The sequence below is a fragment of the Bacteroides luhongzhouii genome (assembly GCF_009193295.2).
Lineage (GTDB): Bacteria > Bacteroidota > Bacteroidia > Bacteroidales > Bacteroidaceae > Bacteroides > Bacteroides luhongzhouii.
Map to the genome: position 1 here is coordinate 2,422,195 of NZ_CP059973.1, position 57,671 is coordinate 2,479,865.

The window sequence follows — 57,671 nt, forward strand, 5'->3', positions numbered from 1 at the left end:
TTTTGATTGTGACACATTATCAATTCATTCAACTGTTTCATCTACTAATTTTCATGCAAAACCTATTGCAGATGTCTTTTATCAAAATGGTGTTCTTTGTTTTATCGATAGTGAACATGATCTTTATGTTTATGATATTTCCCGACAATCTAAAATTTATATTCGTAACCTTTCTTCATTAGTGCAAAAGTATGGAACAATTGCAGGAATAGCTCTTTTCTATGAAGATATTATCATTGGGTTTAGAACGAATGGGTTAGTCCGTCTCCGTACATCACAAAAATATAAAGAAGAAGTGATCGACCGGAATGTACGTATATACAATATTTATCGAGATCCTCATCAGAATGTGTTATGGGTTGCTTCAGACGGACAAGGGACGATTATGTATGCGAAAAAATATTCTATTGCCACCAATTTGATGCTCAATCAACTGTCACCTAATTTAAGTAGGCAGGTACGTTCTGTTATGACAGACAATTGTGGTGGGCTATGGTTCGGGACGAAAGGTGATGGACTGTTGTATGTACCGGATTATCGTAAGAGTGAAGAGGCTTCTGCGGTTACAGTCTATTCTCCTGAAGGCAAACAAAGTGTTGCGTCTTATATACGGTGGAATAAAGAATTCCCCGTTTATAAATTGGTTCAAAGCCGTTACATGGATGGTTTTTGGATAGGATCTGGTGATCCGGGACTTTTCTATTATTCTTTTGAAGATCAAGCTTTGCATTCTGTAGAGAACCTGCCGGCACAACCCACCGAGATACATGGTATTTATGAGGAAAATGATAGTGTACTTTATGTGGTGACAGCCGGTTCCGGTTTTCATAAACTGGTACTTGAGAAGCAGGCAGGTGCCGTTCGTTTCAAGTCGCAAAAAAAATATCATTTTTTTCATGGTCAGCGAGAAATTACGATGTTCTATCCAATGCTGCCCGAGGGTGATTCAATTTTGTGGCTTGGCAGCCGCGAGAAAGGACTCGTACGGTTTGATAAGCGGACAGAAGAATATAAGGTGATTTCTTTGAAAGAAATGCTTCATAAGTCGGTAGATGATGTACTTAGTCTGTATCGGACCAAAGAAGGGCTGTTGTATGTGGGGACAACATCAGGATTGGTATGTCTGAATTTTAATGGGAAACAGATGAAAGCTACCTATATCGGACGGGAGCAAGGTTTGCTTAATGATATGATTCATGGTGTACTTGAAGATGAAAACGGACTCTTATGGCTTGGTACGAATCGGGGACTGATTAAATATAATCCGATAAATGGCTCATCACATGCTTACTTTTACAGTGCAGGTGTTCAGATCGGTGAGTTTAGTGATGATGCTTATTATATGTGTCCATATACACAGGAACTTTTTTTCGGTGGGATTGACGGGTTGCTTTATCTGGATAAAGAGGTGCAGGCTGCTCCGGAATTTTATCCGGATATTTTGTTGCGTAAGTTGACTGTTGGACATACGCAAGTGGTTCGGGGAGATGGAGATTATTATACGGATGATGGTAAGGCGTTGCAGTTGAAGGGGACGGAGGTTTCGTTTGCACTTTCTTTTGTTGTTCCGGATTTTTTATCAGGAGAAGACATAGAATACTCTTACCAGTTGGAAGGATATGATAAAGACTGGACATCTTTTAGTAGTATTAATGAGGCCTCATATACGGGAGTGCCGGCTGGTGATTATATCTTTAAGGTACGTTATAAGAGAGATGTGTTTGATACAGAATATCGGCATTTTTCTATTCCGGTATATATCCTCTCTCCCTGGTATCGTTCAGTGCCGGCTTATTTTGTTTATTTTATTATTTTCCTGTTGCTGTTGGGGTACGTGATATATTTGCTACGTAAAAACTACCTTCAGGAACGGATGATGAAAACACTGATGGGGACAGAAAGTTGCCGGAAATCCGAAACCGTTTATACTGACCGTAGGATACTTGAAGATTTTACTCTTATTTATAATTATTGTGACCAATTGCGTGCAGAGAATCTTTCTTATGAGCAGTGTCTTGAGAAAGTGTCACTGATACGCGAAACGGTGATGACCGCACTTCTTAATCCTGACACTCTATGTTTGGAAGAACTTAAACAATTCTTTCCGGATCGGTTTATTGTTTCTGCACGTATGAGTATACAGGGAGTTTCTCAAGAGGTATTACGTACGTTAGAAGAACAAGGGATTGATCATTCTTCTATATCGTCAATGATTCCGGAACATTTAACATTTCCTGTTTACAAGAACGCATTGTACAGCATCCTTTATTGCTGTTACCTACGGATTACTGAAATGAAAGGTACCCATGGCGTAATAGTAGAAATGTCAGAACAGGATGGCAAGATGCAGCTACATTTTTCTTCTAAAGATGCTACTGTGAAAGCATTGTATGAATACCTTTCTGATAAAGCTTCTTCAGTAACGGAGAAAGATTCTGATCATGTGTTTGCTGTACATTTACTATTAGGTTTTGTACGGTCAGCTTTGGAACGTATTCATGCCGTTCTTCGTTGTGATACTGATGAGAGTGGCAGCCGGTTGACGATTATCTTTGAACCGGCGGTTTTGACAGTGGCAGGTGAACAAGGGAAGAAAACTGTGCTTTTGTTGGAAGACAGAGACGAAATGACTTGGTTAATTAGTAATTTCCTGGCTGATGAATACGTGGTTCATCAAGTAAAGAGTGTGCAGCTTGCTTTTGAAGAAATTCGCCGGTCGGCTCCGGCTCTATTACTAGTGGATATGACAATGTATGCGAATGCTGAAAGTACTTTTATGGAGTATGTTAGTCGGAATCGTACCCTGCTTTCAAAGACGGCTTTTATTCCGTTGTTAACCTGGAAAGTTGGTTCGGCCATTCAGCGGGAGCTGATCTTGTGGTCTGATTCTTATATTGTACTTCCTTATGATATATTATTCTTGCGGGAAGTTGTTCATAATGCTATTTATGGAAAGCGGGAAGCAAAGCAGATATATATGGAAGAACTGGGAGATTTGGCGGGACAAATTGTCTGTACAACTACCGAACAGGCTGATTTTATTCGCAAACTGTTAAAGGTGATTGAAGAAAATCTGGACAAGGAAGAATTGGGTTCAACGTTGATAGCCGATCGTATGGCAATGAGTTCCCGTCAGTTCTATCGTAAATTCAAGGAAATATCGAACACTGCTCCCGGTGAATTAATAAAGAGTTATCGTATGGAAAAGGCAGCTCGTCTGTTACTTGATGAAGAACTCTCTATTCAAGATGTTATTATGGAAGTCGGTATTTCCAGTCGGTCTTATTTTTATAAAGAATTTACCCGTCGATTCGGGATGACACCGAAAGATTATCGGGAACAGCGAAATGTATGTTGATTGTCAGGCTAAATTCTTTCGTATAGGTGACTAATCGGGAAACATTGTTATTAATTTGTTTGTCACTATCTTGTGCTCTAAATACCTTTTTATAATTTTATCCGATTGATTATTAGTGCTTTAGTTTGTGCTCTAATTTACCATTCTGTGCTTTGGATATGTATCTTTATTTTGCCTTTTTTTTGGCAAAGTAGAGCATTTGCCTTTTATTTGAATAACCTTTATTTGCAGTAATCTTTTTAAAAGGGATTAACCTTATTACTAATCAAAACTAAAGGAATTATGAATGAAAAACTAAAGTATCTTACCTTATTTATAATAGGTATGATGTTGAGTTTGAGTATTAATGCTCAATCTGTAAAATCAATCTCCGGTACGGTAACCGATGATCAAGGAGAGGCGGTTATCAGTGGTACGGTGAAAGTTAAAAACGGCAGTACTGGAACAATCACTGACATTAACGGTAAATACACCCTCTCTGTTCCTTCCAATGCCACCTTGGTATTTTCGTATATTGGTTATATCACACAAGAATTTAAAGTATCGGAATTAAAGAGCAATGTTCTGAACGTAGTTCTGCAATCGGATACGAAAGCACTGGACGAAGTAGTAGTTGTAGGTTATGGTACCATGCGCAAATCAGACTTGACAGGTTCCATTTCCACAGCCAAAGGTAAAGACATGCTGAAAGCGCAGTCTTTTAATGCGCTTGACGGATTGAAGGGTAAAGTGGCCGGTGTGAATATCTTCTCTAATACTGGGCAGCCGGGTGGAGAATCACGTGTCATCATTCGTGGTATTTCTACTATCAACGCATCGGCTTCACCGCTGTATGTAGTTGATGGAGTGGTAATGTCAAACTTTGAGTTGCTTAATCCGAATGACATCGAATCTATCGAAGTATTGAAAGACGCTTCCTCTGCTGCCATCTATGGTGCCCGTGGTGCGAATGGTGTTATCATGGTGACTACCAAGCGCGGTAATGCAGGAAAAGGAGTCCATGTTTCCTATGATGGTTCATTGTCTATCGGTAAGATGGCTAGAAAAATAGACGTAATGGATGCTAACGAATGGATGTCTACCTTCAAGCAGGGATTGGAAAATGCCAACGAATTTCAAGGTAAGAACTTCACAACTGATCTGTCGCAGATATTCACTGACGAACGTTTGTTCAATGCAGACGGTTCTCCGAAATATAATACCAACTGGCAGGATGAAGCATCCCGCACTGCAATTTCTCATAATCACCAAATCAGTATTCAACGTACTGGAGAAGGATCGTCTATCGGAGCATTTATCAATTATACCGATCAACAGGGTATTTTGCTGAACTCTTACTTCAAACGTATTAACGCAAAACTGGCGTATGATGACAAACCGACCGATTGGCTGTCTACTTCCGTCAATTTATTGGTAAATCATACTTGGGGTAATAGAACTTCTGATAACCCTTACGGACAAGGTGCATTGCGTACAATGATTGAGCAACTACCTTTCTTACCGGTTAAACTGGATGGTGAATATACACAGACGAACATTATTAATACAAGCTCTATTCTCAATAATCAGGCTGACCCTAATAGTGGAAAACAAGGATTCAGCCCGGAAGGTGTAGGTAATCCCGTTGAGTTGCTCGAACGGATGCAGGCTATGCAATATCGTACGCAGATTTTTGGTAATGCTGCTTTGACTTTCCATCTCATGAAAGGATTGGATCTGAAGACCCAGTTCGGTATCGATTACCACAATAATCGTGACGCTAACTATACGCCGTTCACTCCGCGTCCGATGATTAATCAAAGTTCCGAGGGAGCAGCTTCTGCAAATAACTCCAATTCTTTGTATTGGCAGGAAGAAACCTACTTGACTTATGTGAAAGATATAAACAAACATCACATTAATGCGATGGCAGGTATGTCTTGGCAAGAGTATAAATATACCAAGTTCGAAGCTTCCGACAGTAAATATATTGATGACTTCTACGGATATTATAATTTAGGTTCCGGAACGAATCGTCCTTCTGTTGGCAGTGATTACGACAAGTGGGCAATGAACTCTTATTTCTTGCGTCTGGCGTATTCTTATGACAACAAGTATATGGCCACCGTAACCGGTCGTTATGACGGTTCTTCCAAGTTTGGACAGAACAATAAATATGCATTTTTCCCGTCAGTAGGTTTGGGCTGGATGATTTCTAATGAAGACTTCTTGAAGGACAACTCGCTGATTAGCAAACTAAAATTACATACGTCTTACGGTGTGACGGGTAACTCGGAAATCGGTACTTATAAGTCATTGGCCACGGTAAGCCAGTCGAATACGATTATTGGTGATGCTTTGCACGTTGTGTCTTATCTGGATAATATGCCTAATCCTGACTTGAAATGGGAAAAGACTGGACAGTGGGACTTAGGATTCGAGTTGGGTTTATTCAATAACAGACTGAATTTCGATATTTCCTATTATTATAAATATACTTCAGATTTGTTGCTCGACCGTCCGGTTCCTGAATCAACAGGTTACTCTTCCATTATGGATAATATTGGAGCTGTTTCCAATCGTGGTGTAGATATTCTGGTTACAGCATATCCTATTCAGACACATGATTTCCAGTGGACTTCCACTCTTAATTTAGGTTTTAACAAAAATCGTGTAGAGAAACTGGATGAAAGTGCATCTGTTGATCCTGTCACCGGTAAGCGTCAGATTACAACCGACGGTTTTGTGGGTTACGATATGTTGATCCGTGAAGGTGAAGAGCTTTCTTCTTTCTATGGTTATAAGCGTGCCGGTATTTACGATGGTATTCCGTCTAACTGGGATCCGGAGACAATGAACATACCTTCCACTATCGGTGAAAAGGTAACTTATAAGAAACGCGAAATTATCGGTAACGGATTACCTGACTGGATGGGCTCATTCATCAATACCTTCAATTATAAAGGATTCGATTTGACTTTAGACTTCCAGTTTACATGGGGGGTAGACGTGATGCAAGAATATTATCACTCTACTGTAGCCCGTTTCCTGACTAACGGTATAGACCGTCTTTATAAGGAAGCATGGCATCCAACTCTCAATCCGTCGGGTAAAGAACAGGCAATTCGTCTGAACAACTTTGGTCAGGGAGCTAATAACCAGGCAGATGATGACTGGGTTTGCAATGGTTCTTATTTGCGTTGTAACATGATTCAGCTCGGATATACCTTCAATCCAACATTGATTAAGAAGATCGGTCTGTCTTCATTGCGTTTGTATGCGAATGTGAATAACGCGTTCCTGATTACTTCTAAGGACTATAACGGATACGATCCGGATAACTCATCTCGTTTAGGTGACAACAAATGGGGGGCTAACCGCCAATTCTTCACCTATCCGCGTCCGAGAACGTTTACGTTCGGTCTTAATGTAGCATTTTAATTCACCGTTATAAAAACCATAAGAATTATGAAACTATTAAAAGTATATATATCTGCATTTTGTATGTGTTCACTTTCTGTATTGTTGAATTCATGCGACGATTTTCTGAAAGAAGAACCATTGGATATGAAATCATCTGACCAATTCTGGAAGACGAAAGCTGATGCGGAGTCGGGTGTGAACGCATTATATTTTGGTGGTGTACCTTATTTACACAACACTGATGTAGGCGGTGGCTGGACTCCTAAAGCGACAATGTGGGGTGGTATTGTGTCCGGATTGTACGTTGATAAGCGTAAGGATAGAACATTTACTACGGCATCCGAAGGGTGTAACTTCAATATTGAATCTTTTGATGATATTGCAATGAAATACTGGCATGAGTTTTATAAAGGTATTTCACGTGCCAACTTTGTTATAGCCAATATTCCGACAATGACCGGTGTGCTGGATGAGGCTACTATTAATAATTATGTGGCTCAAGGTAAATTTTTCCGTGCATACGGGTATTTTTGGCTAGTCAAAGAATTTGGTGGCGTTCCTTATATTTCAGAACCTTACACTTCTACAGAAGGAATGTACAAAGAACGTCTTTCCGCCGAAGAGATCTATAAGAAGATTGAAGCCGACTTACTGGATATTGTCAATGGAGATGCATTGCCGAATAAAACGTTCTATGAAAATGGCTGTTATGTTACCAGAGCAATGGCGCAGACTTTGCTGGCACAAGTTTATCTACAATGGGCTGGTGCACCGTTAAACGGGGGGGCAGACTATTATGGAAAAGCTGCACAGATGGCATTGAAAGTGATTAATGATAGTCCTCACGAACTTATTCATCCGAATGGAACGACTGATGATTTGAACTCTGCGTATAATGTGATTAAGACAACGAAAGAATCAGCTGAAATCATTTATGCTAAAGAATACAATTATAGTGATTATAGTGTAGGTAACTCTTATGCTTGTCGTTCTATCGGGACAGATGCTTTTCAGTGGGGAGTGTTCCATCCGGGAGGAGACGTGCTGTATAATGCATACCTTCCCTGTGATATGTTGCTTAACAGTTATGCCTCTAATGATATTCGGGGACATGAGAAACAGTTCTTCTTTAAGCAATATACCGATGCTGCAGGAAAAACTTATACTTTGAACAATGCAGGTAACTGGGCATGGTTTGATGAAAATGCCTTGATTAGTGGTCACGACGGTGATTATAATATGCCGGTATTCCGTTTTGCGGAAGTCTTGCTGATTGCAGCCGAAGGTCTGGCACGTACAAACCATGAAGATAATGCTGTCGGTGGAGCTAAATATTATCTCAATCAAGTGCGTAAACGTGCTGGATTGGCAGATGAGACGGCTACAGGAAACGATTTAATACAATCGATTTTGACTGAACGTTTGCATGAGTTACCGTTGGAATTTAAGATTTGGGATGACATTCGTCGTACTCGTTTGTATCCGGAAGCATCTACCGAATCAGGAAAATTGAAATGGACTGCTCTTGCATCGGCTCAAATCCAAAACAAGCCCGATGGAAGCACAAGAGCCGGTGCGATTCCCGAATATGCTTTATTATGGCCTATCCCGTTGGATGAAATTCAGGCTAATCCAGCTTTGGAAGGACATCAGAATCCGGGATGGAATTAATTAGGTAATAAGAAATATTTGTTTCTAATAGAATTGGAGAGAGGGTAAAGGCAAATTATCCTCTCTCTATTGCTTAAACAGTTAGTCTTCCGGTTGTACTCTCGTAGTATGCACATAAATATTATATGTTGATTCTCAATTATTTAACTTGTACTCTCGTTGACACTCGTTTCCTTTGATTGACTATACTGCTATTTTTTCTTATTTTGGCGTATCAGAGGACTGATAATTGCTGAAAGATGCTTTAATTTGTAACGTAAATAAAAAAGACTTGATAATCTAGTATTAATAGCTTAATTCGTAGACCATGAATAAAAAGAAACTACTATCATTCGCAATAGCCCTGCTATTGGGAGCTTCCTCTACTTTTGCGCAAAAGCAACCGGTAGACTATGTGAATCCTTTAATGGGGACTGATTCGAAAATATCACTATCCAATGGAAATACATATCCTGCCATTGCGTTGCCTTGGGGAATGAACTTTTGGATGCCACAAACCGGGAAGATGGGTGACGGTTGGGCTTATACTTATGCATCCGACAAAATCAGAGGTTTCAAGCAAACTCATCAGCCCAGTCCGTGGATCAATGACTATGGCCAGTTCTCAATCATGCCGATGACTAAACAGTTGAAGATCGATCAGGACAGTCGTGCTTCATGGTTCTCTCACAAAGCCGAGAAAGCCACTCCTTATTATTACAGTGTTTATTTGTCCGAGTATGACATGACAACTGAAATAGCTCCGACAGAACGTTGTGCATATTTCCGTTTCACTTTCCCTGAAACTTCTGATGCCTATGTGGTGGTAGATGCTTTCGACCGCGGTTCGTATGTAAAAGTGATTCCTGAAGAAAATAAAATAGTCGGTTATACGACACGCAATAGTGGCGGTGTTCCTCAAAACTTTAAGAATTACTTTGTGATAGAGTTCGACAAGCCTTTTACTTTTAATAAAGTATGGGCAGACTATCATTTGGTTGAAACACATCTTGAACTGCAATCCAATCATGTCGGTGCAGCTATTGGATTTTCGACGAAGAAGGGAGAACAAGTACACGCAAAAGTGGCATCCTCATTCATCAGCCCCGAACAGGCAGAACTGAATTTGAAAGAAATTGGAAACAAGACCTTCGAACAGACAAAAGAAGCCGGACGTAAGGCATGGAACAATGTCTTGGGGCGTATCAAGGTTGAAGACAGCGATGAGAATCGTATGCGTACGTTCTATTCTTGCTTGTATCGTTCGGTGTTGTTTCCTCGTATGTTTTACGAGGTAAACAGTAAGGGGGAAATAGTACATTATAGTCCCTATAATGGTGAAATCCGTCCGGGATATATGTTTACCGATACTGGATTCTGGGATACTTTCCGTTGCCTGTTTCCATTTGTTAATTTGATATATCCTTCAATGGGTGAGAAGATGCAGGAAGGCCTGTTGAATACCTATCTTGAAAGTGGATTCTTTCCCGAATGGGCAAGTCCGGGCCATCGTGGTTGCATGGTTGGGAACAATTCTGCTTCTGTAGTAGCAGATGCCTTTATGAAGAATGTAACCAAAGCGGATGCAGAAAAAATGTACGAAGGTCTACTGAAAGGAGCCAATAGCGTACATCCGAAAGTTTCTACTACCGGACGTCGTGGATATGAATATTATAACAAGCTGGGTTATGTGCCGTACGATGTGAAAATTAATGAGAATGCGGCACGCACATTGGAATATGCATACGATGACTGGTGCATCTATCGTATGGGTGAAAAATTAGGTCGTCCGGCAGAAGAACTGGATGTTTATAAGAAAAGGAGCCAGAACTACCGTAATCTGTTCGATCCGGAAACTAAGTTGATGCGGGGAAAGAATTCCGATGGAACTTTCCAGACTCCTTTCAATCCTTTTAAATGGGGAGATGCCTTTACGGAAGGAAATAGTTGGCATTATACATGGTCGGTATTCCACGATGTACAAGGACTGGTTGATCTGATGGGCGGCAAGAAGATGTTTGTCAGCATGCTTGATTCTGTATTCAATCTTCCTCCTGTATTTGATGATAGTTATTATGGAGGAGTGATTCACGAGATTCGTGAAATGGAAATTGCTAACATGGGTAACTATGCGCATGGCAACCAGCCTATCCAGCACATGATTTACTTGTATAACTATGCTGGCGAGCCTTGGAAAGCCCAATATTGGTTGCGTGAGACGATGAACCGCCTCTATCTTCCTACTCCGGATGGTTATTGTGGAGATGAAGATAACGGTCAGACTTCGGCTTGGTATGTATTTACCGCATTGGGTTTCTATCCGGTATGTCCGGGCAGCAATGAATATGTGATGGGAGCTCCTTACTTTAAGAAAGCAACGATTACACTGGAGAACGGTAAGAAATTGGAAATCTCCGCCCCGAAGAATAACGATGATAATCGTTATATTCGTTCATTGAATTATAATGGCAAGAATTATACAAAGAATTATCTGAACCATTTCGATCTGTTGAAAGGCGGGCGTCTGGTGTTTGATATGGATAACAAACCGAATAAGGGAAGAGGTATCAACGAATCAGACTTCCCATATTCATTCTCTCGTGACGTAAAGTAAGCAGCTATGAATAATATGAGAAAGAAAGTATTGATGGTGACTATGGCGGCAGCAACTTTGTCCGCCATAGCTCAACAACCGGTGGACTATGTGAATCCGATAATCGGGACTAATGGGATGGGGCACACCTTTCCCGGTGCTTGCACTCCTTTCGGATGGGTACAGTTGAGTCCGGACACAGACACAATTCCGCATAATGTAAATGGAGCTTATCAGAAAAATGCCTACGAGTATTGTGCCGGTTACCAATATAGAGACAAGACTATTGTTGGCTTCAGTCACACTCATCTTAGTGGTACGGGACATTCTGACTTGGGAGACATTTTGTTGATGCCGGCTGTTGGCGATGTAAAGTTAAATCCCGGACGGGCGGATTACCCGGAAGAGGGATACCGTTCACGTTTTGACCATGCTACAGAAAAGGCTGTTCCCGGATATTATGAAGTGATACTGGACGATTATGGCATTAAGGCCCAACTGACAGCAACACAACGGACGGGCATACATAAATATACCTTCCCGAAAGGAAAAGATGGGCATTTGATTTTGGATCTGGTGCATGGTATTTATAATTATGACGGCAAAGTACTATGGGCTAATTTAAGGGTAGAAAACGATACTTTGTTGACCGGATACCGTATCACCAACGGATGGGCGCGCACGAATTATACCTATTTTGCTATCTCTTTGTCACAGCCGATTAAAGACTACGGATATAAGGATAAGGAAAAAGTATTGTACAATGGCTTTTGGCGTCGTTTCAAGTTGGAAAAGAACTTCCCCGAAATCACAGGTCGAAAAATTGTGGCTTACTTTAACTTCGATACCGCTAACAACTCGGAACTGGTCGTAAAAGTGGCATTGTCGGCAGTCAGTACGGAAGGGGCCATTCAGAATCTGCGTGCCGAGGCTTCCGGAAAGAGTTTCGAACAGCTGGCGGAAACTGCTCGGACAGACTGGAATAGCGAACTGGATCATTTCGAGATCGAAGGTACGCCCGATCAGAAAGCAATGTTCTATACTTCCCTTTACCACACCATGATTAATCCGTCTGTGTATATGGATGTAGACGGTTCCTATCGTGGGCTGGATCATAACATACACCGGGCGGAAGGATTCACCAACTATACTATATTTTCCCTTTGGGATACCTATCGTGCGGAACATCCTTTCCTGAATCTGGTGAAACCGGGACGCAATGCGGATATGGTGGAATCCATGATTAAACATGAGCAACAAAGCGTGCACGGAATGTTGCCGGTATGGAGTCTGATGGGAAATGAAAACTGGTGTATGAGCGGTTATCATGCTGTGTCTGTACTGGCGGATGCAATAACCAAAGGTGTCTTTTCGAATGTAGATGAGGCATTGGCGGCAATGGTCAGTACATCCACCGTTCCGTATTATGAAGGTATAGCCGATTATATGAAGCTGGGATATATTCCGCTTGACAAAAGTGGTACAGCAGCCTCTTCTACTTTGGAGTATGCATACGATGATTGGACTATTTATCAGACAGCTTTGAAGGCAGGTAACAAGGAAATAGCGGAGACTTACCGGAAACGTGCCCTCAATTATCGTACTATCTATGATACAAGTATTGGTTTTGCACGTCCTCGTTATAGTGACGGTTCTTTCAAGAAAGAGTTTGATGTATTGCAAACCTATGGTGAAGGTTTTATCGAAGGCAATTCATGGAATTTCTCTTTTCATGTGCCGCACGATGTATTTGGCATGATCGACCTGATGGGAGGAGAAAGGACATTCGTGCAGAGACTGGATGAACTGTTCTCCATGCATTTGCCGGAGAAGTACTATGAACATAATGAGGATATTACGGAAGAATGTTTGGTAGGCGGATATGTGCATGGTAATGAGCCGAGCCACCATGTACCTTATCTATATGCGTGGACTTCCCAGCCGTGGAAATCGCAGTACTGGCTGCGTGAGATTCTGAATAAGATGTATAAGAATGATATTAACGGATTGGGTGGAAATGATGATTGCGGACAGATGTCAGCATGGTACCTTTTCTCCGTGATGGGCTTCTATCCGGTTTGTCCTGGTACAGACCAGTATGTATTGGGAGCGCCCTACCTGCCTTATCTGAAGATGACGCTTCCTAATGGAAAGACATTGGAGATCAAAGCGCCGGGTGTCAGCGACAAGAAACGTTACGTGCAGTCGCTGAAATTGAACGGCAAAGTATACGACAAGATGTATATTACACATGAAGACATTTTGAAAGGAGGCGTGCTTGAATTCAAGATGGGTGCGTCACCTAACAAACGCCGCGGATTATCACCGGAGGATAAACCTTATTCATTAACTAATGGAATCAACAAATAATCAATAAAGAAATATGAAAAAGATACATTTAATCTATGCAGCCTGCCTGCTGATAGGTATGGGGGCTTGTGCTGCAAGTGTGCAAAAACAGGTGAAGGATAATTCTGATGTATGGAAAGAGTACAATACAGGTGCTGTATTGTTTGAGGACAAAGCACCGGAAACGCTGGGATCGGACATTTACCACCGGATCATTCCCGATGCTGAATCGTACATCAAGGAACAGGCACGTACTGTATTAGCTACTCTTTACAATTCTCCGGAAGATAGTATTCCTGCAGTGCACAAGATACATTATACATTGGAAGATATCAACGGTATTTCTGCGAAAGGTGGTGGTAATGGTGATGTGACGATTTTCTACAGTACACGTCACATTGAAAAATCTTTTGCAGCGAATGATACGGCGAAGTTGTTTTTTGAAACACGCGGGGTACTCTTGCATGAATTGACGCACGCATATCAGCTGGAGCCGCAGGGAATCGGCTCTTATGGAACCAATCGTGTGTTCTGGGCATTTATTGAGGGAATGGCAGATGCTGTGCGGGTTGCCAATGGAGGATTTGACGGACCGAATGCCCGTCCGAAAGGTGGAAATTATATGGATGGATACCGTACGGCGGGTTATTTCTTCGTGTGGTTACGTGACAACAAAGATCCTGAATTCCTGCGTAAGTTCAACCGGAGTACATTGGAGGTGGTGCCTTGGTCGTTTGATGGTGCTATCAAGCATGTTTTGGGAGACGAATATAATATTGATGAACTGTGGCATGAATATCAAGTTGCGGTAGGAGATATACAAGCACAATAAGAATAAATATGGTTAGTAGATTGGGTAAAAAGAGATTGTTTTTGGTTTGGTCGTGTCTGGTGAGTATTTTGCCGGGCATGGCTCAAACCGAGAAACTGATTGATTATGTGAATCCATTTGTGGGAACAGATGGTTATGGCAATGTGTATCCGGGTGCACAGATTCCTTTCGGGGGAATTCAGATGAGTCCGGACACAGATAGTAAATACTATGATGCGGCTTCCGGTTATAAATATAATCATTCCACCTTGTTGGGATTCAGTCTGACTCATTTAAGCGGGACCGGTATACCTGATTTGGGAGACTTTTTGTTTATTCCCGGAACAGGAGAGATGAAACTGGATCCGGGGACACGTGAGGAGCCGGAAAAGGGATATCGCTCACGTTATTCTCATGAAAAGGAATGGGCGTCACCTAATTATTATGCGGTTGAACTGGCAGATTATGGAGTAAAGGCTGAAATGACGTCGGGGGTACGTAGTGGTATGTTTCGCTTCACCTATCCTCAATCGGATAAAGCTTTTATTATGATCGATATGAACCATACTTTATGGCAATCTTGTGAATGGGCGAATCTGCGCATGGAAAATGATTCTACCATCACCGGATATAAACTGGTAAAAGGCTGGGGACCGGAACGGCATATCTATTTCACGGCTACTTTCTCTAAGAAGTTGACCGGTTTGCGCTTTATGCAGAATAAGAAGCCGGTGATTTACAATACCTCCCGGTTTCGTAGCAGTTATGAGGCTTGGGGAAAGAATTTGATGGCTTGCATCTCTTTTGATACAAAAGCCGGAGAGGAAGTGATTGTAAAAACAGCTATTTCATCGGTCAGCACAAACGGGGCGAAAAACAATATGGCAGAACTTGCCGGACTCACTTTCGATGATCTGAAAGCCAAAGGAGAAGCGCTATGGGAAAAAGAACTTGGAAAATATAAGATTACTTCCGACCGTAAAACGAAAAGAACATTCTACACGTCGGCTTATCATGCGGCTTTGCATCCGTTTATCTTTCAGGATGCAGACGGGCAATTTCGCGGATTAGATAAAAATATAGAGAAAGCCGAAGGATTTACCAACTATACGGTATTCTCTCTTTGGGATACCTACCGGGCTTTGCATCCTTGGTTCAATCTGGTTCAGCAGGAAGTGAATGCCGATATTGCCAATTCAATGCTGGCTCATTATGATAAAAGTGTGGAGAAAATGCTGCCTATCTGGTCGTTTTATGGAAATGAGACTTGGTGTATGATTGGTTATCATGCAGTTTCCGTGTTGGCTGACATGATTGTGAAGGGAGTGAAAGGGTTCGATTACGAACGTGCGTATGAAGCAATGAAGACCACGGCGATGAATCCGAATTATGACTGTTTGCCGGAGTATTGTATGATGGGATATGTACCTTTCGATAAAGAGGCGGAATCAGTATCTAAAACTTTGGAATATGCGTATGATGATTATTGCATGGCACAGGCTGCCAAGGCTTTGGGTAAAGAGGATGATTATCGTTATTTCTTGAATCGTGCACTCTCTTATCAGACTTTGATTGACCCGGAAACGAAGTATATGCGTGGCAAGGACAGTCAGGGAAACTGGCGTACACCGTTTACTCCGGTAGCTTATCAAGGTCCCGGATCTGTAAATGGATGGGGGGATATTACGGAAGGCTTTACTGTACAATATACCTGGTATGTACCACAAGATGTACAAGGATATATGAACGAAACTGGCGAAGACTGGTTCCGCAATCGGTTGGATGAACTGTTCACGGTAGAGTTGCCGGATGACATTCCGGGAGCACATGATATTCAAGGCCGTATCGGAGCTTATTGGCACGGAAATGAACCATGCCATCATGTAGCGTATCTTTATAATTATTTGAAAGAACCATGGAAATGTCAGAAGTGGGTACGGACGATTGCTGAACGTTTCTATGGCGATACTCCGGATGCATTAAGTGGCAATGACGATTGCGGACAGATGTCGGCTTGGTATATGTTCAATTGCATTGGCTTTTATCCGGTAGCTCCTTCAAGCAATATGTATAACATCGGTTCTCCTTGCGTTGAGGCAATAACTGTTCGGATGAGTAACGGAAAGGTTATTGAAATGGTAGCAGATAATTGGTCGCCGAAGAATGTGTATGTAAAGGAGTTGTATGTGAATGGCAAGAAGTATGACAAGTCTTATTTGAAATATGAGGATATACGTGATGGCGTGAAACTACGTTTTGTCATGAGCAGTAAACCGAACTATAAGCGTGCGGTATCGGATGAAGCGGTAGCCCCTTCTTTGTCGTTGCCTGGAAAGACAATGAAATATCAGGCAAATTTGATGAAAACGGGTATATCAAACCAGTGAAAATGACTTTTGAAGGAGTATTACTCAGTCCGTTTGATAGTACGAAGTGATGTTTTTATTACATTTGCCAATGTAAAACGATTATTAATTAAATATCTAAATCATGAGAAGATATTTCCTGTTAGTTGTGTGTTTGTGCTTGGCATCACTACTTCGTGCACAGAATAAGTTAGAGTTGGTTTCTCCCAATGGAGAGCTGAAAGTGTCCTTGAATCTCTCGGATAAAATCTATTATAGTATAGATTATAACGGAGATGTATTGTTGAAAGACAATACCCTTCAGTTGACATTGAGGAATCAGGTGTTGGGAGAAAACCCCAAACTGCACCGTCAGAAACGTACGAGTGTCGACGAGCAATTAACTCCTGTGGTGCCTTTGAAATATTCGAAAGTCAATAATCGTTATAATCAATTGCTACTGACCTTCAAAAACTATTCGGTAGAATTCCGTGCTTTTGACGATGGAGTTGCTTACCGGTTTATTACCTCACAAAAAGGTGATGTTGAAGTAATGGGCGAAGAGTTTGCTATCAACTTCCCGTCGGATTATCTTCTTCACTTGCAACAACCGGGAGGCTTCCATACAGCTTATGAGGAACCTTACACACATGTTCAAAGTAAAGCGTGGAAGCCTGAAGAACGGATAGCTGTTTTGCCGGTATTGATTGACACACACAAAGACTATAAAATATTAATCAGCGAGTCGGATCTGGCTGATTATCCATGTATGTTTCTCAAAGGAACGGGCACAAACGGAGCGATTTCTGTTTTTCCTAAAGCTCCGCTTGCGTTTGCCGAAAACAGTGATCGTAGTGTGAAGATTACTCAAGAAGCTGATTACATTGCTAAAACAAAAGGTACGAGAAATTATCCTTGGCGTTACTTTGTAATAAGTAAAAATGATAAGCAGTTGCTTGAGAACACAATGACTTATAAACTGGCTGAAAAGAATCAGCTCCAGGATGTTTCATGGATTAAACCGGGACAGGTGAGCTGGGAATGGTGGAATGACGCTTCTCCTTACGGACCGGATGTGAATTTTGTTTCCGGTTATAACTTGGATACTTATAAGTATTACATTGATTTTGCTTCTAAATTTGGTATTCCATATATTATTATGGATGAAGGCTGGGCTAAAAGTACGCGTGATCCTTATACGCCTAATCCGAAAGTAGACTTGCACGAGTTGATTCGTTATGGCAAAGAAAAAAATGTAGGGATTGTACTTTGGTTGACATGGTTGACTGTAGAAAACAATTTTGATCTCTTCAAGACTTTCAATGAATGGGGAGTAAAAGGACTTAAGATTGATTTTATGGACAGAAGCGATCAGTGGATGGTCAACTATTACGAACGGGTAGCCCGGGAAGCAGCCAAACATCATTTGTTTGTCGATTTTCATGGTTCTTTCAAACCTGCCGGACTGGAATATAAATATCCGAATGTACTGTCTTATGAGGGAGTGCGTGGCATGGAACAAATGGGCGGTTGTTATCCGGATAATAGTCTGTATTTACCATTTATGCGTAATGCTGTCGGCCCGATGGATTATACTCCCGGAGCGATGATTAGTATGCAGCCTAATGTGTATCGGTCGGAACGTCCCAATGCTGCAAGTATCGGAACACGTGCTTATCAGTTGGCACTCTTTGTGGTTTTTGAAAGTGGTCTGCAGATGTTGGCGGATAATCCTACTCTTTATTATCGTAATGAAGATTGTACCCGTTTCATCACACAAGTTCCCGTAACGTGGGACGAGACTGTGGCACTGGAAGCTAAAGCGGGTGAATATGTTATTGTAGCAAAACGGAAAGGCGATAAGTGGTTTATAGGAGGAATGACTAACAATGGTGAAAAGGAACGTGAGTTTACCATAAAGTTAGATTTTCTGAATAAGGACCGCTCTTATCAAATGACATCTTTTGAGGATGGTATCAACGCAGGACGTCAGGCGATGGATTATCGTTGCAAGTCAGCCCAAGTGAAAGCCGGGGAGCAGCTAACTATAAAGATGGTTAGAAATGGCGGCTTTGCAGCTGTCATTGAATGATGGCACATATTCTAACTTTCCATACGTAAAAATGGAATCCTCTTTCAATCTATCACCATCCTTCTGAAACGCATTGTTCATCGAGCTTTCAGGGTGGTGATAGATTGTTTTCCACCTATCACCTAATCATTCATCTATCACCGTTTGAAATGAACATGCCTGCATATAAATATAAGCTTGTATGTAAATAGAAGTTTCAACAGGGGATACTTTTGGTTTCAAGGCGTGAAACTGTTTGTTCCAAAGGTTGAAACTGTTTGTTTCTCGGTGTGAAACACTTTGTTCTACTATTTGTTTTAAGAAGGCAATGCCTCGAGATCAACGTTTTCTCTTAGAGAACCACTCTTTAAACTCTGCTACTCGGGCTTTACTGACAAGTATTTTTTCTTTGATTCCTGAATAATACAAATTGATGGATAGTCGGCTGTTGAACCATAAGTCAATATCTTTGATAGCTTCTCGCGAAATAAGATATTGGCGGTTAGCCCGAAAGAAAAGAGAAGGATTGAGACACTCCGTAAGTTCATCTAATGTTTGAGAAAAACAGTATTCGGTTTCATCAGTTAAGACTACCTTGACTTGACAGTCCTTAATATAGAACAATTGTATCATATCTACAGAAACAGGCAATAGTTTGTCTCCTTTTGTAGGAATAAGGAAATGACTTTTATAGTTCTCCTGCTTTTGGAGTGAATGTATAAGTTTCAGTAGCTCATTCTCCTGTTGTGGAAAAGGAAACTGGTGTTTATCAACAGTATCTTGTAAACCTTGTAGCTTATCGAAAGCATGTTCTATGTCTTCCTTACCGATGGGTTTTAATAAGTAGTCGATGCTGTTTACTTTAAATGCACGTAACGCATATTCATCATAGGCAGTCGTGAAGATAATCGGACAAGTAATATTGATATGATTGAATATCTCGAAGGCGGAACCATCTGCCAGGTGAATATCCATGAATACCAGTTCCGGTATCGGATGGGAACTGAACCATTCGATAGTGGAACTGATACTATCCAGTATGGTCACGATTTCTCCATTCGGTTTTATCTCATTAAGCAGTGAAGTCAGGTTTCGTACTGCTGCTTTTTCGTCTTCTATAATGACAATCTTCATGGTGATTATTGTTCTAGTTGTGATTTTTCAATCAAAGGAATGCAAACAGTAAACTCTCTGTCCTCCGTTATTTGTATATCCCGTTTAAACAAAAGCCTGTATCGCTTGGCAAGGTTGGCAAGTCCGATACCGGTTCCGGGAGTTGCAGTCCATTTGGGCTGGATGTCGTTGCTGATAGATAAGTTGCCGTTATCGTCCGTCGCAATATGAATGGTCAACGGTTTCCGGTCGCTGATTTCGTTGTGCTTTACTGCATTCTCAATCAACACTTGCACCGCCATTGGAGGAAGAAGAAATTTTTCGTAAGCATTGTTTATCCTCATGTTAAATTGCAGATTGTTCTCGAAACGCATCTTTAATAGAAATATATAAGCGGAAACAAATTCCATTTCTTCCCGGAGAGTGACACATTGTGATTCATTACTTTGCAAGGTATATCTTAGTACCCGAGAGAGTTCCTGGATGTAATCCTGGGCCTTATCCTGATTTTCGCGTACCAGTGAACGCAGCGTATTCAGCGAATTGAACAGCATGTGTGGGTTCAGCTGATTCTTCAGTACTTCATACTGGTTGCGGAGATTTTCTGCCTGAAGCTGTTCGTTTTCAATAAGTACCAGTTGCTGCTTGAATATAAGATGAATGATGCAACAACTGCTGGTGACGAGACATGCAACAATGAAATCCCGCAATGGATGCAAATAATGATGTACCATAGCATCGATGGCTGGAATATCAAAAGTTCTGTGAAGAAAAACAAATACCTGTCCTGACAAGTTACTCAATATCCATGTCACGATAAAGGAAAGCAAAACCTTTGTCCCTGTAATTTTAATGGAAGCCTGATTGAAATGAAATAAACGGGTATTGATGGCAAAAAGTAACAATAGTGACAGAAAGGTAAACAGTATTTCATTTGCCACATCTATAAACTTCATCCCCGGGAACAAGGAATGACTTTCGAAACGGTCGAAAAGAGATACTGATTCAGGAAAATGAATCAGTACAGCAACCGCTAAGGAGATGATGACTGTGGAAAGTATATATTTATCTTTTTTTATTGCTTTGGTTATCATACAACAAAGATAGTGGTAAATTACGAGTTACCGGTTATAAAAAGTGAATGCTGTTGGCACAGTTGGTCAATTATTGTTTCTGAATGTGTGCCGTGACATACATACCGGGGCGGAATTGTATATTTTCTTCCTTGATGGAAGCATATACCTCGAGCGAACGATTGGTTTCGTCTACTTTTTGTCCGATGGAAATCACGATGCCATGAAAGGTTTGTGTCCCCATTCCGTTTACACGAAACTGTACCGGGCTGCCGACTTGTATGTCTGCGAGATCTTTCTCGTAAGTAGTCAGGCAAAGCATCGGGCTGCTTTTATCGATAAGTTCGCAAAGAGCTTCTCCCGGATTGATATATTTGCCGATGTTCATCGCTACATTAGCGGCATAACCACTAATGGGGGCTTTGACTTCCAGTAGCGGTTGTATTCCGTTCTTAAGTAATGCCTCCGTTTGAACGCCTAAAAGAGAAAGTTGTGCAGCAGCGGCGTCTTGGCGACTCTTCATAGAGAGAAAGTCCGCTTTACTTTGCTGGAATTTCTTTTGGGAAGCTGCTTGTTCGGCAGAAAGATTTTTTTGCCGTTCGTATTCAGCTAAGAGATATTCGGTCTGTGCGTGACTGTCCAGATAAGTTTGTTGCAGGGTGATGAACTCCGGATTCTCTAACGTGGCAATTACACTGTTTGTAGCCACCCATTGTCCTGGAAGCAGAGAAGCTTTTTTTACAATGCCTCCCATGGTTAAAGCAATGGTTGCCTGACGTTGAGGAGGAAGAACGATTCGTCCGTTGAATGAAACCTGATTAGGCTTTGAGGTAGCTGAAGTGATAGCATCCACTTCGGGTTGTGCGGTGCTATCTGCTATCGTTTCGGCAACGGGAATTGCGGCGGATTCGTTATTTGTAGTTTGCTGGTTTCCTTTGCAAGCCGTTAGAACTAGTAAAAGGATGGGATAAACTATCTTTTTCATATCTTATGTTTTATAATAATTATTCTGGGTGATGTATGTCATTCAATGTCTCGATTTTCCACCTACTTGAATAGTTCATATTCTAGAGCCGCAATGTTGTATTGGTAGACTGTTTCAATATAGCCTCTGCGGATCTCTCTGGCGGTAGTTATCGACTGTATATATTCGGCAATGCCTGTTTCGCTTTGCTGTAATTGCAGGTTGGCTGCTTTTGTCAGTTCATCCGCTTCTTTCAAGGCAGAAGAGGTATAATATCGTAAACTCTCGTTATATCTGCGGAGGGATGCTTCCAGTTCGAGTGTCTTATTTCTTAACTCCCGGATGTTGGCATCTGCCTGTATTTGCGCTGAAGTGGCAGTTAGCCGTGCCTGCTTCACTTTGCTCTTTTGTGGCAGGAAGTAGATGGGAAAAGAAACCCCAATCATCCAAGCATTCAGATTCTTAAGTGGGAGAATGTCCTGACGTGTATACCCCACACTGATTTCAGGAAAGAAATGGCTCTGCTCTACATGGAGCATTGCTTTCGCTTCATCTGCCTGGCTTTGAAAGTAGGCAGTATGGGCTCCCGACAGGCTTCCATCCGAAATGCCGGTATAGAATAAGGATAAAGTGGAATCCACGGGGACAATGGGATCATTGGAGTAGCAGCTCCATTGGAAACGTGCCAATGCCATTTTCTCTTCTTCTTTTGATTGGAACCAGCGGTTATGCAGATCGGCAGCTATGGTGGTCATCATATTTTTTTCGAGCAAGGTAATCTCTCCTTGTTGGTATCGTAATTCTCCGATGCGCTGCAACTCTTCTGCCATTTTATCCTGATCCCGATACATTGAACAGAGATTAGTGGCATATTGATAGTAGGCCCACGCCCTTTTCACTTCTGCTGTGATTTCTTTCTCTACCATCTGCCGATAATATGTGTTCGTTTTTACCTGGCGGTTGACTAACGCATTCTTGTAGAATGGTGTTAGAAGGGAGCCTAGGCTTTGCTCGAAAGCCAGTTCCTTGTCTTTTTTGTTTTCTCCATTAAGTTGACCCCAGGAATAGCTGAACGAGGTAGGAGTTGCTTCTATCACTTCTCCGCGAGTGGCTTTGGCCTGTTGAATAGCATTATTGGCTATTTTCAGGCGAGGATGATTTTGTTTGGCTATTTCTATCGCCTGTTCGAGACTGACTATTTGTGTTTGTTGAGCGGAAACGAACGCGGGAAGAAACAAGAACAGGAGGTACAATCCCCCGAAAGGCCAGCGCAGTTTGACTCCCGGACGTCTCCAGGTAGCAAATGAATTTACAATTTTGTAAAACACCGGAATAATGAGTAAAGTCAGTACGGTAGAAATAATCAAGCCGCCGATGACCACTGTTGCCAACGGACGTTGTACTTCTGCGCCGGCTGAAGTGGCTATTGCCATCGGGACGAATCCCAAAGATGCGACCAGTCCTGTCAGGAATACAGGACGGAGCAAGTGTGGAGTCCCTTTTTTGATAATCTGGTTTGTAGTCATGGAATAGGTATTTTGTTTACGAAGTTCGTTGAAGTGATTTACCATAAGGATACCATTCAATACTGCCACCCCGAACAAAGCGATGAATCCTACTCCGGCCGATATGCTAAACGGAAGTCCGCGTAGCCAAAGTGCGGCGATACCACCGATGAGCGATAGGGGGACGGTTGAGAATACCATCAGGGTATAGGTGATATTCTTGAATGCGAAGAACAGAATCAGCAGAATGAGCATTAATGCCACGGGGATGACCACCATTAAGGTATTGATGGCATTTTGCAAGTTTTCGAACTGGCCGCCGTATTCGAAGTAATATCCCGGTTTCAGTTTGATGTTCTTGTTCAGTGTCTCTTGAATATTGGCGACAACCTGCTGAATGTCTGCGTCACGCACATTGACACCGATAACGATGCGCCGTTTGGTTGCGTCCCGGTTGATTTGCAGTGGTCCACTGACAAGGTCGATGCTTGCTACCTCTCCAACAGGGATTTGAATTCCTTCCGAAGTGCGTACAAACAACTTATCAAGATTCAAGTCGGCCACTTTCTCCTGGTCAAGCCGGACCACGAGATCGAATCTCCGCTCGTTTTCAAAGATTACACCCGTTGACTCCCCGGCATAAGCGGTTCGGATAATGGTGTTGAGCTCTTCTATATTGATGCCGTAACGGGCTATTTTCCCACGGTTGTATTTCACTACCAATTGGGGTAATCCCATCGTTTGCTCAACGATGACATCCGCTGCTCCCGGCACTTTTTCTACAAAGGTGGCTGCTTCTTTGGCTCTTTCATATAATTCGTGCGTGTCTTCTCCATATAATTTGATGGCAATATCAGCTTTTGCTCCCGTCATCAGCTCGTTGAAACGAAGCTGTATCGGTTGCGAGAAGTTGAATTCGGCACGTTCGGAGAGCGGAGCAAGTGCGTCTTTCATTTTATCCACCATTTCTGCACGGCTTCCGGCACTTGTCCATTCTTTGAATGGTTTCATGATAATCATCACATCGGCATCTTCCACCGCCATCGGGTCAGTGGGGACTTCTGCCGTTCCTATTTTGGCAACGACGTGTTTGATTTCAGGGAATTTATCCATTAATGCTTTCTCTGCCAAGCGGGATACTTCGATGCTTTCGGTCAGCGAACTTCCTGCGGGCAGTGTCATTTGCATGGCAAAATCTCCTTCGTCCAAAGTGGGAATGAACTCTGCTCCCAGGCGGGTAAAGAGAAAAAGTGAACCGATCAGTGCGGAGAAGGCTACGATGACGGTACGCCATTTGTAACGAAGACAGGTGCGCAGGGTGTGCTGGTATATCTTGTTCAATTTCTCGAAGAAGCGGTCGGCAAGGGTAGGTTTCACGACAATGGTATGCTTCAGGAAGAGGGATGCCATCATAGGGACATAAGTCAGTGAGAGTATTAAAGCTCCAATAATGCAGAACACAAGTGTTTTAGCCATGGGAGTGAAGTATTTCCCTTCAATTCCGTTCAATGTAAGGATGGGGAAGAAGACAATAAGGATAATCAACACAGCGAAGGTTGCCGAACGTGCTACGCCGGAAGCTCCTTTTTCTACTTCTTTGTCCATCTCTTTGCGGGTCAGTGTGTGGCCTCGGAATTGTTTTCCGTAAATGTGGGCGAGAATACCTTCCAATATAACGATAGAACCATCTACTACAATACCAAAGTCAATGGCACCGAGACTCATCAGATTGGCGGTGACATTGAATATACGCATCATGATAAAAGCGAAGAGCATTGCCAGCGGGATGACGGATGCGACAATCAGCCCGGCACGAAGGTTGCCGAGGAATAGGATGAGTACAAGGAAGACGATAACCGCTCCTTCAATCAGGTTGTTAACAACCGTAGAAATGTTCCGGTTTACCAGTTCCGAACGGTTCAAGTAAGGTTCTATACTGACTCCTTCGGGTAATAGCTGCTGTATTTTTTCTACCCGTTTTTCGAGTTCTTGAGTCACTACATTTGCGTTGGCACCTTTCAGCATCATGGCAATTCCGCCGACACACTCACCCTCACCATCCTTTGTCATGGCACCGAAACGCTTTGGAGAGCCGAAGCGGACAACTCCTACATCACTGATATGTACCGGAATTCCATTCCGGTTGGTCACTACAATCTGTTCAATATCCTTGATGCGGGTAATCATACCTTCCGACCGGATATAGTAGGCATTCTTTATTTTCTCAATGTAGCTTCCGCCGGTATTTTGATTGTTACTGCTAAGTGCTTCGAACACTTCGCCGATAGTGATATTCAAAGAAAACAGGGCGTCCGGGTCAACGGCTACTTCATATTGTTTCAGGTAACCGCCGAAACTATTGATTTCTACTATACCGGGTATACCGGACAATTGACGTTTCACCATCCAGTCTTGAATGGTGCGGAGTTCCATTGCGTCATATTTCTTCTCATATCCGGGAGCTACTTTCAATATATACTGGTAAATCTCTCCCAGACCGGTGGTGATGGGCATCATCTCCGGTGTTCCGAGTTCGGAGGGAATTTCGCTTGTTACGCTTTGTATTTGTTCATTTATCAACTGCCGTGCATCAAGTGTGGGGACACTTTCTTTAAAAACGACCGTTACGACCGATAGCCCGAAGCGACTGACGGAACGGATATCTTCGACATTCATAATATTGCTCATCGCTATTTCGATAGGCATAGTGATGAGTTGTTCCACCTCTTGTGGCGCGAGTGTAGGGGATACTGTCACTATTTGTACCTGATTATTGGTAATGTCGGGCACGGCATCAATAGGTAGTGTCAGCATCGCATAGATACCTCCGATAAACAGGAAGAGAGTAGTGAGTCCTACAAATAGCTTCTTCTTGATTGAAAAACGTACAATAGCTGTAAACATGACTTTCGTTGTATTATTATTTCACAGTACAAAATTACGGCCTATCTTCATCCGTTATCACTAAGAATAAATGAAGCGGAAAGATTGTGGGGTGAAGTGACGGATTAGCGAATTGAAAGATGTAAAATCATAGCTCTTGTTTCATTGCTGAACAAACATTTCTTTCAGTTTACTCGTTTAATATAAAAACAAACTAAATGTATATTCGGCATGAAAACATTCGTCTTGATGATGGTAAGCTTGTTGTTTGCAATTTCTTCGGAAGCGCAAAACAAGTCTTTTTATGATTTTACAGTGAAAACAATTGATGGTAAGGACTTTCCTCTTTCTTCGCTGAAAGGTAAGAAAGTGCTGGTAGTCAACGTGGCATCTAAGTGTGGGCTGACGCCCCAGTATGCTCAACTGGAGAAACTATATGAGAAATATAAAGAAAAAGACTTTGTTGTTATCGGTTTTCCGGCGAATAACTTTATGGGACAAGAGCCGGGTAGTAATGAGGAAATAGCTAAGTTCTGTTCTTTGAACTACGATGTTACTTTTCCGATGATGGCAAAGATTTCCGTTAAAGGAAAAGATATGGCTCCTCTTTACCAATGGTTGACGGAGAAAAAACAGAATGGGAAAGAAAACGCACCGGTTCAGTGGAACTTTCAGAAGTTTATGATTGATGAGAACGGAAATTGGGCGGGAGTTGTGTCTCCGAAAGAAAGTCCGTTCTCTGAAAAGATTATTACTTGGATAGAGAAGGAATAAGAGAGACTTTTTTCAGCTCTTCTTCGAAGTTGGGAGTGAAGATTCCTTTACCCAGATTTTCTTTTATTTCTTCGATGCTCCAAAATCGTCCTCCGTCCAGTTCGTCGCTGGGATGGATTTCTTCCTCATAAACGGTTTTGTGGACAAAAACAAGCTCTTTTTCACGGCTGGATTCAAAAACATAACTGGTGAGAAGCTCGGGAGTGAAGTCTGTGATGCCTAATTCTTCATTGACTTCTCTCTTTAGAGCGATTTCTACGCTTTCGCCCAAATCAATATGTCCGCCTACGGCCGTATCCCATTTCCCCGGTTGAATGTCTTTCCATTCAGGGCGTTTCTGTAAATAGATGTCTCCTTGTGTATTGAATACGTGAAGGTGAACTACCGGATGAAGCAGTTTGCTACCGCTGTGGCATTCTCCACGAGTGGCGGCTCCGGTGATATTTCCCTGTTCGTCTACGATGGGGAACATTTCCTGGTTATTATCGCTTGGCATAGTGCTTTTTTATATTTGGTGAAATCTTGCGGAGAGGCAAATGTCTTATGGTATTAATAAAGAAGAATCTCCATAACTTAGGAACCGGAAATCATGCGCCAGTGCATAATCATAAATTGTGCGCCAATTCCCCTTTACAAAAGCTGAAACCAAAAGCAGCAAGGTACTTTGCGGTTGATGGAAATTAGTAACCATTGCTTTCACAATTTTATAATTGTATCCCGGTGCTATGATAATCTGTGTACTGGTGTGAAGGGTTTCCAAACCATTTCTGTCGAGATATCCTAATATCTTTTGAAGCGCAACAACGGAAGGAATCTGGTCGTACTTTTCATAAGGCTGCCATTGTTTGACGCGTAGTTCTTCTTCCGTAGCATACGGATTTTCAGCCAATGTAACTCCAATGTGATACAGGCTTTCCAGAGTCCGTACAGAAGTAGTTCCTACTGCAATAGCACAACCGTCATGGTCAATCAGTTTTTTGATGGTACTCCGGTTGACCGATATATATTCCGTGTGCATCTCGTGATCTTCGATTTCTTCACTTTTTACAGGTTTGAATGTGCCTGCTCCTACATGTAAAGTTAATTCTTCAAGATCGATCCCCTTCTCTTGAAGTGCATCCAATACTCGTGGAGTAAAATGTAATCCCGCCGTGGGCGCAGCTACCGAACCTTTTATCTTAGAATAAACAGTCTGATAAGTCTCCTTGTCACTTTCTTCCGTATTCCGGTTTAAGTAAGGAGGAATAGGAAGTTCTCCGAATACTTCAAGGATATCGGCAAACGTCACTTCCGGATTATCCCATGTGAAATCTACCCAATGGCTGGTGCCTTTACATTCTCCTCGGGTAGCGGTTAGAGTAATAGGGAATCCTTTGACGGTCATTTCGCGTTTCAACTGTCCGTCTTTCCATTTCTTCAGATTACCGATCATGCAAAGCCAGGCAGCATGGTTTGTCTGTTGGAAATTCAAGACATAATCATTTGGCTGAATCGGTTCAAGACAAAACACTTCGATCAGTGCTCCAGTCTCTTTTCGAAAATGGAGGCGTGCCTGAATGACTTTCGTATTATTGAATATCATCAGACTGCCTTGTGGCAGATATTCCGGCAAAGAAGTGAAGATATCTTCACTAACTTCTCCACGACGATATATTAAAAGTTTGGACTGGTCGCGGATAGGCAACGGGAATTTTGCAATACGTTCATCCGGAAGAGGATAACTGTATTCACTGATATGGATATGTCTAGGATCTTCTTTCATTGTCTTTTAAAATAAAAAGAGGTTAGAACCCATTCGGTTTCTAACCTCTTTAACCAGTCGGGGTGACTGGATTCGAACCAGCGACCACACGCCCCCCAGACGCGTACTCTAACCGGGCTGAGCTACACCCCGAATTGCGGATGCAAAAGTACGGATTAATTTTTAAATAGCAAATAATCCGTTGATTTTTCTAGTATGAATTGTGCCGATTTATAGCTATTGTTCTGATTATTAGTCTTTCTTGGGACTATGCAATTTTTTTCTCAATGAGTTAGTAGTTCTTCTGGTTGCCTTTTATATGATATAAAAGTACATCTTTTAAATTTTGCTTGAATTAGAAAACAATTTGCTTATTTTTCATTTGAAAGCATTAATCCTTGTTTCTGTCCTAAAAACATTATAAAAAGCAGGTCAGTCTATAATAAAACTAAATAGGAAAATGACAAATGAACTAACAATCAGAGAGTTTGTTTACAAATTAATGCAAATAAAAGGTGTTTGATTTCTTTAGTATGATACTAAATTTCCATTATTGGTGTGTGGTAAACTAGGAAGTTATACATTTGTAAAAAGACTTAGTTTAGAAAGGTGTTAAATGTTAGACATTAAAAATAGAGAGACATTAGAGATATACGTCCTGGGTGACGATTTTAAATTTTATCAAAATCTGAAGTATCTTCCTTTGACTTCTTATCCTTCTAATAATCAATCAGCTTTGATTATATATTGTTTAGGTGGAAGGGCCAAAATTACAGTGCATGAAGATGTACACTGGATACAACCGGAGGAATTGATCATATTATTACCTGGACAATTTGTCTCATTTAGTGAGCCAAGTGAAGATTTCTTGACCGTTACGATGGTGATATCTGCTTCACTGTTTAGTGATGCGTTAAGTGGTGTACCCAGATTTTCTCCGCATTTCTTTTTCTATATGCGGAGTCATTACTGGTATCCGCAGTCGGAACGTGACGTTCCCCGGATGTATAATTATCTGGGTATGATAAAAGATAAAGTTACTTCTCAAGATATATATAGGCGGGAGCTGATTATTCACTTGTTGAGGTATCTGTATCTGGAACTGTTCAATGCTTATCAAAAGGAATCTACTTTGATGACTGCCCGTAGGGATACCCGTAAAGAAGAGTTAGCCAATAAATTCTTTGGGCTTATCATGAAGCATTTTAAGGAGAATAAGGATGTGGCTTTTTATGCGGATAAACTGTGTATTACTTCCAAATACCTGACTATGGTAATTAAGGAGACAAGCGGGAAGTCTGCCAAAGACTGGATTGTTGAATACATCATATTAGAAATCAAGGCTTTGTTGAAAAATACAAGTTTGAATATTCAAGAAATAGCGATTAAAACGAACTTTGCGAATCAATCGTCGCTTGGACGTTTTTTTAGAAAGCATACAGGAATGTCGCTTTCACAATATCGAATGAGTAACTTAGAATAATAGTGCGGACAATTGCCTCACAGTAGGCAATAATATCTATAGGGATTGGGAAGAGAAAGGGAATGAAGTAGACTTCATTCCCTTTTATTATGCGGTATATCTGATGTAAGATGGATTAAATTCCCATACATTCGCGATAGAAGTCGAGCATTTCGAAGATAGTGTCCTTATCGGCAGTCTGATTAATGCAAATGTCTCCAATATCTTTCAGTAAGGTGAAATTGATAGTACCTGAAGTATTCTTTTTATCATGCGTCATAAATGCATACAGTTGGTCATATTTCTTGCAGTCGAAAGTAAACACGCCATAATTATCCTTGATAAACTGGACCGTTTGCCGCATTTTCTCTTTCGGGAAACCTACTTTGAGATGAGAAAGATACAGTTCGCACACAATTCCCCAAGCTACTGCATATCCATGTAATACAGGGCGGTTTTCAGCCAGTGCCATACTTTCGAATGCATGTCCTACGGTGTGTCCCAGGTTTAATGCTTTGCGGATTCCATGTTCGAAGGGATCCTGTTCTACAATATCTTCTTTCACTTGTACCGATTGACCTACCAATTGTTTGAGAGCTGCATAATCAATATTAGAGGAATCGAAATTGAGCAATTCTGCCCAATGTGCCGTATTACTAATCAAACCATGCTTCAGCATTTCAGCATATCCGGAGAAAAAATTGTGTGTATCTAATGTGCGCAGGAATTCAGTTTCAATCAATACACTGTTTGCCGGAGCGAAAGCACCGATTTCGTTTTTCAGTCCGTTGAAGTTGATTCCTGTTTTACCCCCCACTGATGCATCCACCATAGCGAGCAGGGTAGTTGGTATATTGATATAGGAAATGCCCCGTTTGAATGTAGCTGCAGCAAAACCTCCGAGATCTGTCACCATCCCTCCTCCAAGATTGATAAGTAAAGAGTGACGGGTAGCCCCTTGAGTGCTTAATGCCATCCAGACGGAAGCGAGTGTTTCCAGAGTTTTATGCACATCTTCAGCTCCGATACAGATTTCTACAGCATCTTTCAGTAGACCCGATTCCTTTAGAGAGGGGAGACAAAGACGCTGGGTATGCTCGTCTGTAAGGACGAATAATTTGTCATGCGGACATCGTTCAATGGCACGACCGAGGCTCGTTTCCAAGCTTTCGCAGAGAATAACTTCTTGTTTACTCATGATTCTTTTGCTTTTTTACTCTGCAAATGTATATAAAATATTTTTTTTACTTACTTTTGTCTCATTAAAACGTTCAATCATGAAAGCATTATTACCTGTATATTGTCGTCCTTTAGGATATGTTGTCTTGTTGGTAGCTCTGTTCATCCCTTTTATTTTGGTGATGCAGGGAGTCGTAACTGATAATAATTTGCTGTTTTATAAAGAATGTACAAAGTTGTTGATGATGGCAGGATGCTTGTTAATAATCTTTGCATTAAGCAAGAATGAAAGCCGTGAAACGGAGCAAATTCGTAATTCGGCTGTTCGTAATGCCATCTTTTTAACATTTTTGTTCGTCTTTGGTGGCATGTTGTGGCGTGTTATGCAAGGCGATGTGATAAATGTCGATACTTCTTCTTTTCTGACCTTTTTGGTTTTTAATGTGCTTTGTCTGGAGTTTGGTCTGAAAAAAGCGCTTGTTGATCGATTCTTTAAAAGATAATTTTCTTTTCAATTAAACCTTTTGCGATTCGATTTGTCAAAAAGACATTGTTATTGCTACTAATATAATCGTAAATAAGGTAAATGAAAAGATTTTCAGCTGGGGTGGTGCTGATGTTGCTATGCACCTTCTCAATTTTTGCACAGAATAAGGTAATTACCGTTTCGGGACGTGTGGTGGAAGCCGACACAAAAGAGCCTGCAGCGCAGGCTACAGTTCAATTGCTATCGTTACCTGATAGCGCTTATGCCGCTGGTATAGCCAGTAGTAACCAGGGATGGTTTACTCTTCCCAAAGTAAAGGCCGGGAAATATGTGTTGAAAGTTTCCTATATCGGGTTTCGTACCAAACTCGTACCGGTACAATTATCTGCTAACGTTACTGATAAAAAGCTGGGAACTATTGCGTTGGATCCGGATGCTGTCATGCTGAAGGAAGCAGTGATTACTGCCGAGGCTCCGCAGGTAGTTGTAAAAGAGGATACACTGGAATATAACTCAGCAGCTTATCGTACCCCCGAAGGGGCGATGCTAGAAGAGTTGGTGAAGAAACTTCCGGGAGCAGAAATTGACGATGACGGTAACGTTAAAATCAATGGTAAAGAAGTAAAGAAGATTATGGTGGATGGTAAAGAGTTCTTTGGCGGTGATGTGAAGACCGGATTGAAGAACTTACCGGTCAACATGATCGACAAACTGAAAACATACGATAAAAAATCGGATTTGGCACGTGTTACCGGAATAGATGACGGAGAAGAAGAAACTGTTCTTGACCTGAAAGTGAAGAAAGGTATGAATCAAGGCTGGTTTGGTAACGCAAGTGTTGCTGGTGGTACAGAAGATCGTTACGGAAGCAACTTAATGTTGAATCGTTTTGTTGATAACAGCCAATTCTCTTTAATCGGTTCGGCCAATAATGTGAACGATCAGGGATTCTCTGGTGGCGGTGGTGGACCTCGTTTCCGGAATAGTAATGGTTTGACTGCTACCAAGATGTTAGGGGCTAACTTTGCTACCCAGACTGAAAAATTGGAACTGGGAGGTAGTGCCCGTTATAATTTCAGTGACCGGGATGCAACATCTACAAACTACTCAGAACGTTTCCTGCAAAATGGAAATTCTTATTCAAATTCGAACAGTAAAGGCCGCAATAAGAATACTAGCTTTAATGCAGACTTTCGGTTGGAGTGGAAACCGGACACATTGACAAATATCATTTTCCGTCCGAACGTTTCTTATGGAAAGTCTAACAGTTATTCTATTTCCGAATCGGGTACTTTTAATGGAGATCCATTTAATTTGGTGTCTAATCCTAATGAGTTTTTGAATAAGATTTTCTGGGGAAGTACGGATGACCCTTTAGAAGCTATTCGTGTCAACGCCAGCAATAGTGAATCAAAATCTGAAGGGCAGGATCTCTCTGCAAATGCTTCTTTGCAAGTGAATCGTAGATTGAATAATCAGGGACGAAACATCACTTTCCGTGGTACATTTAGTTATGGAGATAATGATAGCGAACAGTTTAGTGAATCATTGACGCGTTATTTTGATGATAATGCAAAAAAAGAAGATGATGAGCGTAAACAATATACTACTTCTCCAACCAAGAGTTATGATTATACTGCCGAACTGACTTATAGCGAACCGATTGCGAGAGCTACCTTCTTACAGTTCCGCTATAAATTTCAATATAAATATAGTGAAAGTGACAGAAGCACATACAGCTTGATTCCTGATGCAGATAAAGGACAGGATTGGTTTTGGAATTTTGGTGATGGTCTGCCTGTGGGATATGAAGAGAATAAAGATAGAGATTTGAGTAAGTATGCTCAATATAAATATTATAACCATGATATTAATGCAGGACTAAATATTATCCGCGAGAAATATAGATTGAACTTTGGAGTATCTTTGCAACCGCAGAACACCAGATTGGATTATAAGAAAGCCGAAGTAGATACTGTAGTAAAAAGAAATGTGTTCAATTTTGCTCCTAATGTTGACTTTCGTTACAGATTTTCTAAAGTCAGCCAGTTGCGCTTTACCTATCGGGGACGTGCAAGCCAGCCGAGTATGGAAAATTTGCTTGATGTAACTGATGACTCTAATCCGTTGAATATCCGTAAGGGTAATCCGGGACTGAAACCTTCTTTCTCTCATTCTATGCGTTTGTTTTATAATACTTATAATGCAGATAAACAGCGTGGTATGATGGCTCATGCAAACTTGAATATGACTCAAAATAGCATTACTAATGCCACTACTTATAATCAGAGTACTGGTGGAGTGACTGTTAAACCGGAGAATATCAACGGAAACTGGAATGCGATGGGAATGTTTGGATTCAATACAGCATTGAGAGATAAGCGGTTTACCATAAATTCTTTCTCCCGTGTTAACTATACCAATGCGGTTTCTTATCTTTTCAATGACGATACTAAAATAAATGATAAGAACACTAGTACGACACTGACTTTCGGAGAGAATTTGAATGGAACTTTCCGTAACGACTGGTTTGAATTTACTTTGAATGGTTCAATCAACTATAACTTTGAGCGAAACGAATTACGTCCGGAAAACAATCAGGAACCTTATACGTTCGGTTATGGTGCAAGTACTAATATATCTTTGCCTTGGAGCATGACGTTGTCTACCAATATCACTAATAACGCGCGTCGTGGTTATCGTGATGCCAGTATGAATAAGAATGAACTTATTTGGAATGCACAGATTGCTCAAAACTTCCTGAAAGGCAATGCCGCAACCATTAGTTTTGAAGTATATGATATTCTGCGACAGCAATCTAATATCAGCCGTTCGTTAACAGCTGATATGCGTTCTGTTTCTGAATATAACGGAATTAATAGCTATTGTATGCTTCGTTTCTCTTATCGTCTGAATGTTTTTGGAAATAAAGAAGCTCGTGGCAATATGCGTCATGGCGGTTTTGATGGTGGTGGTCCCCGTGGCCCGCGTGGTGGAAGCTTTGGAGGCGGCAGACCACACTAAAGCAGAGTAATAGGTTCAAATAAAACAGGAAGTCCCGGCACAACGATTCAATGTTGTCGCCGGGACTTCTTTGTTAATCCGAGAATTTACTCTATATTTGTTGTTCAGTATCCGTATGAAAGGAGATTCCTATGATTGATTGGAACTATATGCTTAGCCAGATAGCAACAGTGGCTTTTGATATTTTTTATTTTGGAGCCATTATCGGTACGATTGTCATTATCATTCTTGACAACCGGAATCCGGTTAAAACCATGGCATGGATACTCATATTACTTTTCCTTCCTATTGTCGGACTTGTCTTTTATTTTTTCTTTGGGCGGAGTCAGCGTCGCGAACGTATCATTGGGCAAAAAAGCTACGACCGCTTATTGAAGAAACCAATGGCTGAATATCTGGCGCAGGATTGTTCGGATGTTCCCTATGAATACTCCCGTCTTATTCAGCTTTTCCGGCAAACGAATCAAGCGTTTCCATTTGAGGGGAATCGTGTGGCAGTTTATACCGAAGGATATACCAAACTTCAATCATTGTTGCGTGAACTGCAAAAAGCGAAGCAGCATATTCATATGGAATATTACATCTTTGAAGATGATGCTATCGGGCGTATGGTCAGGGATGTGCTGATAGAAAAGGCTTCTCACGGAGTTGAAGTACGGGTTATCTATGATGATGTAGGTTGTTGGCATGTACCTAATCGTTTTTTTGAAGAAATGCGCAATGCCGGTATCGAAGTCAGAAGCTTTTTGAAAGTACGTTTTCCTTTATTTACCAGTAGGGTGAATTACCGTAACCATAGAAAGATTGTCGTTATTGACGGGCGCGTGGGCTTCGTTGGGGGAATGAACCTGGCAGAACGTTATATGCGTGGCTTTTCCTGGGGCATTTGGCGCGATACGCATATCATGTTGGAAGGCAAGGCCGTGCATGGTTTACAAACGGCTTTTCTGCTTGATTGGTATTTTGTAGATCGCACGTTGATAACCGCTTCCCGTTATTTTCCGAAAATTGACTCCTGTGGAAGTTCTTTAGCGCAAATTGTTACGAGTGAGCCTATTGGGCCATGGAAAGAAATCATGCAGGGATTGACTGTTGCCATTACTAGTGCAAAGAATTATTTCTATATGCAAACACCTTATTTTTTGCCTACAGAACAAATATTAGCAGCTATGCAAACAGCAGCATTGTCTGGAGTGGATGTACGCTTGATGTTGCCGGAGCGTGCTGATAACTGGATAACTCATCTTGGATCGCGTTCTTATTTGGCAGATGTGATGCAGGCCGGTGTTAAAGTCTATTTTTATAAGAAAGGTTTTCTACATTCTAAGCTGATGGTTTCAGATGATATGCTTTCCACTGTAGGGTCTACTAATGTTGACTTTCGTAGCTTTGAGCATAACTTTGAGGTGAATGCTTTTATGTATGACGTAGAAACTGCCCTTGAAATGAAAGAAATATTTCTTCAGGACCAGCGCGAAAGTACACAGATCTTTTTGAAGAATTGGGTCAGACGTTCGTGGCGACAAAAAGCTGCGGAGTCTATCGTGCGTTTACTGGCTCCGCTACTTTAATAAGGATGAAATTGTATTTGGATCTTATCTGAATAGTGAGAAGTTTACACTTCCATACACCCTTCTCTCAAGGAAATGTGGATTCTCTTCGAAACTATTGTCTTTTCCGTGTTCCAGCACCAATAATCCTCCTTCTTTGAGAAGATTGTTCTGAAAGATTAATTCGGGTATTGTTTCCAACTCTTTTAAAGCGTAGGGAGGATCGGCAAAAATGAAGTCGAACTGTTCGCGCCCATTCTTGATAAACTTGAATACATCTCCGCGTATCGGCAGACACTTGTCAGTTTGCACCTCTTTCATGATTTTGCAGATGAACGAGTGATGTGCAGGATCTTTCTCAATGCTGATAACACGGTCGCATCCACGGGATACCAGTTCGATACTGATGCTTCCTGTCCCGGCAAACAGATCAAGAGCTGTTACTCCTTCTTCAAAATCGATATAGTTATTGAGTACATTAAACAGATTCTCTTTGGCGAAATCTGTCGTAGGGCGTGCTTTAAATGTTCGAGGCACGTCAAATCTTCTTCGTTTGTAAATACCGCTGATTACTCGCATGTTAATAAGGCTTGCATGTCAATATTAGTTGCAGGATTCATAATGAATACCTGTAAGATAAACTTTTTCAGTTCACTCATTAAAACATCTTTCTCCGGAAGTATTCCGGTTAGGTGTAACTCATCCCGTTCCTGATTAAACTCCAGTTGTTTCCAGGCGTACAATAAATAGTAAATACGGTCTTCTGCATGAGTACATTCGAAGGAATTGGCCAGAAGCAGATGCCCTCGTTCAAAGCAATAGATGTCAATGCCGTCTTTGCGTACAGAAGCATACATCTTCTTACTATTTCCCAATCTGCTTTTTACAGAAAAATAATCGATGAATGGAGTAGATTGAGAATAGAAACGAGCTTCGGGATATTGTTCATTCAAAAAGGTCTGTGCGCTTTTGTCTATGCCGAAGATGACAGCTACATTATTCTTTCTTAGAATATTATAGAGCACCGTTTCGTTTTCTCTTTTCTGATGATTATGATAAAACAGAAGTTCTGCCTGTCCCTCCTCAAATAGGTCTAATGGCGCAATTGTAAAACGCTTGCTTGCCATCATTATATTTACCCGTTTGTAAGGATGATTTAGGAAGTCCGATTCGTGAAAGACCGCCTTTAGATTGGCTGTAAGGGATAGAGATGTGTCTATCTCTTTCTCTATTATTGAAAGCGAATCGTCATGAATCGGGTTATAGATAGAAAAAGAAAATCCATCCGTACTAAGACGGATGGATAAAGTATATTGTTTTGATTTAGTAAAATCAATCATTATTCCCAGTTACCAGCACCATTGTTTGGAGTATCGATAGAACCTACCATCAAGCCGCTATATTTGCCTAGTTTAGAATCCAGGTCTTTTAGGTTGATGATTTCTTGTTTGTCAAGTCCGCTCAAATAAGTTTCGTATGGAGCTTTCACTTCGAACAAATATACTGGAGCACCAGACTTGGCAGTGTCATTTTTCACATTCATCTCAAATTGAGCACCATTTCCGTGAGGAATATATTTCATAGAGTCGGCATTGAATCCTTTTGGATAGATAGTATCCAATACAGCTACCCACATAGTGTCACGTTTGAAGTTTTCAAGTCCCCATTTCTTAACTTCATCGTATCTGCCGGTTTTCTTTGCTTTTTCGATGATAGCCATGGCTTTCTTTTCAGTCAGTCCGTCTTCCAATTGCTTGTCAGTTAACATTCCCATCTTCATAACGAACGGCAATTTTTGATTTTTAACGAAATCAATCAGTGTGTCTAATTGGGGTGCATACATTCCGCGGTGCAGCGAACGGTATTCCTGCTGTGCCTTACGGATGTCGATCAAACGGGCAATGACTGCTTTTTCTCTTTCTTTTTTTGCGTTTTCAAAATTGATAGGACCCATAATGCTGGTGTAACAGATGTAAATCAGTGCAGCAGCACAAAGCACCAATACAATATTAAATACTGTTTTCATGATAAATTATGTTTTTAGTTGTTATATTCGCATCGCAAAAATAGAATAAATAAATTTAAATACGATAGTTCCTCGAACTTTTTTCTCGTACAAAAATGATAAATAACTATTTAGAAAGGCAAATTAAGGAAAATTTTCCTTATCAGCCAACTTTAGAGCAGGAAATTGCTGTAAAATCTCTTTCAGAGTTTCTGCTGTCCACACTGGCAGATGAAGTCTTTGTCTTAAGAGGGTATGCTGGTACTGGTAAAACATCGTTGGTAGGGGCATTGGTGAAAACGATGGATCAGCTGCAGCAGAAATCTGTATTGTTGGCTCCTACAGGACGTGCGGCAAAAGTATTTTCAGCGTATGCAGGACATCCGGCTTTTACTATTCATAAAAAAATATATAGACAACAATCTTTTTCTAATGAGCTTAGTAACTTTTCGATCAATGACAATTTAGCTACCAATACATTGTTTATTGTCGACGAGGCTTCCATGATTTCAAACGAAGGACTGTCGGGCAGTATGTTTGGAACAGGACGTTTATTGGATGATTTGGTGCAATTTGTGTATTCGGGACAAGGTTGCCGACTCTTGTTGATGGGAGATACAGCACAGCTTCCCCCGGTAGGTGAGGAGTTGAGTCCTGCGCTTTTTGCTGATGCATTGAAAGGTTATGGACTTGAAATACGTGAGATTGATCTTACCCAAGTGGTTCGGCAGGTGCAAGAATCCGGAATATTGTGGAATGCCACGCAGTTGAGGCAACTGATAGCGGAGGATGATTGTTATTCTTTACCTAAAATAAAAATAACAGGTTTTCCTGATATTAAACTGGTACCCGGAACTGAACTGATAGAAGAACTGACTAATTGTTACGATCATGATGGTATGGATGAAACGATTGTTGTCTGTCGATCTAATAAACGTGCAAATTTATATAATAATGGAATACGTGCACAAATTCTTTGGCGTGAAGACGAATTGAACACAGGAGATATGTTGATGATAGCCAAGAATAATTACTATTGGACAGAGAAATATAAGGAGATGGATTTTATCGCTAATGGAGAAATTGCAGTTGTCCGGCGTGTTCGTCGAACTCGTGAAATATACGGTTTTCGTTTTGCCGAAGTTACTCTTCGCTTTCCTGACCAGAATGATTTCGAATTGGATGCGAATCTATTATTAGACACTTTGCATTCGGACTCACCTGCATTGCCGAAAGAAGACAATGACCGATTGTTCTATACGGTACTTGAGGATTATATAGATATTCCAACCAAAAGGGACCGGATGAAAAAGATGAAAGCCGATCCACATTACAATGCTTTACAGGTGAAATATGCCTATGCAATAACCTGTCATAAAGCACAAGGCGGACAGTGGCAGAATGTATTTTTAGATCAGGGGTATATGACGGATGAGTATTTGACTCCGGATTATTTCCGGTGGTTGTATACAGCTTTTACTCGGGCGACAAAGACACTATATTTGGTGAATTACCCGAAAGAGCAGGTGGAATAGTTTTGTTTTTTGAATGACTTTTAATCTTTATATGATTTAGAGTTTTAAGGTTACATTGATTATATAATCAGTTGATCTCAATATTGTTGGATTCAAAAAAGTCTTTGAGTACAGGTTGTGGTTTGTTTATAGATGAAAAGAGTATTTTAAGATAAGAGCTAGCATTAGATAAAAATAGATAGCAATAATCCCTTTATTTAACTCTATTCACAGATTTGGAAAGAGTAAATAAAGGGATTATTCTATAAACTATTCTTTATATATTAATTATTTGTAAACAATAGTAGTTACATCATTCTTAGTTAAGTTTGGTATCACTTGACCAGTCTTTAAATAAAGAGTCTTAATTTTGCTGCTACGATTGGCGTTTAAGGTTGTTAATGCCGGACATTCCGAAGCATCAATTGACGTAACATAATCATAACTTGCATACCAGGAAACAATACTTAAATCCAAAAACTCAAGTTTACTACTGATGACTTTAAGACTTTCTGCCTCCGAATAAACATAGCTACCTCCTGCATTGAAACTAGTAATTGGATTATCTCCCAAATTATACTCTTCACAAATAGTAGGGCTATTAAATGTGAGTGATGAAACCTTATGTAAACCTGAAATATCAAGCTTTTTCATGTTTGAACAATAACCTAAACGTAATGAAGTCAGGTTAGGGAAATACTCTATTCCGGTTAAATCTTTAATCTGGTTAGAGTATGAGGTGTTAGAGAATGAAGTTGCGTTTAATCCTTCTTCAAGAATAATACATTTGGTATCATCAATAGGGAGAGCCCAACCGTTAGATATACAAAGTGCTCGAAGAACGGCATCTGGAATTTCCACAGGGCTGGCGTCCGGATCTTTTTGAATAATAGCAATATCTTTTACTAATGTACCACTGGTTTGGGCAATATGAATTGTACCTCCACGCGAAGCTGGTGATGCGGATAGTTTATAAGTAACAGTAACCGTAGTCAAACCATCATCACCTTTTTGTGGTTCGGAAATTGATTGATCAGTGATCCAATCCTTCCCTTTTGTTATGGAAATAGCGTAATTGACGTTGTATTTCACTTTAAAAGAGATAGTGCGTGCTGTTAGATCATATGTTAAAGTGTTACTTTCGGTGATAATTGCATCTGTTTGTTTTTGATTAATATCTACATTGACATTCTCAGTAACGAGCGGGCTTGAGATTGTAATTTTTGTACTACGATCTTTATATGTCTTGTTCTCGGCAGCAGTGAATGATAAAGTTACTTTACCACCGAATTCATTACGTCTATCAAATGTCAGCCATTCTTCACCACCGTCACTATATGTTATCGTTGGGTCGGTCACATTGGTATTAAGTTGAATTCTCACAGTACTTTTTTCTTTAGCAATAGAAAGAGCTTCGTCAGAAAGTAAATCCATTATATATGCAGGTTGAGACTCTACTTGTAGTGGCACAACTGAAGAACCTGTGAAAAACTTGAAGGTTGCAGTACGCTTTTCATCTAATTTGTTAGGATCGATGGTAAAAGTAACTATATCACCATCTTTACCTGAAGTTATTGACGGATGTGCCCAATCACATATTCCTGACAGCCGCCAGTTATCGGAGCTTGTTACAGTTACTGTAGCATCCCCTCCATTTTTATCCACTTGGAGTATATTGGTCGATAGTGAGATTGTTGAATTACCATTATTGATTGATTCATCATCATCAGAACAACCCCATACTAGGAGGGATACCGATAACACTATCATTAAATTCTTAAATAATTTCATATCTATTCTTTTTAAGGTAAAATATACATTAATCAGTTAATAGCTTCACGTTGTGTACTATTCTTTTTATAATAGTAACTTGGATAAATTAATGTTTCATCGTACAAACCTTTACAAACGGATTGGCATCTATATACTTGTGAACCATATAATGATGGGTCAAGTGCGAAGAACATGTAGTATCCATAACCAGCTTCTTTTCTAGAACGCGCTGTAGATTCACTTGAGTTGCCACTGCCTCGTCTTAGTTCTATTGACATACCAGCACACTGTTTCAATGTCATACCGGTACCTGGCCCAGCAGCACCGCCATAGTCAGCTACAGCATAATCGCAATACTGACCAGGTTCGATACCATCGATAACTTGGAGACTACTTGAATACATGTTGCCAAGGTTATAGAGCGAGACAATTTTTTCCGGCATGACAGCTTTACATTCATACATTAATCGTGAACCCGCATAAGCTGATGGTCTTGCAAGCCATGGGTTTGAAAGGTCTGGTGAGTTCGAATATTCATCATCGAAAGCGACGCCGTCCAGATTATAGGCACGGCAGTAGGCTGCCAGTTCCCGGGCGAATTCCCGAGCTCCCATATCCGAAAGTTGAGCGACACCAGCTTCGTCGTGATTACCCAGAATGCTAATAATAATTTTCATACCAGCTTTACGCAATGGTTGTAGATACTTATCATTATTGTCGAGTAAGAATTGAACATTTTCATTGTTCGCTAAATACACTCGTTGTTTCTCTGGATCCCAATTGATATTAGCAGCAAAAAGTACAACATGGTCGAAAAAATATTTACCACTTTCAGTCAGAAACTCAAGGGCATTGAGCGGGTTAGTATCATTAACTTCGAAATAAAGAACTGTTTGTACCGCATCTTCTCCTTTGTTAGTATTAGGTTTGTTGCGATAATCCTGGACGAGAAGCACCATATGCTTGGAAGTTTCAGTAAATGTAACTCCTTCAGTAGAAGATGTTACTGTCAAAGGTACTATGTAAGTTTTATCCTCTTCCATTCCATCAAACGCAGTCAGTGTAACTTTCACGCTTGGGGTAATTTTATCATCAGGGGCAAGTACAAAAGTACCATTATTGGCGATTTTTACATTAGCAGCAGGAAACACTTCGAAATCCGTTTCATGGGTAGTATTATATATAGCTGCATATGATTCCTCAACAGCTATTTGAACATCTACTCCTTTTTGAGGTAGTTTAGAAAGACGGAATACCACATTAGTGCTGTATTCATTATTTCGGAGCTCGATTACCGAACTGTTTTTATTCGTATTTTCGTCCAATAATAATCCGCTCAGTTGAGTCGATGCCAAATAAGAAGATTCATCTATCTTGTTTCCTATTTCAATATCTTCCTCACAAGATGTGAAGGTTGCCATAGTGAACATCACTACTGGCAGGAAAGCATATTTGATACTGTTTATCATATTCATATTCAATTCTTAGTTAAATGATTTATTATTGAGGCAATGAAACAGATTCCCATTTAGGCTCTTTTTCGATTGTCAAATCATAGCCACTCACGCTGTAATCTTTAGCTACTGTACCCGAACCTTCGTCAAATTTCCAATATGCAATGAGCCCTTCCGATTCAGGTTCTACTGTGTAGAAGTGGTTTGTTGCCTGAATTTCTTCTGCTGTTAATGCACGATTCCAGATTCGTACTTCGGAAACGACGCCATCAAAATAGCGGTCATCTTTATAGGAATAACCTACCCAGAAACAACGTGAACCGTCTTCCTCATTGGTATGTTTGGCACCAAGACTAACAGAACTCTTTCCTGTTGAACCGGAAAGCTTTTCTACGCCATTGATATATACTTTGACATTACCTTTATTGAATGCGACAGCTACATGATACCACTTGCCACTTTCAAGTTGAAGGTCTGCGCTTGTACAATTATTAACAGAAGTAGCTACTTGAAGTTGGTTATTCGGAATATTTGCGTCACCGATACGAAGCAAGTAATTGCTTTCAATACCCATCAACGTGTTCAGAGTATTAGGGAATGAATTGGCCTTGAACAGTATCTCCATCGTATTCTCCGTTAGATTATTGAATTTGGAGTCATTTTTGAAATCCGGGTAAGCACGATTACGACTGATATTACATACCACATTAATAAGTGATGCTCCGCGGAATACATAATAATATGTTTTAGCACTTTGCAAAACGCCGATCCCTTCCACAGATTTAATAGTGACTGGAAGCACATAAGTGGTTTTGATATCAAGTTCTCCTGTATTAATGAATTCAATCGGCAATTCTGGACTAACTATACTACCTGATTTGATGGTAGTCGAAGTTTCTGGCATTGAATAATGCTCTTCGGAAAGAAGTACTGCAGTTTCATCGTAATATGCCAGTTTATAAGTTGATAAAAGTTCGGGAGCCGGTGACATAGTCACTTTGATATCATGTTCTTCAGGCTTTGCTATGGCTACTGAAAGACCAGTTTCTACATTTGTATCACCAGCCTTGAATAGTATTTCCTTTGTAAAGTTCGATGCCGAAATGAAGAGCTTATTGTCATAATGCTGTTCATTTTCATCGTTGTTCTGGCAACCGGTGAGAATTATTGAGAAACCGGCAAGAGCTGTAAATATTAAATGGTTTAATTTCATAAGGCAGTTTTTTATTTAACGGTTGGACTCAATATACTTATAGCTTCTTTTAAGGTTGGGTATACATTGCTGGCATTAAAATAGTCTTTTTCCGCTGCATCAATCGAAATTCCAGCTTTAGTGTAGTCAGGCGTCTTTGCCACTGCCCATTGAGCAGCTCCAATGATGGCAGATGAGCCATCTCCGAGTTCACCATTGTAACTCCCCGAATTGGTAAGATAAGGTGTTGTTACTCCCATGATGAAGCGGTCGGTTGGTACGTTTTTTGCTGATGCCATGAGTATGAGATAAGACATCTCGTATTGGTTTTTTGCTCCATGAGCATTGACAATGATGTATTTACAATCAGAAAGCAGATTTTTACCAATAACATTCTGCGGGGAACCTTTGAAAAGCAAGTCCTTATTAGTATTCGCAACTTTCCAGTTAGCTACCGCGTCAAAGAAAGCTCCTTGACGCGCTGTTTCAGCGGCAATTTCATTCTCTTCAACAAGCGAATTGAGGTCGAAGCCTGTATAATTCACTACAATTCCATCTACATCCAAAGCGTTACTTGCGGCGATTTGTTTAGCGACCTCACTTTTACAGTATTCAATAAAACGTGTTGCATCGTCGACAGTCTCTTCTCCTTCTTCTCCATTTTCTGTTTCATCAGATTCGGGATTAGGTACAGCGTTGGCTGCTTCTTCTTCAAGAATCTTTTTCCATGCACTTTCTATAGCGTCGAAATCAACTAATCCCAATACTTTTGTACCCAATCGACGTACTTCCTTCATCTCAGATATATTTGCCTGATTTACTTCCATTGTATTGTTTAGACAAATATAGTCGAGACTGTCAGGCATATCAGTAAGATGTTGACTGCGTGAGGTTGTTACAGTACTTACATTATTAACTGAAACAATTACTACCTGATGGTCTGTTGCTTTAAAGTTGTTGAGAGATTCCAGGTATTGAGCATAAAGTTCCGGATTTTGTTCCTCGATAGAAGGAGTATGTATATTGATGCTTTCTGGGTCTGTCCAGTCAGAACACGAGAACTGCATCATAGAACATGCCAGCATTACAGGCATGAGATATTTTATTTTTCTTCTCATATATGCTATAATTAAGGTAATTTTATTTGTATAATTTAATATACTAAGTACTCTAAGTACTTGGTAAATATTTTTATTTTTCGTTACTCATTGGTTGATTTATTTACAGTCCCACCATACATGAGTTGCCATCGTATCTCCTCTTTTAGTCTTGGACTCTTGTGTCAATGTCGCAACTGCTGCTTCTACGCTTTCTCTATTTTCACGATATTCATCAGTTGGATATGGCATGCGTCGTGCACCTTCCGTGTCATTAACAACTCCTCCACTTGCATTTGCTGCCATTGGCATCAATTTAGGATAACCTGTACGACGATATTCTGTCCATGATTCCATACCATTTGGGAAGTTTGCAATCCATTTTTGAGTAATAATCTGTTCTAAGCTTTTTTCAAAATCACCTCCAGCCCATGCCACAGTGACATTTGTATTAATAGCTCCGGAGTAGTCATAAGTTTGGCCACTTTGTCCTTTCAACGGATCTTTATATGCTTCTACTTTTCCCGTACCCGCAAGATAATTTTCGACTCCATTGGTAATTCCGTTTTCTTCAAACGACAAACGGATTCCTTCCTCATAGAAGTCTTTAGCTGTTCCTCCCATGTTCCAGTTACGAAGAGCTCCTTCAGCACGCAAGAAAGCGACTTCTGATGCACGGAACACAACTATATTATCACTCGTAGTGACTTTCATACAAGAAGAGCCTTGTGACCAGGAGTTATATTGTCCTTGCAGAATACCCCGACGTAAACCTACATAACTTTCTTCTCCAGTATATGCATTTCCCGACACGGTGCCAAAAGTACTTTTATCATAATATGCTTCACGACGAGGATCGTTGTATGCATTCATGTAGCAGGTTAAATCTGCTGAAATTCGTGCATCTGACCATAGTACCATAAAACGTTGCCATGGATTATGATCGGCAACTTTACGATAAGCGCCATCAGTTGCAGCAGTCATAACACCTGCAGCTACAGCTTCTTCTGCCAATTGCTGCGATGTTTTTCCATTCACGTTAAATCCTGCTACATAGCAAGTACGCATCGCCATTCTTAGCTTCAAGGAGTTGGCAAACTTATACCATGCTGATGTATTGCCATTATAAATTCTATCAGCACTTGAGCTGAAGCTTTGGTTGCCAAACTTTCCTAATACTGTAATAATATTATCCAAATCTTCTAGCATTTTGACATAGACAGCTTGCTGAGAATCATAAGGGGATTTGATTGCATTAGCTGCACCTACTTTTGAATAAGGGATGGGACCATATGTATCTGTTACACGTAACATTACGACGATACGATACAACTCGGCCAACGATAAGAAAAGTTCATCATCGCTTTGATTTTTCAAATTGAAGTAATCAGGATAAAACTTTGAATAAAAATCATTGAATGGAATTTTTTTCCAATCGTCTGAAGGATTGTAAGTCGCGTAACGACCAGACCAACCTGTACCCAAATTGGAGTCTGCCACATATCCCGAAAATGCTCCTGCCATCAAACAGTCCACATATTGAGAAAAGTTCTCTTGCTCTGGCATCATCAAATCTTGTAAATTAAGAGCTAATGATCTTACCAAATACCAATCTACTCCCATGTCATTTTGGTCTGGTTCATGAGGATTTTTATTGTAATCTTCAAAGTTTCCTGTACATGCAGTTGCACCGAAAAGAAACATACCAGTGACTATAAACTGTATTATTTTATTTTTCTTCATCTTTTCCGTTTTTAGAATTTAAGTTTCAAATTGAATCCTACACTACGAAGGCTAGGCATCATAAAGTAATCAATTCCCTGATAATAGTTACCTGTAGTGGCTACAGATTCAGGATCGAAAGGAGCCTTGCAATAAATCATCCACAAGTTACGACCTACCAGCGAAAGAGTGATATCCATAATATTTTTCAATTTCTTTCTTGGGATAGTGTAGCTGACAGAAGCTTCTTGCAGACGCAAATTGGTAGCACTATAAGTGTAATATTGAGGAATACCGCTGTCGGCACCAACCACTGTATACCACTTTTGCGCGTCAATCATATCGTTGCCGTTTATCACGACTCCACCATTATCACGAGCTGCTGCTGTAGCTTCGGATACACCATAGGAGTCAAGAACGGCTTGAGTTGCAGAGTAAACAACTCCTCCTAAACGGGCAGTAAGAAGGAAGCCAAGTCCCCAGTTTCCATATTGAAAGTCATTGCGCCATGCCATATTAGCCTTTGGAAAAACAGACCCTAAATAAATATCATCAGCTTTGTCATTCACTGTTACATTTCCATCGGCATTTACATAAATCTTATTATTTGAATCTCGAAGCAAGTCAGATTGTGAGTAGAGATCACCTAAAGATCCACCTACTTTTAGAATGAACCGTGCCTTTGATAAACCACCTACATCCATACGGTCTTTTGTTATTTCTTCACCGGTTACAGGGTTTATGTAACCATCAATCAGGCTTAAAATCTTGTTCTTATTGGCACTGAATGTGTAGTTAGAACTCCATGAAAACTTGTTCCATGTATTCTTGTAACCAAGTGAAAGTTCTACACCACGGTTACGTACGTTACCTGTCTGCGCATAGAATGTGCTATAGCCTCCTGTTGGAGAAAGCTTTGCATCCATGGTTTGATTGTAAGTCTTGGTATTATAGAATGAAACGTCAAAATTGAAATGTTTAAGGAAACGTGCAGTAAGACCTACTTCCCAAGAATCTGTACGTTCTGGTTTCAAATCATACAATGGATATGCAGACTGGGAAGAGTATGCTCCTGTTGAAGTATTCCATGAAAAAGTTGGATAAGCAAGAAAGCGTCCAAATGGTAGACCTACGGATGCCCAAGATGCACGTAATTTTAAGTATGAAATACTTTCCGGCAATTTAAAAAGTTCAGACAAAACAACAGAACCTCCTACTGATGGGTAGAAAAAAGAAGACTGTTTTGAGTTCGGTCCCGCTAATTGACTTGGCCAATCATTACGTCCGGTAAGAGTCAGGTAGTAAGTACTTCTATAGCCAACTTCTGCAGATGCAAATATAGATTGTGTTTGTTCACGATAACCAGTCTCTTCACGTTTCCCAGTTTCTTTATCCAATTGAGCAACTGTGAAAAAGTTAGGAAGTCCATTCGCTGCAATTGGTCCACTAACGGCAAGAGCTTCAGAACGATTGTCTGAATAAGATGCTCCGATATTAGCTGTTAGACTCCAATCTTCTCCAAATGTTTTATTTATATTCAACAATAAGTCTGCATATGTTTGCTTGTCACGAGTGTTTGTTACACCATAAAAACCATTTTCGCCTTCAGCAATAGTTGCGATGGTAGAGGCATAGTATTTTTGTGTATATGTGTTGTATGAATTATCTAGACGTACACGTCCAGCTACGTTCAACCAACTTAGAATATCGTAACTTAAAGCTGCACTCAACATATAACGATCTTTGTCATTTTCACGCAAGTTACGATAATTAATCCAGTAAGGATTTTGCAAACGGAACGATCCTCCTCCTTGAGGCCAATATTGCGTATACATATTACGCTCTAAATCATAACGTTCGTACATTTTGTAATCTTCCCAGTCATTTCCACGCGGAAACAGGTAAGCAGAAGACAGTGGGTTTGCATAAATGCCTTGATTCACCATATTACGGTCTTTCTGCATAATATATTGAGCGCCAACATCCAGTTTCATCTTATCTTCTAGGAAAAGAGTGGTGTTACGGAATGTAAAGTTATAGCGGTCGTATTTGTTATTTGGAATAATACCACGCGAATTAACGGCTGCGGCAGAAAGATATGTCTGATTGTGTTCTGTACCAGTAGAAAGTGTTACAGATTCTGTTCCAATAAGTCCAGTCTGAAAATAATCACTTGCAGGATCGTATCCGCGGTAATTAGCTTCGTTCAATCTTTTACCCCAACTAGCATCTGTTCCAGAAGTTCCATAGCGATTCTGAAACTGTGGCATGACGAATGGAGATAACATTTCTGTATTACTAGATACGGTCAAGGCTACACGACCCACTTTTCCTTTTTTGGTTGTAATCACAATAGCACCATTAGATGCATTGCTACCATACAATGCGGCAGCAGCGGCACCAGACAACACTGACATTGATTCAATGTCATCTGGATTTATATCAGCTATAGCTTCTGTAGAGCCTTGCGATTGCATCTCTTCAGAACCACCAGAAGCGCTCAGGTTATACATTGGAATACCGTCGATAACATAAAGAGCATTAGACGATTGTTCGATACCCCTGGAACCACGCATAACAACTTTACTTGCACCACCAATACCAGAAGAAGAAGAGTTGATATTTAAACCCGCAACCTTTCCGTTCAGCGAATTAATAAAGTTCGCGTCTTTTACGGCTAAAGCTGATTCTGCATCGACCTGTGTGACATTATAACTCAAAGCTTTCTCCGAACGCTTAATACCCAAAGCTGTAACAACCACCTCGTCAATCACTTGGGTGTCATCCATCATCGTAATATTAATGGCTGTCTGTCCTTTCAAAGGAATTTCTTGTGTCTTATATCCGATATAAGAATAAACAATAACTGGGTTATTGCTTTTTGTCATAATTTTGTAGTTACCATCCAAATCGGTAATAGCTCCGTCTGTTGTTCCTTTCACTAAAATGCTAACACCAATCAGTGGCTCTCCTTTAGCATCTACAACTTGTCCGGTTATAGTACGTTCTTTCCCGCTTTGTTGTTGTAGTGAATTAGAATTTTCTTTTTCAGATAAATAAATTATATTCTCTTCTATTTTATAAGAGATATCTTTATTTTTCAAAAGTGTGTTTAAAACTTGCTCTAAAGAAGCATCTTTTACTTTTAAAGGTTCAACTGTGACAGTCGATAGCTTGTCATTGTAGAAAAATTGATACTTTGATTGTGATTGAATCTGTTTAATTACAGTTCCTAAAGTTGTACGGGGAGTTGATAAGGTCAACTGTGCCGCAGCCCATTGTACAGGAACTGCTATCAACAAAAGAATCAATAAAGCTCGAAATAACTTCGACTTTCGAAGCGAATGTTTGCTTTCCATACATTTAATTTAATGGTTATACATTTTATTAAACTCAAAAAGAAGAGTGTCGACTTTCCCTCCCTTTGTTAATAAAACAATGCTAATATAATAAACACTTAGTCCATTTTCTCTTTTTTTCGAAAAAAGTAAGAAATATCTGATATCTCCTTGAATAACCTATATTTAAAATATGCCCAGTACTTAGAGTACTTGGATAAAAATAATGTGATGGAAATCTTTAAGTGATAATATATATGAAAAGAATAATAAAAAACAGTTTGTTTACAGCAATATTGATGGTGTGTGGGATGATGTATTCCTCATGCGAAGACTGGACAGATCCAGAAAGCATTAACATCCATTACTCTACATTTGAAGAGCAAAACCCGCAACTGTATGCTGACTATATCAGAGATTACTAATGACTTTTTTATCAAAACAATGGTGGCGGTTCGCTTATTGATGGTGAAACCAAAAGTAACTTCTGATGGAAACACATGGAATTATCTGGGAAAAGTAGCTACTGCTGATGAGAATGCCGATTACTATCAATTCATTGAACCTATAACTGCACGGTATGTGAAATTTGAACTTTTGTCTTCTTGTGGATGTGAGCTTTATGAAATATACGTCTTTAAGTAGTGTTGAGTCTAAAAAGAATATAGGTTAAAGTTTGTATTCGAGAGGCTGTCTCAAAATTGTTTTTGGGTCAGCCTCTTTTTAATTGCTTTTTCAAAGAACGGGCAGGCGCTAACTTGCTTCTCTAAGTCTAACGTTTGCTCATGTTCCTAAATATTTGAATGAAATGTTACATAGTGGAACAAAATGTCTATCATAGTATCATTTCTCTTAGTAATCTTTTAATTATCAAAATGAATGATACTATGATGGATGTTTTTCTCACTATGTATTCAAACCTAGCTGTATCATTTTACTTATTTCCGTACGGTGTTGAAACTAATTTTTGATATGCTTGCCTTGTTTTGTCGAATAAAAGCAGCGAAAGATAATAAAAGCATAGCCTGAAAACAGACTTCTTTGCTTTCAGGCTATTGCTTTCAGCCGGAATATTGATGAATAGTTACTTTCTGAAAAATACTGAAAGATTCAAACCAAGATTAGGGCTAAATTATCTCGCAAGGATTATTGTTCTTTAGAGAAAGAATAGGGCATATCTTCTTCTTTAGTTCCTCTATTCTGATTAGGTTGATTGCTCATTTCAACACTGATCGTACCTCCCTTGAGCAAATTTTCGTGTCGGAGATAATTTTTAGTGTAATCAGCACCATTAACATTCATCGAATTGACATAAAAATTCTTCTTACTGTTATTCGGAGCATCAATAACCAAACTATTGCCATTCTCAAAATGGAGTGTAGCTTTCTTGAATAACGGAGCACCTATAATATATTCATCCGTTCCCGGACAAACAGGATAGAAACCTAATGCCGAGAATACATACCAGGCAGAAGTTTGTCCGTTGTCTTCGTCGCCACAATAGCCGTCCGGAGTAGGAGAGTACATACGATCCATTACTTGACGCAACCAGTATTGGGCTTTCCAAGGTTGTCCTGCATAGTCATATAAATAAATCATGTGCTGAATCGGTTGATTGCCATGTGCATAGTTACCCATATTCATCACAGTCATTTCACGGATTTCATGAATCACTTGGCCGTAGTAGCTATCATCAAAAATAGGAGGTACGGCAAAAACAGAATCCATCATGGTGATAAACATCTCTTTTCCACCCATCAAGTCAATCAATCCTTGAGGATCGTGGAATACAGACCAAGTATAGTGCCAGCTATTTCCTTCCGTAAAGGCATCCCCCCATTTCAGCGGAGAGAAAGGAGATTGGAATGTACCATCTTCGTTGCGTCCACGCATTAACTTAGATTCCTTATCAAAAAGATTCTTGTAGTTCATGGCACGTTTTGCGAAAAGATTAATCTCTTTTTTCGGACGTTTAAGTTCCTTTGCCAGTTGGTAGATACACCAGTCATTGTATGCATATTCCAGCGTGCGTGCGGTGTTCTCATTGATTTTTACATCATAAGGCACGTAACCCAGTTTATTGTAATATTCATATCCCAGACGTCCTGTTGATGATACTTGTGGATGTACATTCTCCGTTCCGTGAATCAGCCCTTCATACAATGTTTTTATATCGTCCACTTTCACTCCTTTCATGTAAGCATCCACTAAGACGGAAGCAGAATTGTTACCAACCATACAGCCTCTGTGCCCCGGACTTGCCCATTCCGGGAAAAAACCGCTCTCTTTATATGTATTGATCAGACCTTCCTGCATCTCCTTGTTGACTGACGGGTACATCAGGTTCAATAACGGGAATAGGCAACGGAAAGTATCCCAAAAGCCTGTGTCGGTATACATATATCCCGGTAATACTTGCCCATTATAAGGACTGTAATGAATAGCTTGGCCGGCAGCATCCAGTTCGTAGAATTTGCGTGGAAAGAGCAATGAACGATATAAACAAGAATAGAATGTGCGATATTGGTCGAGATTGCCTCCTTCTACTTCTATTTTGCCTAACACTTGGTTCCACGCTTCTTTTCCTTTCTTGGCTAGCTGTTCGATATTATCTTTGCCCAACTCTTTCATATTCAAAGCTGCCTGTTCAAAACTGATGAAAGAAGAAGCAATCCTTGCATGTACTTGTTCGCCTTTATGTGTTTGGAAACCGATAATGGCTCCGGCATGAACCGTTGTCTGTTCGGCTACATTTTCCTGCAGATTGCCATTGGCTACCGTAGCTTTATAAGTGAAAGGCTTGTCGAATTCAATAATAAAGTAATTTTTGAAGTTTTCGGGAACTCCACCACTGTTGCGAGTCGTGTAACCGATAATCTTGTTTTCTTCCGGAATAATCTTAATATACGATCCCTTATCGAAGGCATCCACTACAACATACGAATGATCGTTTTCCGGAAAAGTGAAACGGAAAAGAACGGCACGCTCGGTTGGAGCCATTTCTGTCACTACATCATGCTCTGCAAGATATACCTTATAATAATAAGGAGTGGCAGTTTCTCCTTTGTGGGCAAACCAACTGGCACGCTTCTCTTCATTGAATTCCGGTTTGCCTACTACAGGCATAATAGAGAATTGTCCGTAATCATTAATCCACGGACTGGGTTGATGTGTTTGCTTAAATCCACGAATCTTATTAGCCGTATAAATGTATTGCCATCCGTCTCCCATCTTTCCTGTTTGCGGAGTCCAGAAATTCATCCCCCACGGACGGGCAATGACCGGATAAGTATTACCTGTTGATAACTCGAAACTAGATTGAGAACCCATAAGTGGATTGACATACTGCGTCCAGTCTTTGGCTTTTGCAAAGACGATACAACTTAATGCGCATATTAATAGGAGATACTTTTTCATGGTCTTATTTATTATTTGATATGAGAGTCAGGGGAGACGATTCCCCATTTTGTAGGCTGATTGGTCATCTTGATTTCCATCGTTCCTCCATTCGCAATATCCTGATGGTTAAAGAATGGAATGTTTAGAGCCTTACCGTTCAGCAATACACTTTCAATGTATTTATTCTTTTTCCCATTATTCTTTACTACAATACTGAAAGTCTTTCCTTCCGGCAGATTGATAACCGCTTTGTCGAAAGCAGGACGTCCGATGGAATATACCGGCTTGCCGGGACATACCTGATAGAATCCCATAGAGTTGAGTATATACCAGGCAGACATCTGACCGCAGTCTTCATTACCCGAAAGACCATCTATACTGTTGGCATACTGGCTCCGGTAAACACTATCTACCAACTCTTGAGTTCTCCAAGGGTGGTTAACGTAGTTATATAGATGGATCACATGATGACTTGGTTCGTTTCCATGTGCATATTGCCCGATAAGTCCGCTGATATCTGATGAGGTTGTCTCACCTTCAAGTGATGAATCGGCCGAGAATAAGGAATCGAGTTTCTGTACAAAAGCATCTTCTCCACCCATCAGATTGACTAATCCTTCTACATCATGCGGCACAAACCAAGTCCATTGCCAAGCTGTTCCTTCACAATAATCATCGCTGCGGTGAGTAGATGCGCGCGGATTGAATGGAGTACGCCATTCACCTTTTGAGTCTAGTCCACGCATGAAGCGGATTGATTTGTCGAAATAAAATTCGTACGCCTTGGCAAAGCGTTCATACTTTGCTTTGGATTCAAAATCACTCATCGCTTCTGCAAAGATAGAGATACACCAGTCATCATACGCATATTCCAACGCTTTGGCCACTGATTCGTTTTCGCGGTCACAAGGGATATATCCGATGGCATTCTTATAATATTTTGCTTTCGGCATGAGATGAGGCAATACCAGATCCGGACATTTGATGCCGGTAGTGTCATATTCGGCGGCACGTAGGCAGGCTTTATAAGCCTCTTTGGCATCAAAGTTGCGATACCCTTTCATGTAGGCATCCACGATGACCGGAACAGCATGATAACCAATCATAGTGCCAGTGTAATTGGAAGCCAAGTCCCACATGGGGTATATCCCACCTTCCTGATGTTTCTTAATTAACGAATTGATAAAGTGATTATTCAGATCAGGATCAATGATAGTCATTAGCGGATGTAGCGCACGGAAAGTATCCCATAAAGAAAAGACAGTATATATCGGATTAAGGGTGTCTCCTTGATGCACTTCAAGATCCATTCCTAAATAACGTCCGTCTGCATCAGTGAACAGATTTGGACTGATTCCCGTATGATAGAGGGCCGTGTAGAAGATGGCTTTATCTTCTTTATCGGAAGTTGTAATATCAATTTTGGAAAGATATTCATTCCATGCCGTACGTGCGTCTTTACGTACTTTTTCGAAGTCCCATCCGGGAATTTCTGATTCAACGTTCTTCCGTGCACCGGCAATATCTACAGCGGACACACCTACTTTAACAAGAACCTGCTCGTCTTTACTGGTGTTGAAATGCAATAATGCTTTGCAGACAGGAAGTCGTTTGCCATTGTCCATGGTAATAGAATCCGTAACGAGCGTATAAGAGAATGGTTTGGAAAATTTAGCGTAGAAGTTGATATATTGGTCGAAAGCCCAATAAGTTGTTTTCTTATGTCCACAGATTTCCGTATCGCTTATTACTTCTATTTCCATCTCGGAGTTAGTCTGTCGTTGCAGGCTGTAATCCAGGTCGATGATAAATCCGGATTCGGCGTTTTCGGGAAAGGTATAGCGATGGATTGCTCCTCGTTTGGTGGATGATATTTCTGCTTTCACCTGATAAGTATCCAGAAAGACAGAATAATATCCCGGTTCTGCAATTTCATTCTTATGTGAGAAAGAGGAAGCGTATGCTAGGCGCTGGCTTTGGGGATCGGTTGTACGATATTGTTGCTTACCCACAGTTGGCATGAGCAAGACATCTCCATAGTCGCAACAACCTGTACCGCTGACGTGTGTGTGTGAAAAGCCATTGATGGTAGAGTCGGCATAATAATAACCGGAACAGGCATCCCAACCATCGATCCGGGTGTCCGGACTAGGCTGAATCATGCCGTGGGGAACTACTGCTCCGGGGAAGGTATGACCATGTCCACCGGTACCGATGAAAGGGTTGACGTAAGCACTATAATCTTTTACATTAGTGGGGGCTGTGCAGGAGTTAAGTGTGAATAAACCTCCTAAACATCCTACTATTAGGAATGTTTTAAATTTCATGGTATTAATAGCTTTTAAGTTTTATCCGGTTCATCTTTTACTTCTTATTTGGGAGAAATGAAGATATTGTTTCCGACAATTTTATAATCAATAGGTATAGAGTTTTGCAATGATTTTAACACTGACTCGATATTCGATTTCCTTTTCAGTACACCGGAGTAAGTTTTACCCGTCTGAATGTCAGGAGACAGAATGATTTTCACGTCATAGAAACGCTCCAGCGCTTTGGTGATGGTGAAGATATCTGCTTTTTGGAATGGAATCAGATTATCGTGCCAAACAGCATCCAACTTGGCATCCACTTGTTTTACGGTCAATCGTCCATTATTTTTGTTCAGTTCCGCACGTTGTCCCGGAGTGAGGATAATCTGCCCTTCTTCCTTATTACCTTTTACTTCAATCTCACCTTCAATAAGTGTCGCCTCCGCTATCCGGCAACGCTTATCGGATTTTAAATTGAACGTAGTTCCCAGTACGCGTACGCGTATTGCGTCACTTTGAACGGTGAATGGCTTATGGCGGTTTTTGGTGACCTCAAAATAAGCTTCTCCTTCCAGGTAGACATTGCGTTCCTTTTCGGAGAATTCACGTGGATATTTCAAGGTTGCTGCATTGTTCAGCCAAACTTTGCTACCATCCGGCAAGACTACCTCCTTAACAATGCCTTCGCTGGCTACTGCGACCATCATTTGTTGATTGTTTCCGCTTTGATAGAACCAATATCCGACTCCACCACCCATGACCAACATTACAGCAATCACTGCGGCATATTTCATCCAGCGGTGCATGCTTAATATTTTGCTCTGTTTACCTTTCTCTTCGTCCAGCTTTTTATAAAGTTGTTTTTCCGCACGAAGTATCCGTTGTTCATCAGTGTACTGGTCGAATTTACCCAAATGATAAATTTCTTCCATACGAAAGAGCTGGCGGGCGTTTTCTTCCGATTCCTTCATCCAGGCATTGACCTCGATAAGCTCTTCTTCAGAACACTGTCCTGTCAGATATCTGTTTATTATTTCTTCACTCAGATTACTCATTTTCTTTTCCTTCATATTAGTAATACAATTCAAAACGCAAAAACACTTATTATAATCGCCATAAAAATAAGAAAAGAATTGCCCAAAGAGGATCGAGTCGGGCACGCAAGTATTTTAAGGCCTTATACATATGGGCTTCCACCGTGCGGAGTGAAACTCCGAGAATATCGGCTATTTCCTTGTTTTTCATATCATGCAGATAGCTAAGCTTGAAAACCTCTTTGCATTTATCAGGGAGTTCATTAATCGCATCATGGATTTCCTTGCGGAGTTCCTTATCTTCGATCCTCCGAATCACTTCGTTGTTGTCTGGTTGGTAAAACTCTGCACGTCTTTGGTTGATTTCTTCCATGGCAACACAATAACTGTCTTCCACACTGCGGTGTTTCAAGACGTTGAGGGCACGGGTGTAAACGGCACGATAGAGAAAGGCCTGGATTTGCTCGCCTATCTCTATGTGGTCTTTCCGCTTCCATAAT

The 57,671-nt window shown here is 40.6% G+C and carries 35 protein-coding genes and 1 tRNA gene (2 of these 36 only partly in view); 15 read left to right on the top strand and 21 right to left on the bottom strand.

Going from position 1 to position 57,671, the window contains the following annotated elements; translation table 11 throughout:
* From GD631_RS08780 to GD631_RS08815, 8 genes are all read left to right on the top strand, one after another.
* Window positions 1–3,358, top strand: the 3' portion of a protein-coding gene (locus tag GD631_RS08780; RefSeq protein ID WP_143259090.1) for a helix-turn-helix domain-containing protein. Its footprint begins 602 nt before the window's first position; the window shows 3,358 of its 3,960 coding nt (coding positions 603–3,960); its start codon lies off the left edge, out of view; it ends in the stop codon at window positions 3,356–3,358.
* A gap of 282 nt (window positions 3,359–3,640) precedes the next feature.
* A complete protein-coding gene (locus GD631_RS08785; protein WP_143259091.1) occupies window positions 3,641–6,778 on the top strand; it encodes a SusC/RagA family TonB-linked outer membrane protein in 3,138 nt (1,045 codons plus the stop codon).
* 27 nt (window positions 6,779–6,805) lie between these two features.
* Window positions 6,806–8,431, top strand: a complete 1,626-nt coding sequence (locus GD631_RS08790) for a RagB/SusD family nutrient uptake outer membrane protein (RefSeq protein WP_143259092.1) — start codon at window positions 6,806–6,808, stop codon at window positions 8,429–8,431.
* A 307-nt stretch (window positions 8,432–8,738) separates the two neighbouring features.
* Window positions 8,739–11,024, top strand: coding sequence for a GH92 family glycosyl hydrolase (locus GD631_RS08795; protein ID WP_143259093.1), 2,286 nt, complete (start codon window positions 8,739–8,741; stop codon window positions 11,022–11,024).
* 6 nt (window positions 11,025–11,030) lie between these two features.
* Window positions 11,031–13,373, top strand: a complete 2,343-nt coding sequence (locus GD631_RS08800) for a GH92 family glycosyl hydrolase (RefSeq protein WP_143259094.1) — start codon at window positions 11,031–11,033, stop codon at window positions 13,371–13,373.
* Between the two features lie 13 nt (window positions 13,374–13,386).
* Window positions 13,387–14,184: a basic secretory family protein gene (locus tag GD631_RS08805; protein ID WP_143259095.1), complete on the top strand. Its 798-nt coding sequence runs from the start codon at window positions 13,387–13,389 to the stop codon at window positions 14,182–14,184.
* Window positions 14,185–14,192: 8 nt separating this feature from the next.
* Window positions 14,193–16,550, top strand: coding sequence for a GH92 family glycosyl hydrolase (locus GD631_RS08810; protein ID WP_143259096.1), 2,358 nt, complete (start codon window positions 14,193–14,195; stop codon window positions 16,548–16,550).
* A gap of 103 nt (window positions 16,551–16,653) precedes the next feature.
* Window positions 16,654–18,600, top strand: coding sequence for a glycoside hydrolase family 97 protein (locus tag GD631_RS08815; RefSeq protein ID WP_143259097.1), 1,947 nt, complete (start codon window positions 16,654–16,656; stop codon window positions 18,598–18,600).
* Between the two features lie 318 nt (window positions 18,601–18,918).
* Here the strand turns inward: GD631_RS08815 and GD631_RS08820 are convergent, their stop codons facing one another.
* The 4 genes from GD631_RS08820 to GD631_RS08835 form a co-directional block, all read right to left on the bottom strand.
* Window positions 18,919–19,713, bottom strand: coding sequence for a LytR/AlgR family response regulator transcription factor (locus tag GD631_RS08820; protein WP_143259098.1), 795 nt, complete (start codon window positions 19,711–19,713; stop codon window positions 18,919–18,921).
* Window positions 19,714–19,718: 5 nt separating this feature from the next.
* Complete coding sequence (locus GD631_RS08825) at window positions 19,719–20,786, bottom strand: sensor histidine kinase (protein ID WP_143259099.1); 1,068 nt, start codon at window positions 20,784–20,786, stop codon at window positions 19,719–19,721.
* A gap of 70 nt (window positions 20,787–20,856) precedes the next feature.
* Entirely contained in the window at window positions 20,857–21,750 is an 894-nt protein-coding gene (locus GD631_RS08830; RefSeq protein WP_143259100.1) for an efflux RND transporter periplasmic adaptor subunit, read from the bottom strand.
* A gap of 62 nt (window positions 21,751–21,812) precedes the next feature.
* Window positions 21,813–26,138, bottom strand: coding sequence for a CusA/CzcA family heavy metal efflux RND transporter (locus tag GD631_RS08835; RefSeq protein ID WP_143259101.1), 4,326 nt, complete (start codon window positions 26,136–26,138; stop codon window positions 21,813–21,815).
* 210 nt (window positions 26,139–26,348) lie between these two features.
* On the opposite strand from GD631_RS08835, the gene GD631_RS08840 reads away from it, so the two are divergent.
* Entirely contained in the window at window positions 26,349–26,891 is a 543-nt protein-coding gene (locus GD631_RS08840; RefSeq protein ID WP_049701850.1) for a glutathione peroxidase, read from the top strand.
* Here GD631_RS08840 and GD631_RS08845 read toward each other — a convergent pair.
* From GD631_RS08845 to GD631_RS08855, 3 genes are all read right to left on the bottom strand, one after another.
* Entirely contained in the window at window positions 26,869–27,387 is a 519-nt protein-coding gene (locus GD631_RS08845) for an NUDIX hydrolase (protein ID WP_143259102.1), read from the bottom strand. The genes GD631_RS08840 and GD631_RS08845 overlap by 23 nt on opposite strands.
* 45 nt (window positions 27,388–27,432) lie before the next feature.
* A complete protein-coding gene (locus tag GD631_RS08850; RefSeq protein ID WP_143259103.1) occupies window positions 27,433–28,653 on the bottom strand; it encodes an S-adenosylmethionine:tRNA ribosyltransferase-isomerase in 1,221 nt (406 codons plus the stop codon).
* Window positions 28,654–28,710: 57 nt separating this feature from the next.
* Window positions 28,711–28,785: transfer RNA gene (locus GD631_RS08855), tRNA-Pro, on the bottom strand.
* Window positions 28,786–29,248: 463 nt separating this feature from the next.
* Here GD631_RS08855 and GD631_RS08860 point away from each other — a divergent pair.
* On the top strand, window positions 29,249–30,115 hold the full coding sequence (locus tag GD631_RS08860; protein ID WP_185911608.1) for a helix-turn-helix domain-containing protein: 867 nt from the start codon (window positions 29,249–29,251) through the stop codon (window positions 30,113–30,115).
* Window positions 30,116–30,230: 115 nt separating this feature from the next.
* On the opposite strand, the gene aroB is transcribed toward GD631_RS08860, so the two are convergent.
* Window positions 30,231–31,292, bottom strand: coding sequence for a 3-dehydroquinate synthase (gene aroB / locus GD631_RS08865; protein ID WP_143259104.1), 1,062 nt, complete (start codon window positions 31,290–31,292; stop codon window positions 30,231–30,233).
* 79 nt (window positions 31,293–31,371) lie between these two features.
* On the opposite strand from aroB, the gene GD631_RS08870 reads away from it, so the two are divergent.
* From GD631_RS08870 to cls, 3 genes are all read left to right on the top strand, one after another.
* Window positions 31,372–31,776, top strand: a complete 405-nt coding sequence (locus tag GD631_RS08870) for a hypothetical protein (RefSeq protein ID WP_143259105.1) — start codon at window positions 31,372–31,374, stop codon at window positions 31,774–31,776.
* Window positions 31,777–31,859: 83 nt separating this feature from the next.
* Window positions 31,860–34,784 (top strand): TonB-dependent receptor, encoded by a 2,925-nt coding sequence (locus GD631_RS08875; RefSeq protein WP_143259106.1) that lies wholly within the window; start codon window positions 31,860–31,862, stop codon window positions 34,782–34,784.
* A gap of 131 nt (window positions 34,785–34,915) precedes the next feature.
* A complete protein-coding gene (gene cls / locus GD631_RS08880; protein WP_143259107.1) occupies window positions 34,916–36,355 on the top strand; it encodes a cardiolipin synthase in 1,440 nt (479 codons plus the stop codon).
* A gap of 24 nt (window positions 36,356–36,379) precedes the next feature.
* Here the strand turns inward: cls and GD631_RS08885 are convergent, their stop codons facing one another.
* The 3 genes from GD631_RS08885 to GD631_RS08895 are packed head-to-tail and all read right to left on the bottom strand — an operon-like array spanning window position 36,380 to window position 38,360.
* Window positions 36,380–36,913 carry an RsmD family RNA methyltransferase gene (locus tag GD631_RS08885; protein ID WP_143259108.1) on the bottom strand — a complete coding sequence of 178 codons (534 nt, stop codon included), beginning with the start codon at window positions 36,911–36,913 and terminating at the stop codon, window positions 36,380–36,382.
* Entirely contained in the window at window positions 36,904–37,674 is a 771-nt protein-coding gene (locus tag GD631_RS08890) for a DUF3822 family protein (RefSeq protein WP_143259109.1), read from the bottom strand. The genes GD631_RS08885 and GD631_RS08890 overlap by 10 nt, the downstream gene beginning before the upstream one ends.
* A complete protein-coding gene (locus GD631_RS08895; RefSeq protein WP_004324780.1) occupies window positions 37,674–38,360 on the bottom strand; it encodes a hypothetical protein in 687 nt (228 codons plus the stop codon). Before GD631_RS08895 ends, GD631_RS08890 begins: the two co-directional genes overlap by 1 nt.
* Before the next feature lie 95 nt (window positions 38,361–38,455).
* Between GD631_RS08895 and GD631_RS08900 the strand changes: the two genes are divergently transcribed.
* On the top strand, window positions 38,456–39,874 hold the full coding sequence (locus tag GD631_RS08900; RefSeq protein ID WP_143259110.1) for an ATP-dependent DNA helicase: 1,419 nt from the start codon (window positions 38,456–38,458) through the stop codon (window positions 39,872–39,874).
* A gap of 267 nt (window positions 39,875–40,141) precedes the next feature.
* On the opposite strand, the gene GD631_RS08905 is transcribed toward GD631_RS08900, so the two are convergent.
* The 6 genes from GD631_RS08905 to GD631_RS08930 all read right to left on the bottom strand — a co-directional run bounded on the left by GD631_RS08905 (window position 40,142) and on the right by GD631_RS08930 (window position 50,450).
* A complete protein-coding gene (locus GD631_RS08905; protein ID WP_143259111.1) occupies window positions 40,142–41,644 on the bottom strand; it encodes a BACON domain-containing protein in 1,503 nt (500 codons plus the stop codon).
* 32 nt (window positions 41,645–41,676) lie between these two features.
* Complete coding sequence (locus tag GD631_RS08910; RefSeq protein WP_143259112.1) at window positions 41,677–43,101, bottom strand: BT_3987 domain-containing protein; 1,425 nt, start codon at window positions 43,099–43,101, stop codon at window positions 41,677–41,679.
* A gap of 25 nt (window positions 43,102–43,126) precedes the next feature.
* On the bottom strand, window positions 43,127–44,293 hold the full coding sequence (locus tag GD631_RS08915; protein ID WP_143259113.1) for a DUF1735 and LamG domain-containing protein: 1,167 nt from the start codon (window positions 44,291–44,293) through the stop codon (window positions 43,127–43,129).
* 11 nt (window positions 44,294–44,304) lie between these two features.
* Window positions 44,305–45,390 carry a glycoside hydrolase family 18 gene (locus GD631_RS08920; RefSeq protein ID WP_143259114.1) on the bottom strand — a complete coding sequence of 362 codons (1,086 nt, stop codon included), beginning with the start codon at window positions 45,388–45,390 and terminating at the stop codon, window positions 44,305–44,307.
* Window positions 45,391–45,489: 99 nt separating this feature from the next.
* Window positions 45,490–47,112 carry a SusD/RagB family nutrient-binding outer membrane lipoprotein gene (locus tag GD631_RS08925; protein WP_143259115.1) on the bottom strand — a complete coding sequence of 541 codons (1,623 nt, stop codon included), beginning with the start codon at window positions 47,110–47,112 and terminating at the stop codon, window positions 45,490–45,492.
* Window positions 47,113–47,123: 11 nt separating this feature from the next.
* Window positions 47,124–50,450 carry a TonB-dependent receptor gene (locus GD631_RS08930; protein ID WP_143259116.1) on the bottom strand — a complete coding sequence of 1,109 codons (3,327 nt, stop codon included), beginning with the start codon at window positions 50,448–50,450 and terminating at the stop codon, window positions 47,124–47,126.
* 378 nt (window positions 50,451–50,828) lie between these two features.
* Between GD631_RS08930 and GD631_RS08935 the strand changes: the two genes are divergently transcribed.
* A complete protein-coding gene (locus tag GD631_RS08935) occupies window positions 50,829–51,074 on the top strand; it encodes a discoidin/SUN/FTP domain-containing protein (RefSeq protein ID WP_223225878.1) in 246 nt (81 codons plus the stop codon).
* Between the two features lie 501 nt (window positions 51,075–51,575).
* Here the strand turns inward: GD631_RS08935 and GD631_RS08940 are convergent.
* The 4 genes in view from GD631_RS08940 to GD631_RS08955 are tightly spaced (at most 44 nt apart) and all read right to left on the bottom strand, a layout consistent with a single transcriptional unit that may run on beyond the window.
* Window positions 51,576–53,846: a GH92 family glycosyl hydrolase gene (locus GD631_RS08940; RefSeq protein ID WP_143259117.1), complete on the bottom strand. Its 2,271-nt coding sequence runs from the start codon at window positions 53,844–53,846 to the stop codon at window positions 51,576–51,578.
* 11 nt (window positions 53,847–53,857) lie between these two features.
* Window positions 53,858–56,155, bottom strand: a complete 2,298-nt coding sequence (locus GD631_RS08945; RefSeq protein ID WP_143259118.1) for a GH92 family glycosyl hydrolase — start codon at window positions 56,153–56,155, stop codon at window positions 53,858–53,860.
* Between the two features lie 44 nt (window positions 56,156–56,199).
* Window positions 56,200–57,207: a FecR family protein gene (locus tag GD631_RS08950; RefSeq protein ID WP_032849654.1), complete on the bottom strand. Its 1,008-nt coding sequence runs from the start codon at window positions 57,205–57,207 to the stop codon at window positions 56,200–56,202.
* 34 nt (window positions 57,208–57,241) lie between these two features.
* A protein-coding gene (locus GD631_RS08955) for an RNA polymerase sigma-70 factor (RefSeq protein ID WP_143259119.1) crosses the window boundary here: on the bottom strand, window positions 57,242–57,671 show its 3' portion. It continues 128 nt past the right edge of the window; the window shows 430 of its 558 coding nt (coding positions 129–558); its start codon lies beyond the right edge, outside the window — the gene reads right to left on this strand; it ends in the stop codon at window positions 57,242–57,244.

Excerpts from the sequence above, each read along its gene's own strand:
- GD631_RS08785 (WP_143259091.1), top strand. The coding sequence starts at position 3,641 with ATGAATGAAAAACTAAAGTATCTTACCTTATTTATAATAGGTATGATG.
- GD631_RS08790 (WP_143259092.1), top strand. The coding sequence starts at position 6,806 with ATGAAACTATTAAAAGTATATATATCTGCATTTTGTATGTGTTCACTT.
- GD631_RS08795 (WP_143259093.1), top strand. The coding sequence starts at position 8,739 with ATGAATAAAAAGAAACTACTATCATTCGCAATAGCCCTGCTATTGGGA.
- GD631_RS08800 (WP_143259094.1), top strand. The coding sequence starts at position 11,031 with ATGAATAATATGAGAAAGAAAGTATTGATGGTGACTATGGCGGCAGCA.
- GD631_RS08805 (WP_143259095.1), top strand. The coding sequence starts at position 13,387 with ATGAAAAAGATACATTTAATCTATGCAGCCTGCCTGCTGATAGGTATG.
- GD631_RS08810 (WP_143259096.1), top strand. The coding sequence starts at position 14,193 with ATGGTTAGTAGATTGGGTAAAAAGAGATTGTTTTTGGTTTGGTCGTGT.
- GD631_RS08815 (WP_143259097.1), top strand. The coding sequence starts at position 16,654 with ATGAGAAGATATTTCCTGTTAGTTGTGTGTTTGTGCTTGGCATCACTA.
- GD631_RS08820 (WP_143259098.1), bottom strand. The coding sequence starts at position 19,713 with ATGAAGATTGTCATTATAGAAGACGAAAAAGCAGCAGTACGAAACCTG.
- GD631_RS08825 (WP_143259099.1), bottom strand. The coding sequence starts at position 20,786 with ATGATAACCAAAGCAATAAAAAAAGATAAATATATACTTTCCACAGTC.
- GD631_RS08830 (WP_143259100.1), bottom strand. The coding sequence starts at position 21,750 with ATGAAAAAGATAGTTTATCCCATCCTTTTACTAGTTCTAACGGCTTGC.
- GD631_RS08835 (WP_143259101.1), bottom strand. The coding sequence starts at position 26,138 with ATGTTTACAGCTATTGTACGTTTTTCAATCAAGAAGAAGCTATTTGTA.
- GD631_RS08840 (WP_049701850.1), top strand. The coding sequence starts at position 26,349 with ATGAAAACATTCGTCTTGATGATGGTAAGCTTGTTGTTTGCAATTTCT.
- GD631_RS08845 (WP_143259102.1), bottom strand. The coding sequence starts at position 27,387 with ATGCCAAGCGATAATAACCAGGAAATGTTCCCCATCGTAGACGAACAG.
- GD631_RS08850 (WP_143259103.1), bottom strand. The coding sequence starts at position 28,653 with ATGAAAGAAGATCCTAGACATATCCATATCAGTGAATACAGTTATCCT.
- GD631_RS08860 (WP_185911608.1), top strand. The coding sequence starts at position 29,249 with ATGTTAGACATTAAAAATAGAGAGACATTAGAGATATACGTCCTGGGT.
- aroB (WP_143259104.1), bottom strand. The coding sequence starts at position 31,292 with ATGAGTAAACAAGAAGTTATTCTCTGCGAAAGCTTGGAAACGAGCCTC.
- GD631_RS08870 (WP_143259105.1), top strand. The coding sequence starts at position 31,372 with ATGAAAGCATTATTACCTGTATATTGTCGTCCTTTAGGATATGTTGTC.
- GD631_RS08875 (WP_143259106.1), top strand. The coding sequence starts at position 31,860 with ATGAAAAGATTTTCAGCTGGGGTGGTGCTGATGTTGCTATGCACCTTC.
- cls (WP_143259107.1), top strand. The coding sequence starts at position 34,916 with ATGATTGATTGGAACTATATGCTTAGCCAGATAGCAACAGTGGCTTTT.
- GD631_RS08885 (WP_143259108.1), bottom strand. The coding sequence starts at position 36,913 with ATGCGAGTAATCAGCGGTATTTACAAACGAAGAAGATTTGACGTGCCT.
- GD631_RS08890 (WP_143259109.1), bottom strand. The coding sequence starts at position 37,674 with ATGATTGATTTTACTAAATCAAAACAATATACTTTATCCATCCGTCTT.
- GD631_RS08895 (WP_004324780.1), bottom strand. The coding sequence starts at position 38,360 with ATGAAAACAGTATTTAATATTGTATTGGTGCTTTGTGCTGCTGCACTG.
- GD631_RS08900 (WP_143259110.1), top strand. The coding sequence starts at position 38,456 with ATGATAAATAACTATTTAGAAAGGCAAATTAAGGAAAATTTTCCTTAT.
- GD631_RS08905 (WP_143259111.1), bottom strand. The coding sequence starts at position 41,644 with ATGAAATTATTTAAGAATTTAATGATAGTGTTATCGGTATCCCTCCTA.
- GD631_RS08910 (WP_143259112.1), bottom strand. The coding sequence starts at position 43,101 with ATGAATATGATAAACAGTATCAAATATGCTTTCCTGCCAGTAGTGATG.
- GD631_RS08915 (WP_143259113.1), bottom strand. The coding sequence starts at position 44,293 with ATGAAATTAAACCATTTAATATTTACAGCTCTTGCCGGTTTCTCAATA.
- GD631_RS08920 (WP_143259114.1), bottom strand. The coding sequence starts at position 45,390 with ATGAGAAGAAAAATAAAATATCTCATGCCTGTAATGCTGGCATGTTCT.
- GD631_RS08925 (WP_143259115.1), bottom strand. The coding sequence starts at position 47,112 with ATGAAGAAAAATAAAATAATACAGTTTATAGTCACTGGTATGTTTCTT.
- GD631_RS08930 (WP_143259116.1), bottom strand. The coding sequence starts at position 50,450 with ATGGAAAGCAAACATTCGCTTCGAAAGTCGAAGTTATTTCGAGCTTTA.
- GD631_RS08935 (WP_223225878.1), top strand. The coding sequence starts at position 50,829 with ATGCTGACTATATCAGAGATTACTAATGACTTTTTTATCAAAACAATG.
- GD631_RS08940 (WP_143259117.1), bottom strand. The coding sequence starts at position 53,846 with ATGAAAAAGTATCTCCTATTAATATGCGCATTAAGTTGTATCGTCTTT.
- GD631_RS08945 (WP_143259118.1), bottom strand. The coding sequence starts at position 56,155 with ATGAAATTTAAAACATTCCTAATAGTAGGATGTTTAGGAGGTTTATTC.
- GD631_RS08950 (WP_032849654.1), bottom strand. The coding sequence starts at position 57,207 with ATGAAGGAAAAGAAAATGAGTAATCTGAGTGAAGAAATAATAAACAGA.